General features: G+C 34.5%; 50 protein-coding genes, 1 riboswitch and 1 other annotated feature (2 of these 52 cut by a window edge). Of the genes, 39 read left to right on the top strand and 11 right to left on the bottom strand.

Annotation, left to right across the window (positions count from 1 at the left end):
- A protein-coding gene (locus PBV87_RS04125; protein WP_271011246.1) for a DUF5107 domain-containing protein crosses the window boundary here: on the top strand, nucleotides 1-1421 show its 3' portion. 523 nt of this gene lie to the left of the window's left edge; only the last 1421 of its 1944 coding nucleotides appear in the window; the start codon falls outside the window, past its left edge; the stop codon is at nucleotides 1419-1421.
- A 74-nt stretch (nucleotides 1422-1495) separates the two neighbouring features.
- Here the strand turns inward: PBV87_RS04125 and pdaA are convergent, their stop codons facing one another.
- Nucleotides 1496-2260 (bottom strand): delta-lactam-biosynthetic de-N-acetylase, encoded by a 765-nt coding sequence (gene pdaA, locus PBV87_RS04120; protein WP_271011245.1) that lies wholly within the window; start codon nucleotides 2258-2260, stop codon nucleotides 1496-1498.
- A gap of 446 nt (nucleotides 2261-2706) precedes the next feature.
- On the opposite strand from pdaA, the gene PBV87_RS04115 reads away from it, so the two are divergent.
- Nucleotides 2707-3033: a hypothetical protein gene (locus tag PBV87_RS04115; RefSeq protein ID WP_053984240.1), complete on the top strand. Its 327-nt coding sequence runs from the start codon at nucleotides 2707-2709 to the stop codon at nucleotides 3031-3033.
- Between the two features lie 42 nt (nucleotides 3034-3075).
- Entirely contained in the window at nucleotides 3076-3519 is a 444-nt protein-coding gene (locus PBV87_RS04110) for a metallophosphoesterase family protein (protein WP_053984239.1), read from the top strand.
- Between the two features lie 72 nt (nucleotides 3520-3591).
- On the opposite strand, the gene PBV87_RS04105 is transcribed toward PBV87_RS04110, so the two are convergent.
- Nucleotides 3592-5241, bottom strand: a complete 1650-nt coding sequence (locus PBV87_RS04105) for a hypothetical protein (protein ID WP_271011244.1) — start codon at nucleotides 5239-5241, stop codon at nucleotides 3592-3594.
- Nucleotides 5242-5383: 142 nt separating this feature from the next.
- Nucleotides 5384-7996 carry a cation-translocating P-type ATPase gene (locus tag PBV87_RS04100; protein WP_271011243.1) on the bottom strand — a complete coding sequence of 871 codons (2613 nt, stop codon included), beginning with the start codon at nucleotides 7994-7996 and terminating at the stop codon, nucleotides 5384-5386.
- A gap of 373 nt (nucleotides 7997-8369) precedes the next feature.
- Between PBV87_RS04100 and PBV87_RS04095 the strand changes: the two genes are divergently transcribed.
- Nucleotides 8370-9026, top strand: a complete 657-nt coding sequence (locus PBV87_RS04095) for a DUF2238 domain-containing protein (RefSeq protein WP_271011242.1) — start codon at nucleotides 8370-8372, stop codon at nucleotides 9024-9026.
- A 41-nt stretch (nucleotides 9027-9067) separates the two neighbouring features.
- Here the strand turns inward: PBV87_RS04095 and pepT are convergent, their stop codons facing one another.
- Complete coding sequence (gene pepT, locus PBV87_RS04090) at nucleotides 9068-10300, bottom strand: peptidase T (RefSeq protein WP_271011241.1); 1233 nt, start codon at nucleotides 10298-10300, stop codon at nucleotides 9068-9070.
- A gap of 138 nt (nucleotides 10301-10438) precedes the next feature.
- Between pepT and PBV87_RS04085 the strand changes: the two genes are divergently transcribed.
- Nucleotides 10439-12343, top strand: a complete 1905-nt coding sequence (locus PBV87_RS04085; RefSeq protein ID WP_271011240.1) for an ABC-F family ATP-binding cassette domain-containing protein — start codon at nucleotides 10439-10441, stop codon at nucleotides 12341-12343.
- 133 nt (nucleotides 12344-12476) lie between these two features.
- Here PBV87_RS04085 and PBV87_RS04080 read toward each other — a convergent pair whose 3' ends face one another.
- Nucleotides 12477-13829 carry a sodium-dependent transporter gene (locus tag PBV87_RS04080; protein WP_271011239.1) on the bottom strand — a complete coding sequence of 451 codons (1353 nt, stop codon included), beginning with the start codon at nucleotides 13827-13829 and terminating at the stop codon, nucleotides 12477-12479.
- A gap of 207 nt (nucleotides 13830-14036) precedes the next feature.
- Here PBV87_RS04080 and rpsA point away from each other — a divergent pair, with 207 nt between their 5' ends.
- From rpsA to PBV87_RS04055, 5 genes are all read left to right on the top strand, one after another.
- Nucleotides 14037-15203: a 30S ribosomal protein S1 gene (rpsA, locus tag PBV87_RS04075; RefSeq protein ID WP_053984232.1), complete on the top strand. Its 1167-nt coding sequence runs from the start codon at nucleotides 14037-14039 to the stop codon at nucleotides 15201-15203.
- A 136-nt stretch (nucleotides 15204-15339) separates the two neighbouring features.
- Nucleotides 15340-15981 (top strand): HAD family hydrolase, encoded by a 642-nt coding sequence (locus tag PBV87_RS04070; protein ID WP_271011238.1) that lies wholly within the window; start codon nucleotides 15340-15342, stop codon nucleotides 15979-15981.
- A gap of 9 nt (nucleotides 15982-15990) precedes the next feature.
- A complete protein-coding gene (locus tag PBV87_RS04065) occupies nucleotides 15991-17112 on the top strand; it encodes a hypothetical protein (RefSeq protein ID WP_271011237.1) in 1122 nt (373 codons plus the stop codon).
- Between the two features lie 23 nt (nucleotides 17113-17135).
- Nucleotides 17136-17347, top strand: a binding site (T-box leader).
- Nucleotides 17348-17400: 53 nt separating this feature from the next.
- Nucleotides 17401-17601 (top strand): hypothetical protein, encoded by a 201-nt coding sequence (locus PBV87_RS04060; RefSeq protein WP_271011236.1) that lies wholly within the window; start codon nucleotides 17401-17403, stop codon nucleotides 17599-17601.
- A gap of 127 nt (nucleotides 17602-17728) precedes the next feature.
- Nucleotides 17729-20371 carry a valine--tRNA ligase gene (locus tag PBV87_RS04055; RefSeq protein ID WP_271011235.1) on the top strand — a complete coding sequence of 881 codons (2643 nt, stop codon included), beginning with the start codon at nucleotides 17729-17731 and terminating at the stop codon, nucleotides 20369-20371.
- Nucleotides 20372-20434: 63 nt separating this feature from the next.
- Here the strand turns inward: PBV87_RS04055 and PBV87_RS04050 are convergent, their stop codons facing one another.
- The gene (locus PBV87_RS04050) at nucleotides 20435-21805 is read right to left on the bottom strand and encodes a citrate/2-methylcitrate synthase (RefSeq protein ID WP_271011234.1); all 1371 of its coding nucleotides are present in this window, start codon (nucleotides 21803-21805) and stop codon (nucleotides 20435-20437) included.
- 742 nt (nucleotides 21806-22547) lie between these two features.
- Between PBV87_RS04050 and PBV87_RS04045 the strand changes: the two genes are divergently transcribed.
- From PBV87_RS04045 to PBV87_RS03970, 16 genes are all read left to right on the top strand, one after another.
- Complete coding sequence (locus PBV87_RS04045) at nucleotides 22548-24302, top strand: ABC transporter substrate-binding protein (RefSeq protein WP_271011233.1); 1755 nt, start codon at nucleotides 22548-22550, stop codon at nucleotides 24300-24302.
- Between the two features lie 154 nt (nucleotides 24303-24456).
- A complete protein-coding gene (locus PBV87_RS04040; RefSeq protein ID WP_053984225.1) occupies nucleotides 24457-25425 on the top strand; it encodes an ABC transporter permease in 969 nt (322 codons plus the stop codon).
- A 12-nt stretch (nucleotides 25426-25437) separates the two neighbouring features.
- Nucleotides 25438-26433 (top strand): ABC transporter permease, encoded by a 996-nt coding sequence (locus PBV87_RS04035; protein ID WP_271011232.1) that lies wholly within the window; start codon nucleotides 25438-25440, stop codon nucleotides 26431-26433.
- Nucleotides 26434-26441: 8 nt separating this feature from the next.
- Nucleotides 26442-27608 carry an ABC transporter ATP-binding protein gene (locus PBV87_RS04030; RefSeq protein WP_330680342.1) on the top strand — a complete coding sequence of 389 codons (1167 nt, stop codon included), beginning with the start codon at nucleotides 26442-26444 and terminating at the stop codon, nucleotides 27606-27608.
- Entirely contained in the window at nucleotides 27609-28586 is a 978-nt protein-coding gene (locus PBV87_RS04025; protein WP_271011231.1) for an ABC transporter ATP-binding protein, read from the top strand. It begins immediately after the preceding gene.
- 1 nt (nucleotide 28587) lies between these two features.
- The gene (locus tag PBV87_RS04020) at nucleotides 28588-28857 is read left to right on the top strand and encodes a hypothetical protein (RefSeq protein WP_053984222.1); all 270 of its coding nucleotides are present in this window, start codon (nucleotides 28588-28590) and stop codon (nucleotides 28855-28857) included.
- 130 nt (nucleotides 28858-28987) lie between these two features.
- Nucleotides 28988-29875 carry a YitT family protein gene (locus PBV87_RS04015; protein WP_271011230.1) on the top strand — a complete coding sequence of 296 codons (888 nt, stop codon included), beginning with the start codon at nucleotides 28988-28990 and terminating at the stop codon, nucleotides 29873-29875.
- Nucleotides 29876-29932: 57 nt separating this feature from the next.
- Nucleotides 29933-30034: riboswitch (purine riboswitch) on the top strand.
- Between the two features lie 72 nt (nucleotides 30035-30106).
- Nucleotides 30107-30637: a nucleoside-triphosphatase gene (locus tag PBV87_RS04010; RefSeq protein ID WP_271011229.1), complete on the top strand. Its 531-nt coding sequence runs from the start codon at nucleotides 30107-30109 to the stop codon at nucleotides 30635-30637.
- 21 nt (nucleotides 30638-30658) lie between these two features.
- Complete coding sequence (locus tag PBV87_RS04005) at nucleotides 30659-31738, top strand: ABC transporter substrate-binding protein (protein ID WP_053984219.1); 1080 nt, start codon at nucleotides 30659-30661, stop codon at nucleotides 31736-31738.
- The gene (locus PBV87_RS04000) at nucleotides 31735-32736 is read left to right on the top strand and encodes a FecCD family ABC transporter permease (RefSeq protein ID WP_271011228.1); all 1002 of its coding nucleotides are present in this window, start codon (nucleotides 31735-31737) and stop codon (nucleotides 32734-32736) included. The genes PBV87_RS04005 and PBV87_RS04000 overlap by 4 nt, the downstream gene beginning before the upstream one ends.
- Before the next feature lie 8 nt (nucleotides 32737-32744).
- On the top strand, nucleotides 32745-33392 hold the full coding sequence (locus PBV87_RS03995) for a nucleotidyltransferase family protein (RefSeq protein ID WP_271011227.1): 648 nt from the start codon (nucleotides 32745-32747) through the stop codon (nucleotides 33390-33392).
- Nucleotides 33373-33945 (top strand): xanthine phosphoribosyltransferase, encoded by a 573-nt coding sequence (locus PBV87_RS03990; RefSeq protein ID WP_271011226.1) that lies wholly within the window; start codon nucleotides 33373-33375, stop codon nucleotides 33943-33945. The genes PBV87_RS03995 and PBV87_RS03990 overlap by 20 nt, the downstream gene beginning before the upstream one ends.
- A 220-nt stretch (nucleotides 33946-34165) precedes the next feature.
- Nucleotides 34166-34873: a hypothetical protein gene (locus PBV87_RS03985; protein WP_271011225.1), complete on the top strand. Its 708-nt coding sequence runs from the start codon at nucleotides 34166-34168 to the stop codon at nucleotides 34871-34873.
- Between the two features lie 19 nt (nucleotides 34874-34892).
- Nucleotides 34893-35600, top strand: a complete 708-nt coding sequence (locus PBV87_RS03980; protein WP_271011224.1) for a flavodoxin family protein — start codon at nucleotides 34893-34895, stop codon at nucleotides 35598-35600.
- A gap of 184 nt (nucleotides 35601-35784) precedes the next feature.
- Nucleotides 35785-36219: a MarR family winged helix-turn-helix transcriptional regulator gene (locus PBV87_RS03975; protein ID WP_271011223.1), complete on the top strand. Its 435-nt coding sequence runs from the start codon at nucleotides 35785-35787 to the stop codon at nucleotides 36217-36219.
- Between the two features lie 5 nt (nucleotides 36220-36224).
- On the top strand, nucleotides 36225-37589 hold the full coding sequence (locus PBV87_RS03970) for an MATE family efflux transporter (protein WP_271011222.1): 1365 nt from the start codon (nucleotides 36225-36227) through the stop codon (nucleotides 37587-37589).
- 53 nt (nucleotides 37590-37642) lie between these two features.
- Here the strand turns inward: PBV87_RS03970 and PBV87_RS03965 are convergent, their stop codons facing one another.
- A complete protein-coding gene (locus PBV87_RS03965; protein ID WP_271011221.1) occupies nucleotides 37643-39220 on the bottom strand; it encodes a hypothetical protein in 1578 nt (525 codons plus the stop codon).
- Between the two features lie 153 nt (nucleotides 39221-39373).
- Between PBV87_RS03965 and glgB the strand changes: the two genes are divergently transcribed.
- Nucleotides 39374-41575 (top strand): 1,4-alpha-glucan branching protein GlgB, encoded by a 2202-nt coding sequence (gene glgB / locus PBV87_RS03960; RefSeq protein WP_271011220.1) that lies wholly within the window; start codon nucleotides 39374-39376, stop codon nucleotides 41573-41575.
- Nucleotides 41576-41646: 71 nt separating this feature from the next.
- Nucleotides 41647-42177 (top strand): hypothetical protein, encoded by a 531-nt coding sequence (locus PBV87_RS03955; protein ID WP_053984209.1) that lies wholly within the window; start codon nucleotides 41647-41649, stop codon nucleotides 42175-42177.
- Nucleotides 42178-42330: 153 nt separating this feature from the next.
- Here PBV87_RS03955 and argH read toward each other — a convergent pair whose 3' ends face one another.
- Both argH and PBV87_RS03945 read right to left on the bottom strand, forming a co-directional pair.
- Nucleotides 42331-43707, bottom strand: coding sequence for an argininosuccinate lyase (argH, locus tag PBV87_RS03950; RefSeq protein ID WP_271011219.1), 1377 nt, complete (start codon nucleotides 43705-43707; stop codon nucleotides 42331-42333).
- A gap of 41 nt (nucleotides 43708-43748) precedes the next feature.
- Nucleotides 43749-44963 (bottom strand): argininosuccinate synthase, encoded by a 1215-nt coding sequence (locus tag PBV87_RS03945; RefSeq protein WP_271011218.1) that lies wholly within the window; start codon nucleotides 44961-44963, stop codon nucleotides 43749-43751.
- A 247-nt stretch (nucleotides 44964-45210) separates the two neighbouring features.
- On the opposite strand from PBV87_RS03945, the gene PBV87_RS03940 reads away from it, so the two are divergent.
- The 8 genes from PBV87_RS03940 (at nucleotide 45211) to PBV87_RS03905 (ending at nucleotide 53965) form a co-directional block, all read left to right on the top strand.
- A complete protein-coding gene (locus PBV87_RS03940) occupies nucleotides 45211-45960 on the top strand; it encodes a YesL family protein (RefSeq protein ID WP_271011217.1) in 750 nt (249 codons plus the stop codon).
- 37 nt (nucleotides 45961-45997) lie between these two features.
- Nucleotides 45998-47278, top strand: coding sequence for an O-acetylhomoserine aminocarboxypropyltransferase/cysteine synthase family protein (locus tag PBV87_RS03935; RefSeq protein WP_271011216.1), 1281 nt, complete (start codon nucleotides 45998-46000; stop codon nucleotides 47276-47278).
- Between the two features lie 56 nt (nucleotides 47279-47334).
- Nucleotides 47335-47673, top strand: a complete 339-nt coding sequence (locus PBV87_RS03930; RefSeq protein ID WP_271011215.1) for a YHS domain-containing protein — start codon at nucleotides 47335-47337, stop codon at nucleotides 47671-47673.
- A gap of 77 nt (nucleotides 47674-47750) precedes the next feature.
- Nucleotides 47751-48554, top strand: coding sequence for a divergent polysaccharide deacetylase family protein (locus PBV87_RS03925; RefSeq protein ID WP_271011214.1), 804 nt, complete (start codon nucleotides 47751-47753; stop codon nucleotides 48552-48554).
- Between the two features lie 53 nt (nucleotides 48555-48607).
- Nucleotides 48608-51511, top strand: a complete 2904-nt coding sequence (locus PBV87_RS03920) for an insulinase family protein (protein WP_271011213.1) — start codon at nucleotides 48608-48610, stop codon at nucleotides 51509-51511.
- Between the two features lie 128 nt (nucleotides 51512-51639).
- On the top strand, nucleotides 51640-52404 hold the full coding sequence (locus tag PBV87_RS03915) for a glucose 1-dehydrogenase (RefSeq protein WP_053984201.1): 765 nt from the start codon (nucleotides 51640-51642) through the stop codon (nucleotides 52402-52404).
- A 12-nt stretch (nucleotides 52405-52416) separates the two neighbouring features.
- Complete coding sequence (locus PBV87_RS03910; protein ID WP_271011212.1) at nucleotides 52417-52977, top strand: hypothetical protein; 561 nt, start codon at nucleotides 52417-52419, stop codon at nucleotides 52975-52977.
- A gap of 13 nt (nucleotides 52978-52990) precedes the next feature.
- A complete protein-coding gene (locus PBV87_RS03905) occupies nucleotides 52991-53965 on the top strand; it encodes an RluA family pseudouridine synthase (RefSeq protein ID WP_271011211.1) in 975 nt (324 codons plus the stop codon).
- 12 nt (nucleotides 53966-53977) lie between these two features.
- On the opposite strand, the gene PBV87_RS03900 is transcribed toward PBV87_RS03905, so the two are convergent.
- Nucleotides 53978-54826, bottom strand: a complete 849-nt coding sequence (locus PBV87_RS03900; protein WP_053984198.1) for a hypothetical protein — start codon at nucleotides 54824-54826, stop codon at nucleotides 53978-53980.
- A 70-nt stretch (nucleotides 54827-54896) separates the two neighbouring features.
- On the opposite strand from PBV87_RS03900, the gene PBV87_RS03895 reads away from it, so the two are divergent.
- The 3 genes from PBV87_RS03895 (at nucleotide 54897) to PBV87_RS03885 (ending at nucleotide 57382) form a co-directional block, all read left to right on the top strand.
- Nucleotides 54897-55433, top strand: a complete 537-nt coding sequence (locus PBV87_RS03895) for a Holliday junction resolvase RecU (protein WP_271011210.1) — start codon at nucleotides 54897-54899, stop codon at nucleotides 55431-55433.
- 41 nt (nucleotides 55434-55474) lie between these two features.
- Complete coding sequence (locus PBV87_RS03890; RefSeq protein WP_271011209.1) at nucleotides 55475-56692, top strand: glycosyl hydrolase; 1218 nt, start codon at nucleotides 55475-55477, stop codon at nucleotides 56690-56692.
- 108 nt (nucleotides 56693-56800) lie between these two features.
- Nucleotides 56801-57382, top strand: a complete 582-nt coding sequence (locus PBV87_RS03885; protein WP_053984195.1) for a TerD family protein — start codon at nucleotides 56801-56803, stop codon at nucleotides 57380-57382.
- 98 nt (nucleotides 57383-57480) lie between these two features.
- Here PBV87_RS03885 and PBV87_RS03880 read toward each other — a convergent pair whose 3' ends face one another.
- Nucleotides 57481-57671, bottom strand: partial view of a toxic anion resistance protein gene (locus PBV87_RS03880; protein ID WP_271011208.1) — the 3' end only. The gene runs 997 nt beyond the window's last position; 191 of the gene's 1188 nt are visible here — the last part of the coding sequence; the start codon falls outside the window, past its right edge — the gene reads right to left on this strand; it ends in the stop codon at nucleotides 57481-57483.

Raw genomic sequence — 57671 nt, 5'->3', positions numbered from 1 at the left:
AAATGGACTTCTTCCTACCTGAAGATTCTAGATATCTCATGTGCCGTATGCGTATTGTAAATCCTAATAAAGAAGTTGTACCAATGTATTGGTGGAGTAATATTGCTGTAAATGAACAAGAAAAAGGAAGACTTGTTGTAGAGGCAGAATCAGCCTATACTAATGCAGATAATGTAGTTTACAAAGTAGAAGTGCCCAAGGTAAATGGTATAGATATTACTAATCCAAAGGAAATTCCTATTTCTGTAGATTATTTCTTTGATATTGATGAAAACAAACGAAAATATATTACATACTTAAATGAAGAAGGATATGGATTAATCCAAACGTCGACAAGTAGATTAGAAGGACGTAAGCTATTTGTGTGGGGGCAAACAAGAGGAAGCCAGAGATGGCAACAGTATCTCAATGAGCAAGCAGGTCCGTATATAGAAATTCAAGCAGGCTTAGCAAAGACTCAATATGGTTGCTTACCTATGCCAGAAGAAAGTGAATGGGAATGGATAGAAGCGTATGGCCCTATGCAAGTGGATAAAGAGGCTGTACAAGGTGACTGGTATCAATTAAGAGAACTGGTAACAAGGGAGTTAGAAAGCAGATTGCCTGCTGAAATGCTAGAAAAGTGTCTATCAGAAACAAGAGAAAGTATAGCGCTAAAGCCAGCACAAGTCATCAAAGAAGGTGGAATCTTTGGTGCAGTGGAAAATAGACGAAGAGAATCTAAGGGACTAACACCATTAAGTAGTCATCTAGACTTTGGTCATATACCTGTGGACAATCAATGGATTAAACTCTTAAAAGAGGGGACTATAGGGGCTTGGCCTGAAGTACCAGGTAGCTACATGATTGATGATACCTACTATGAGTTATTGCAAGATGTAGTACAAAATAAAGATTTATTAAATGGATATGCTTGGTATCATTTAGGACTTAATCATTTAGTGAGACAAAAAATAGATGAAGCAATCGATTGTTTTAAAGAATCTTTAAGGTTAGAAGCAAATGCTTTTAATAGTCATGCATTAGCTGTAGCTTGGAACCTAAAAGGAGACCAAGCACAAACGGTAACATATAGTTTGAAAGCTATATTAAGACGTCAAGATGATATAGGCTTAGTAAAAAGTTGCATGTCACTGTTAGTGCAAAATGAAGCCTATACAGAACTTATAGAAGTGAGTGAATACTTACCAGAAGAAGTTAAGCACAATACACGTATTAGTCTATATAGAGCTTATGCTTATGCGCAGTGTAAAAACGTCAATAAGGCAAGAAGACTTATTTATAAAAACAGTTATATAGAGGTTGATGACATCAGAGAAGGGGAACTTTTTGCGGCTGTAGTATGGGATAGGATTCAAGCTTTAGAAGAGGTTCCACAGGAACTCCCATTTGAATTAGATTTTAATGCATTATTTGTTTAATAGAATATGAAAAAATAAAACATGTCTTAGATCACTTTAGTAGTGGTCTAAGACATGTTTTGTTTTAAAATAGGTTATTGGAATAATTCAAAAGTATAGCCCATGTTGTGAGCTTCATCAATCACATCACCTAAAATTTGAGTGTTGGTTTTAGAAATAGCATGTAATAGCATAATAGAACCATTATGAAGATTATTAAGAATGAGTTTCTTTGCAGTGTCAGGTGCTGGTTGCTTATTCACATCATAATCACTATAAGCAAAACTCCAGAAAATAGTTTTATAACCTAACTCTTTAGTCATGGCTAAACTTTTTTGTGAGTAATGTCCCATTGGTGGACGGAAAAGTTTAACCATAGGTTGACCGGTGATTGCTTCATATTTACTTGCCACATCACTTAGTTCAGCAGCAAATTTATCAGGGTTGCCTGCACATGATGGCATAGAAGGATGGTGATTGGAATGGTTTGCTACAATGTGTCCTTCGTCTACCATACGTTTGATAAGATCAGGATTTGTTGTTACATAAGGTGAAGTTACAAAAAAGATTGCTTTAACATTCTTTGCTTTTAGAGTATCTAAAATTTGAGGCGTATAACCTTTTTCATAACCTTCATCAAAAGTAAGATAAAGTACTTTTGATGAAGTATCTCCTACATAATAAGCATCATAATCTGTAAGTTGAAAATTGAGTTTATCATTAACACGAGGTGTAGAATGATCTTTGCTACGTACAAGCCACCAGTCAATTTTAGTATTATCTGCTTGGCTTGCAAAAACCGGGATCAGTGTTGAGATCATAAGGAGAAACGCAAGCCAAAAGATACCTCTTTTTTTCATAAGTCAAAACCTCCTAGATAACAATTTTGTCCATACGATATAGTTTGTCCAGAATCATTAAATCTATAGATTAATAAATAGGATTATAGAGATTATATAGCAATATAAATTGATTATAAAAGGAAGTAGAGACTTCTTGTAAAGTTGGCTAAAAGGAAAATAACTTTATAAAATGATAACAAAAAAGCATCAATAACTAGATAAAATGTATAGAGAATAAGTTGTAAAGGCAAAATGTATAAAAAGAAATATAGAATGTATTCATAATTACTAAAAGTGACTTTTGTGATTGGACTATATAACTGTATATATGCTCAATGTTTATTTCAGAAAATAATGCAATTTGCTAAAAAATAGCTTTACAAAATTTGGAAATAATAATACAATAATAAATGACAAAAGGGTAAATTATGAGAAGAGTTTTGAAGGGGAAAGGAGTGGTAAGTATGACAACACATATGGATGCTTACACAATTTTATATCAAGCAAAAGAACAACTTACAGACAATGACCATGTACGTCAAATGGTAGAGGAAAAGATAGGTGGAAATGCTGAAAGCTTTTTAGCACAAATGGATGAAAATAGTATGCGTGACTTGGCAGTAGCAGGGCTTGAGGCAGGGATTAAGCAAATACGTTACGAATATCCACCAAGTGTATCTAAACGCATGCAAAAGTATTATTATCAAAATAAAGAAACATTATTAGAAGCTTTTTCACATAATGTGAAAGCATGTGTGACAAAATGGGATGAAGAAGCTGTAGAAGTATGAGATAATGGTTTCAAATGACATAAAGGAGCAAAGACTCATAAGATGAAAATTGGTATTATATCAGATACTCATGGTATATTAAAAGAAGAAGTTATTCATACATTATCAACCTGTGATTATATTTTTCATGCAGGAGATGTAGGAGATCAAGAGATTCTTAGGCAACTAGAAAGTATAGCGACTACTTATGCAATTCAAGGGAATAATGATAGCGATAGTTTAGGGTTAAAAGAACGATTAGAGATTGAAATAGCAGGCTACCAATTTTATATGGTACATGACTTAAAGAGTGAAAAAATATTGCCTAAAGGATATGATTTTGTAATCAGTGGGCATTCCCATCAATTTGATTTACATTACTCGAGTAAAACTACTTGGATCAATCCAGGTGGATGTGGCAAGAGACGATTTGGATTACCACTCACAATGGTACGCTTACACCTTGAAGAACAAGTTCATATAGAACTTTTAACACTATCTAAGTAACACTTCCTAAGAAAATAACTTAACTTATATAGATTAAAGGGACTCACCAGTAATAGGTGAGTCCCTTTTGAATTATTTAATAGACAGTGCTAAGTTATCAAATTCTACAAGATCTACATTGCCTTGACCATAGTCATCGTAAAGTAGTGTAATAGAATCTCCTACTTGAGTAAGAGGAAGTTCTTTTGAAAGAGCAGAATTAGTAATGAACACATTATTTGGCATGGTATCAATAGTGAAGTAGTAGTAGGTATTACCGCTTTGAACATCTGCATTAAAGCGTGTAATAATCCCTTTTGCTTCAAGGTGTGTTGCTTGATTACCAATGTTAATTTGGTTGCCCTTTGATTTGAGAGCTTCTTGATAACTACGAAGGGCTTCTTCTTTGTTTTCTCCAAGGCCTACTAAGCTATAATCCTCAACAGAGACAAAGGAAACCATTTTAATAAGTCCTGCTTTATCTTTTAAAGACATAACATAAGTTGGCTGCCCTAAAATGTTATACATAACAGGGAAGGTAGCGGTATAACCTTTTTCTTGTACTTTACCTTCAGCTGAACGCATGGCTGCAACCTCTGTTGCACCTGGTTGTTTGTAGAGTTTAGATTCTTTTGTACGTGTATCTACAAGCATAAAGCCAATAGTAGATTCATCTGCTCCAGAAGAAGTAATTCCTGTGTACCAGTAACTTTTACCATCTTCACCATATACAAGTGACATGCCTGTTGTTGGAACGAGTACATTAGCTTCTGTAATCACAGCATTTAAGAAACCTTCTACATAGACACCCCAGTCGCGGATTTGTGAACCAATGAAACTTTCAGGTTGGATACGGTCAATCCAAGTTGGTGCATCTTCAATGCTATAAGATGCAATTTCTCCTGTTGTGGCATTAACTGTAGCAACACCTACCGCATCACTTCCACCGAAGCCAATTTTGTGGTCATAAAGTGTGACAACCCAATAAGGTATACCATTATCATCAATTTCGAAAGTGAAATCAGTAAGGCCTATATTGGTATGGCCGTTTAAGTAAACATGTCTTGCTAAATCTTGATGTAAATAAGCATCTGGTTGATAAACAATTTTAACAGGCTGTCCGTCTAATTCTTGAACAAAACGAACATCTTGTGGGTTAGTTGCAGAAACCATAATATAACCTGTTGTACCACCTAAGTTAGTAAGCCATTTAATGGTATCACGGTGCACAAGAGGTGCAACCCAGTAAAGTGAGCCGTTAACACTTTGAATATGGAACTCGCCAAGTTTTGAAATACTACCAAGAGCAGGTACTTCACCGATTTTTTTATCCCCAAGACGAATAGCTGTCTCACGGTCTACAAGGCGAATATCTGCTACGCTGACAGGGCTAATGTCAGAAGTAAACTGACTTTCTTGTACAGTACCTAAAAGTTCACGATATTTACTAGAGTGAAGAAAAGGTGCTGAAAGGATGAAAGGCGCCGCAACGGTTACAATGATGGCAAGTATACCAATACCAAAGAAGAGTTTGGCGAGCTTAGGTACATTGAAGAGAGAGTGATCACCTTCAACTGTAATTAAACTTGGTCCTTTTAAAGAGAAGAAGCCGAGCAATAATGCGATACCTGCTACAAACACATAAAGTGATGTAAAACGAGGATTAAAGACAGGTAATTCAACGTAAATGTACGCAAGTGCACCTACTAAAACAAGTAGGTATCCCCATAATTTTCTTTTCATCTAAGATCTCCTTTCAATTTGAGGTCTAAAGTTATTATATCAAAAATATATAAACTAATTATGTAATAATAAATAAAAGAGCCTCTAGACTTAGGCAGTGCCAAAGTTTAGAGGCTCCTATATAATGAAGGTTATTTTTTTGCTATTTATTTTTCATAACCATTTCACGGATAAATTTATAAACTTGAATGATTAAGGTTGGCATAAATGCTAAACCATAAATGGTGAAGACTTGATTCATTGTAAGTGGTGCAATAACAAATAAATCTTTAACACCTGGTATAAAGAGTACAGCATTTAAAAGTAAGAAACCAAGCACAAAAGCACCTACGCTATATCTATTAGAGAATAGTCCAAGATGAACAATTGACTTTTTACCACGACAGTTAAAACCGTGGAATAAACGACCAAGACATAAGGTTGCAAAAGCCATTGTACTTGCATGAGCTGGTGTTACTTCTAATCCTATATAATAAGCAATCATTGTAAAGATACCAATGATACTACCTTCTACAAGGATACGCATTAAGAAGTCTTTAGATAAAATAGAAGCTTTAGGATCACGAGGTTTTTGTCTTAATAAATCATCATTAGCAGGTTCCATACCAATTGCAATAGCAGGTAAGCTATCTGTTACTAAGTTGATGAAGAGTAAGTGAACAGGTGCAAATGGCATTGGAAGTGCCATTAAAGAGGTATATAAAACAGCTAATATACCAGAGGTGTTACCAGAAAGTAAGAACTTAATAGCGTTCTTGATATTTGTATACACATTACGTCCATTTGTAATGGCTTTAACAATGGTTGCAAAGTTATCATCAGTTAAAATCATAGCAGCAGCATCTTTTGAAACTTCAGTACCTGTAATACCCATGGCAATACCGATATCAGCCTTTTTAAGAGCTGGTGCATCATTTACACCATCACCGGTCATAGCAACAATCTTACCTTTTCTTTGCCATGCATCAACGATACGAATTTTATTTTCTGGTGAAACACGTGCATAGACTGCAATATGCTCAAGTTGCTCATCAAGTTCAGTGTCTGTCATCTTATCAAGCGTTTGACCTTCGATTGCTTTATCATCTGGTGCAAGGATACCGATTTCTTTAGCAATAGCAGAAGCTGTTACACGATGGTCGCCTGTAATCATAATAGGTTTGATACCAGCAAGGCGTGCATCTGCTACAGCAGCTTTAGATTCTTCACGAGGTGGGTCAATCATAGAAATGAGACCGAGGAAAATATAATTGCTTTCATCTTCTAATGCAAGTTCTTTCTGAGCATCTAAAACTTTGTAAGAAAATGCTAGGACACGTAGACCGTTTTCAGAAAGGAATTGATTTGCAGCAGTAATCTTATCCATATCTTCTTCTGTAATCAGACGAATGCCTGAAGCAGTAGCGATATGTGTTGTACGTCCAAGGAGAACATCTACTGCACCTTTTGTAAACATAAGATATTGTTCATCAATATGATGGAGTGTTGTCATTAATTTTCTATCGGAGTCAAAAGGTAATTCACTAAGACGAGGATATTCATTTCTAAGTGAAATTTCACTAAGTCCTAGACGACCACCTAAATTAACAAGGGCAACTTCTGTTGGATCACCAATTTCTTGCCCACCTTGATTGGTAGAGTCATTAGCCAAAATAGCATTTTGGAGAAGAATACGTCCAAGGCCTTTTGTATAATCTAGAGATTCACCATCTACAAGTGCGTGGTCAAGATATACTTTTTTAGTAGTCATTTTGTTTTGCGTTAATGTACCTGTTTTGTCAGAACAAATAATAGAAATACTTCCTAAGCTTTCAACTGCTTTAAGTTCTTTCATGATGGCATTTTGTTTAGCCATCTTTTGAGTGCCTAAAGCAAGTACAATAGTTACAATAGAACTTAAAGCTTCAGGAATAGCAGCAACAGCAAGTGCAACAGCAAACATTAAAGAATCAAGTACTGGCACTTTTCTATAAATACTGAGTGCAAATACACCTGCACAGATAATAAGAATGATAAAAGCAAGTTTTTTACTAAAGTCATCAAGGTTTGCTTGAAGAGGTGTTTTCTTTTGTTGTGTTTGGTTCATTAAAGTAGCAATTTTACCAATTTCAGTTTGCATACCCGTAGCAGTAACAAGGATGATTCCACGTCCATAAGTAACAAGAGAGCCAGAGAAAACCATATTCACTTGGTCACCAAGTGCAAGTTCATCTTTTTCTACAGCATCAGTGATTTTAGAAACACTTTCAGATTCACCTGTTAGTGAGCTTTCATTTACCTGTAGAGAATAACTTTCAAGTACACGACCATCAGCAACAATCAAATCTCCTGCTTCTAAAAATAGAATATCACCTGGAACAATTTCACTTGAAGCAAGTTCCATTTTAGAGCCATTACGGATGACCTTTGCAGTAGGCGCTGAAAGGGCTTTTAAGCTACTCAGAGATTTTTCAGCTTTAAAGTGTTGGACTGTACCTAAGATCGCATTTAAGATAATAACTGCAAAAATAACAATTGTACTTTCCACATTACCAGAGAGCATTGAGATAATAGCGGCAGCAATTAAAATGATAACAAGTAAATCTTTGAATTGTTCAAGAAATACGATAATACCACTTTTCTTTTTGCCCTCTGAAAGAGCATTGGGGCCGTAGGTTTCAAGTTGCTTTTGTGCCTGGTTTGTTGAAAGTCCTTCTAAAGAAACATTAAATTCATCGAGTACTTTAGAAGTTGGTTGGTTAAAATACTTATTCATAATTTCCCTCCTATGAGTGTTTAATCTATGAAAAAAGGTACAGTAATAAAAAAAGACCTTTAATATAATCTCCAGTTAGTATCACCTGAAAATCATATTAAAAGTCTTGTAACCATGAGATGGTATATATCACCAGATTGCAAGCAATCGCGATTGTTGATGATATATTTTAACTACTCCCTTTTAACATTTTATAAAATCCAAAAATGAATTTTATAAATAATATATAATATTTAGTTAAGATGATTATAGTTACAAATAAAGTTTTTGTCAATGATAATTTTAAAGTTTTATTTAAAATAGTGATGAATAAATAGAAAGATTTAATTCATAAGATAAGAATAAATAGAATAGAAAGCATAGGTAGAACAATATGTGGTTTATTTATAGTATACGTATTTTGCTTATCTTAAATTTAGTTGTCCTAGGACTTATAGGACAGTGGTTGAATATGGTTATTATTACTTCGGTCATTGCTATTACCTTTATACCAGAAGTATTAAATAAAGTATTTCATATACAACTGACGAAATTTATGAGGAACTTTCTTGTGATCTTCTCCATGTTAGCGCAGTGGGGAGGGACCTATTTAAGAGCGTATGATTATATAAGTTGGTGGGATATTTTCTTACATGGCCTCTCAGCAGTATTGGTAGTTATTGCTGGTGTAGTCCTTTTAAGACTTATAGATCCAGAATTTATATTGTTTGAGAAAAGACAGTATAAGGTCATTGGCTGGTTCCTATTTATGACTGTATCTGCAAGTGCAGTCTTTTGGGAAATCTGCGAATTTGTTGGAGATACCTTCTTTGGGACAAATGCTCAGCTGGGAAGTTTAGTAGATACCATGGAAGATATGATTATATGTGTTGTTATAGGGGCAATTTTTGTACCTATAGTAGCTTGGTCTATTAAATATGAAAAGGATAACTTGATTATGCGCCAGCTTAAAGCCTTTCAAGCACTTAATACAAGTCAAGAAGTTGGTGAAAGATGTAGTGTGCTAATAATAGATTCTAAAGAAGAATAAAAAAGAGTGCGCCATAAACTTTATGCGCACTCTTTTTAAAATTAATTTTCGGTACTAACTTTTACGATTTCTAAGATTACTTTATAAGCAGCAATGAGTTCACTTGCGACTACAAATTCATAGCGGCCGTGTCCGTTATAAGTACCTGTAAAGAAGTTAGGTGTAGGAAGTCCCATGAAGGAAAGTCTTGCACCATCTGTACCACCACGAATAGGATCTGTATTTGGTGTAATACCTAGGTTTTGGAAAGCTTTTGTAGCAAGTTCCATAACGTGTGGATGTTGGTCAATAATTTCACTCATATTGTAATAGCTATCTGTGAGTGTAAGGGTAAAGCTACCTTCACCATAACGTGCGTTCATTGTAGCAACAACTTCACTCATTTTTTGTTTACGTTGTTCAAAGATTTCTTTACTGTGGTCACGGATAATATAATCCATGGTTGTAAGATCTACAGAACCTGCTAAATCATGAAGGAGGTAGAAGCCTTCAAAGAGCTCTGTCTTTTCAGGTACTTCATCGGCAGGAAGTAAGCTATGAAGTTCATAGGCCATAAGTAAACTATTTTTCATCTTATCTTTAGCAGCTCCAGGATGAACACTTACACCTTGTACAACAATATGACAAGAAGCAGCATTGAAAGTTTGAGATTGTAGCTCAGGCGCACCACTACCATCTACAGTGTACGCAAAGTCACAACCAAATTTAGCTACGTCAAAGTGATCAGCACCATGACCAACTTCTTCATCAGGTGTAAAGCCGATACGGATTTTGCCATGAGGAAGCTCAGGATGATTTATAAGGTGCTCGCAAGCTGTTAAAATAGCGGCAATTCCTGCTTTATCATCTCCACCTAAAAGGGTTGTACCATCTGTTGTAATAAGTGTTTCACCTATTTTTTCATTTAAGACTGGAAACTGAGTAGGAGAAAGTTTAATATTTTCTTTTTCATTAAGAAGGATATCGCCACCTTGATAATTCTCTACTACTTGAGGTTTTACACCTTTTCCTGTAAAGTCTGGTGCTGTATCCATATGCGCAATAAAGCCAATAGTAGGAAGGACCTTGTTTGTATTAGCAGGTAATGTAGCCATAACATAGCCGTACTCATCTAAAGTGACTTCTGTTAAACCAATTTTTTCACATTCTGCTTTAAGCTGTTTAGCAAATTCGATTTGTGTAGTTGTGCTTGGAAAGGTTGTACTACGAGAATCAGAAGTTGTATCAACTTTTACGTAGTCTAAAAAACGTTTAATGACAGGTTCGTTTACCATATTTTAATCCCAGCTTTCTTTAGTAATATAATTAAATCCAATTAAGAAAAGTATATCACATATTACAAAAACAATGCAAAACAAGTGGAATATGCTATAATAGGGATATCATTTTAAGAAGTGAGAGCGAGGAAAAATATGATTTTATTAGCAGCAACGGATATACGTAAAGTCTATGGAGAAAAAGTTATTTTCAATCAATTATCCTTAAGTATCCATAGTGAAGATAAAATTGGTTTAATTGGGATTAATGGGACAGGTAAATCCAGTCTCCTTAAAATATTAGCAGGATTTGAAACAGCAGATGGAGGAGATCTTGTAACTTCTAATGAGTTGATGATAGAGTATCTTCCTCAAAATCCATACTTTGAAGAAGATGCCACAGTGATTGAACAAATCTTTAAAGGGACATCTAGATTTATGCAAGTCCTTAAAAATTATGAAGAAACATCTGTAGCTTTAGAAAAAGATCCGGATAACACAAAGCTTCAAGAAAAGCTCCTTAGTTTAACAACTGAGATGGATGCAGTAGATGCATGGCAGGCAGAAAGTGAAGCTAAAGCAATCTTAACTAAACTTGGTATTACAGATTTCAATCAAAAGGTTGGCAACTTATCAGGGGGGCAAAAGAAGCGTATAGCTCTAGCGGGTGCTCTTATTCGTCCTTGTAATTTACTTATTATGGACGAGCCGACGAACCATTTAGATAATGATACCATCGATTATTTAGAAGAAATTTTAAAAAATAAAAAATGTGCAGTGCTTATGGTAACACATGATCGTTACTTCTTAGATCGTGTAACCAATAAAATTGCAGAGTTAGAAGATGGTAAACTTTACACTTATGATGGGAACTATGGAAAGTACCTAGAAATCAGTGCAGAACGTGCCATCATGCAGCAACGTTTAGAAGAAAAGCAAAAAACCCTTTATAAGCAAGAACTAGAATGGATGCGTAAAGGGGTAGAAGCACGTCGTACAAAGCAAAAAGCGAGACAAGATCGTTTCCACGAACTTAAAGACAATATGCAGTTTAAGCAGGCAGATAAAATGGATATTGGCCTTGCGACTTCTAGACTTGGGAAAAAAGTCATTGAGATGGAAAATGTATCTAAAGCCTTTGGAGATCGTATACTGATTCGTGATTTCACTTATAACTTCATTAAAGGTGAGCGTATTGGAATTATTGGGAATAATGGTCTTGGTAAGTCTACGTTACTCAATCTGATTACAGGTGAGCTGACTCCTGATAGTGGTGTGATTGAAATCGGTGAAACGGTACGCATTGGTTACTATAGTCAAGAGAGTAAAGACATGGATGATAGCATGCGTGTTATAGATTATGTCAAAGAACGTGGAGAGTACGTACGTTCTGAAGATGGAAGCTTAGTATCTGCAAGTAAGATGCTTGAAAGATTCTTATTCCCTTCTCATATGCAATATACACCGATTGGTAAACTTTCAGGGGGAGAGAGAAGACGTCTTTATCTACTGGGTGTACTTATGAACGATGTGAATGTTCTCTTGCTGGATGAGCCAACTAATGACTTAGATATTCAAACCCTTCAGATCTTAGAAGATTATATTGAGCACTTTAATGGGCCTGTGATTGCAGTATCTCATGATAGATACTTCTTGGATCGTATTTCTGATAAACTTTTTGTATTTGAAGGAAATGGAGTGATTCGTGATAGTGTTGGTGGCTACTCAGATTATATTGCTTATCGTAAAGAAGAAGTAAAAGAAGCCAATTCGTCTATACAAGAATCTAAAGCAAAAGCAGATACATGGAAGAAAAATACTCAAACAAAACTTAAAATGAGTTACAATGAGAAAAAAGAATTTGAATCTATAGATAGTGATATTGAAAATCTAGAGTTAAAGCTTGAAGCATTAGAAGCAGAAATGGTGAAAGAAGCAAGTAACTATAGTAGATTAGGTGAGCTTATGGCCGAAAAGGAAAATGTAGAACTTGCATTAGAAGAAAAAATGGCACGCTGGGAATACCTAAATGAGCTGGATGAGAAAATTAAAAATCAATAAGCGCTACTAAAGATTATTTATATAGATTTAAAGGTGTTAACAATAAAAAGACTACTTACTAGTTATGAGAAACACTCATAACTTATGTAAGTAGTCTTTTTTTGCTATAGTCTACCTTATCTGGTAGAGGCTTTTATAAAGAAGTGATAATAAGTACGACGATCATAGGTGGGATAACCCATTTAAGAAGACCGAAGAAGAATGGACCTTCTGCGCTAGATTTGTAAACACCATCACTTGTAAGTTCGTTTTCCATTTTGATATATTTCCAGAACCATGTTGCAACAATTGCAGTAAGTGCGCCTGTAAGAGGAATAGTAATATTATTAGTAATGTAATCAAGAAGTCCGAAGATTGACATACCACCTACAGTGAAGCTTGACCATGGACCTTCACCTAAAATATTAATAATACATCCAAGAAGTACAGCAGCTACAACAACTAAAGTTGCTTTATGACGATTAAGATGTGCTTTTTCCATAAGGCATGTAATAATGATTTCGAAGATTGAAATCATAGAAGTAATAGATGCTACAATAACAAGTAGGAAGAAAAGTGCCCCGAACCATCTACCACCTGGCATTTGATAGAATACTTGTGGTAAAGCTTTGAAAATAAGAGATGGACCAGCTGCTGGAGAACCACCATATGTAAATACTGCTGGGAAGATTAATAACCCAGAGAAAAGTGCAATAATTGTATCTGCAATAACAACTTGACGAGATACGGCACGGATATTTTCTGACTTAGGAATATAGCTTCCGTAAGTTGCTAAGAGTCCCATACCTAAACTAAGTGAGAAGAATGCTTGACCAATAGCAGAAATAACTGTTTTTGGTGTAAGTTCACTAAAGTCAGGTTTGAATAAGAATGTTACAGCTTCTTTGAAACCATCTAAAGTCATTGAATAAAGGATAAGTCCAATAAAGATGACAAAAAGGACAGGCATAAGAATTTTTGAGTATTTTTCTACACCATCTTTGATTCCTGAGAAGTTAATGAATCCTGTAGCAAGAATAGCTACAACTGCACCTAAGATTGGCCAGATAATGTTTTGATTCATTGTGGCGAAGACCATATCAAAGTGGTCAGCTACGTTCATCCCTACTTGAACATCGTAAAGTCCACCTGTGAGTGAAAGGAAGAAGTAATAAATTACCCATCCTGCAATCATTGCATAGAAAGTTGCTACTAAGAATACTGTCCCCACAGCTAAGTAGCCTACAATATTAAATTTTTTGTTGTTTGTTACTTTAGAAAATGCATCTATCGCATTACTTCTTGCATTACGACCTATTGCAAATTCTGTATAGATAAGAGGATATCCCATCAGGATGGTTGCTAAAAGATAGACAACAATAAAGGCACCTCCGCCATTTTCACCGGCCATATATGGGAATTTCCATATGTTTCCTAACCCGATTGCCGACCCCGCGGCTGCTGCTATAATCCCTAATTTACTTGAGAAAGAATCTCTTTCATTCACAATCTCCACCTTCTTTCTTTTGTTCAGTTTGTTTACTTTTGTAAAGTTATTATGTGAATTAGGTATGATTATACAGAAAGATGTATTAGAGCACAATTTAAAATGCTATTTTTAGAATAGCAAGTTTATTTTGAATAAATTTCGGACTATATTTTTGTTTGTAAAATGTGTATAATAAGAAAAGATGGTAAAAAGGAGGATTTAAAGATGGATGAAAACAACTTAACAATGGCAGACTTTATGGATGAAATTGATAAATCAATGGTACGCATTCGTAAAGGCGATATTAAAGAAGCAACAGTTGTATCTGTTGAAGATGCTGGAATTATAACGAACATAGGTACACATGCAGATGCAATCGTATCTTGGAATGAATATAGTTATGAAGAAGTAAATAAAGAAGATGTACAAGTTGGTGACAAATTCGATGTACTTGTTTTAAATACAGATGATGGTGACGGCAATATTATTGTTTCTAAAAGACGTGCAGAGTCTGAAGTAGCTCTTGAAAACATTGAAGAGCTTTACAAAACTCATGCACATTTTACTGTAAAGGTAAAAGAAGTTGTTAAAGGCGGGGTAATTGCTATACTTCAAGGTATGCGTGCATTCATTCCAGGTTCTCAACTTACTGATACTTATGTAGAAGACTTGGCACAATTTGTAGGTCAACAAGTTGAAGTTGAAATTATCGAATTTAATGCTAAGAATAAAAAAATCGTTCTTTCAGGAAAAGAAATTGCAAAAGCAAAAACTGCAGAGCTTAAAAAAGAACGTTTTAATAGTATTGTTGAAGGTGAAAAATACACAGGTACAGTTACAAAACTTATGCCTTATGGTGCATTTGTAAATATTGGTGGTGTAGAAGGGCTTGTACATAATACAGACCTTTCTTGGACACGTATCAAACATCCTTCAGATGTAGTGAAAGAAGGAGACAAACTTCAAGTAACAGTGATTAGTATTGATCATGAAAAAGGAAAAATTGCACTTCGCGCAAAAGATGTTGCAATGGATCCATGGTACCTTGAAACAGCTAACCTTGAAAAAGGACAAATTGTAAAAGGTAAAGTTGTAAAAATGATGAGCTTTGGTGCTTTTGTTTCATTAAGTGATAATGTAGAAGGTCTTGTACACATTTCTCAGATTACAGAAAAACGTATTTCTAAACCAGAAGAAGCATTAGAAATCGGACAAGAAGTAAAAGTTAAAATTATTCAACTTGATAAAACAAACAAAAAAATTGGCTTAAGCATGACAGAAGTTGAAGAAGAAGTTGATCCATCTATGATGGCATACATGCAAGAAGATGAAGAGTCTATTTCAACAATGGGTGATGTTCTTGGAAATGCCTTCAAAGATTTATTTAAATAATAAAGAGTAAAAGTGGGGGTTGTTGATAAACAGCCCCTTTTTGAGTCTTATAGTAAAGAGAGTTACTTTTTTTATGGAGTCATGGTAAACTAGTTGTAGTTTTTATAGGAATGGATACATAAAAGGAGATGACAAAATGCTTGATAATATAAAATTAGTTATATTTGATATAGATGGTACACTACTTGATTCAGTATGTTTTAACACATTTAATATGAATCGTACTTTAGAAAAAATGGGGTATGATTACCGTGTAACAGAAGAGATTATAAGAAATAACTTAGGTGGTACGGCCGAAGACTTCTACAAGGCTGTTCTAGATGAAAGTTGTTATAGTGATTGGGAAATCATACGTGCTGAAAATAGAGCACATATTAGAGAAGCTATGGCAGAATATGGTCATGTTTTTCCTGGAGTGATAGAGACTTTTAAGACACTTTATGAAGAAGGTTTTATATTAGTGCTTTATAGTAATTGCTCAAGACTTTATTTAGAAGGTGCGCTAGAGGTGACAGGGGTTAAGCCTTATGTAGATTATACGGAATGTGTGAAAGACAATGGACTTGAAAAACCAGAACTTATCAAAAAAATATTAGGGTTGTATAAAGGTTTAAATGCACTTATTGTAGGGGATCGTATTCACGATATGGAGGCCGCGAAGATCAATGATATACCTTATGTAGCCGCACTCTATGGCTTTGGAAAACATGAAATAGAGCATGCTACATATAAAGTTGAAGCAATAAGTGAACTGATTCCATTATTAATAGAAAAGTAGGGTTGAAGAATGAAATGGTTCCAAAAACTTTTTAATTCATCAAAAATCAAAAAAGAACCTTTTCATGTAAAATATGAAAAGTCAGGAGCAGTTGGTCTAATGGAAGAACTGGATCAGACTGCTACAAAAAAGGAACGCCTGCAACAACATATGAATCGTCTGTTGGCAAAGGCGGAAGAACTTAAGGTATATGAACAGTTAGATGAACAAGACCGCAATCAATTGGTTCTTTATGTGGGGCAATATCGCAGTATAGAAGAACAAAAACAACATTTAAAAGGTAGACTCATTAAAAATAATCAAGGACTTAGACGACTTGAAGCCTATGAAGAAGAACTGCCTTATCTTGTAAAAGAAGTGAATGAGACAGAACGTAAGGTAAAAGAGAATGAAAGAGATATCTTTTATTTAGAAGAAGAGAAGGAAGAACTTAAAGAAGAAAGAGAAGCTTTGTTGCAAGGTTATAGCTTTTTAAAAGGTGCAAGCGTTTTCTTTATGTTACTTATGATTTTTATGTTATTTGCAGGTTTTGCCATGTTACAAATGCTAAGAGATAAAATATGGGTTTATCTTTCTGGTGTAAGTATTATTCTTGTATTTGTTCTTTTTGCTATTCTCTTTGCAAAAGAGAAATTAGAAACAGGTCTTAGAAATAATGCTAAATTACAGCAAAAAGCCGTTAAGTATTTAAATAAGGCAAAAATCCGTTATTTTAATAACTACTCCTATCTACAATACCAATTTGATAAATTAGGTGTAGATAGTGCAGCTAAACTTGAAATGTATTATAATCGCTATCTTAAAAATAAAAATAACGAAGTGGAATATAATAAATTTAATCGTGCATTGATGCAAATAGAGTTATCTATTAAGGAAATATTTGAAGGTAAAGCGCTTAATTATGAAGATGAGTTTGATCATTTAGAAGAGTGGATAATGGCACCGAAAAAGGCTGAAGCTTATGGACAGGTAGAAGAAGAAAAGAAAAAAGTATTACTTCAGATAGAAGCGTTAGAGGCTTATGAAGCAGAGCTGTGGAAAGAACTTTTTGTGTTGAAAGAAGATCCACAGTATGCGAAAAATATCGAAGAATATATCAGCCTACTTGACAAAGAAAAGCAAGATGCATAAAATGTTAGTAATATCATATCGAAATACATGCAATGAAGAAGAGGAGTATAATAGCCCCTGCGTTTAGAGAGAGAAACTTATAAGCTGAAAGGTTTCTTACGATAAGACTATTAGAAGGTAGCTTTGGAGCACTACTTTTGAAATTTAGTAGAAGGTAGCGGGTAGGCCCGTTATAGCATAAAGAGCCAGTGATAGCTGGAATTAAGGTGGTACCGCGAGCATTTTCGTCCTTAGGAGGAGAATGCTCTTTTTTATTGCCTTTTTGTATTTCGAAAGAGGGGTGGTTTTGTGCAAGCTGTTGGATTTGTATTATTTGTAATAGGCATCATGCTGGTCTTCGCGGCAAAGCGTATTGTGCTTGCCAAAGTCAAACTTGAAAAGCAGGATCAAGAAGAGATGGAAATGCTTGCCCAAGGTGGCGTCATTGCTGTCAAAGTGGCAGGTTTTATTGTTGCTTTAGTTGGTATTTTGTTTTTAATAATCCGTTAAGTAAAAGGTAAAATGACTCATTACTTAATGGTATTCAATGATATGAGCAAGACTTTAAAAATGAAATGATAGAAACAGTGTTAAGTTCAACTTATAAGTTGTGAAAAATAAAAGGAGGTTTATGAAAATGAGTAACTTAGAAAAAGTATATGATCCAAGTACCGTTGAAGAAAGACTTTATAAAAAGTGGATGGATAATGGTTATTTTCATGCAGAAGTAGATAAGGAGAAAGAGCCATTTACAATTGTTATTCCACCACCAAACATTACAGGGCAACTTCACATGGGGCATGCACTTGATAATACACTTCAAGATATTTTAATCCGTTACAAACGTATGCAAGGGTACAACACACTTTGGATGCCAGGAACAGACCATGCAAGTATTGCAACAGAAGTAAAAATCGTTGCTAAAATGGCTGAAGAAGGGATTACAAAAGATGACCTAGGTCGTGAAGGATTCTTAGAAAAAGCTTGGGAATGGAAAGAACAATACGGTGGTACAATCATCGGTCAGCTTAAAAAGCTTGGTTCTTCTTGTGACTGGGAAAGAGAACGTTTCACAATGGATGAAGGTTTATCAAAAGCTGTTCAAGAAGTATTTATTCGTCTTCATGAAAAAGGCTATATTTATAAAGGTTCTAGAATTGTTAACTGGTGTCCAGTATGTCAAACAACTATTTCAGAAGCAGAAGTTGAGCATATGGAAAGCCAAGGTAATTTCTACCACTTACGTTACCCAGTAGTAGGGAGCGATGAATTCGTAGAAATTGCTACAACACGTCCAGAAACATTACTTGGAGATACAGCTGTTGCTGTTAATCCAAAAGATGAACGTTATAGCCACTTAGTTGGTAAAATGCTTAAATTACCACTTACAGATAGAGAAATTCCAGTAATTGCTGACCACTATGTTGATATGGAATTTGGTACAGGTGTTGTTAAAATTACTCCAGCACATGACCCTAATGACTTTGAAGTAGGTCGTCGTCATGATTTAGAAGAAATCTGTGTCATGAATGATGATGGTACAATGAACAACTTAGCTGGTAAATACGCAGGTATGGATCGCTATGATGCACGTAAAGCAATGCTTAAAGACCTAGAAGAACAAGGTCTTCTTATTGCAATTAAACCACATATGCACAATGTAGGTACACATGACCGTTGTAAAACAGTTATTGAGCCAATGGTTAAAGCACAATGGTTTGTACGTATGGAAGAAATGGCTAAACCAGCTATTGAAGCACTTAAAAAAGGTGATTTACGTTTCGTACCAGAACGTTTCGGTAAAACATACCTTAACTGGTTAGAAAATATCCGTGACTGGTGTATTTCTCGTCAGCTTTGGTGGGGACACAGAATTCCAGCTTACTACTGTGAGGAATGTGGTGAAGTTGTGATTGCACGTAGTATGCCAGAAGCATGTACAAAATGTGGTCATACACACTTAGTTCAAGATGAAGATACATTAGATACATGGTTCAGTTCAGCATTATGGCCATTCTCAACACTTGGCTGGCCAGATAACACAGAAGAGCTTAAGCATTTCTATCCAACAAGTGTACTTGTAACAGGATATGATATCATCTTCTTTTGGGTAGTACGTATGGTATTCTCAGGTCTTGAACAAATGGGAGAAGTTCCGTTCAAAGACGTTCTTATCCACGGGCTTGTACGTGACTCAGAAGGACGTAAAATGAGCAAGTCATTAGGAAATGGTATTGATCCACTTGAAGTAATCAACCAATACGGTGCAGATGCATTAAGACTTACATTAATCACAGGTAATGCACCAGGTAATGATATGCGTTTCTACTACGAACGTGTAGAAGCTAACCGTAACTTTGGAAATAAACTTTGGAATGCAACACGTTTCATCCTTATGAATTATGAAGGTGAAGACAGTAATCTTCAAGTAAGCATTGATGACTTAACAGCTGCAGATAAATGGATTCTTTCAAAAGTAAATGACCTTGCAGTAGAAGTAACAGATAACATGGACAAATACGACCTTGGTATTGCTGTTCAAAAACTTTACGATTTTGCTTGGGAAGAATTCTGTGACTGGTACATTGAAATGGTGAAACCACGTCTCTATAATAAGGAAGATAAAACACGTCATGCTGCACTTTGGACACTTAAAACAGTTATGATTAATGTTCTTAAAATGCTTCATCCATATATTCCATTCATCACAGAAGAAATCTTTATGGGACTTCAAGATCAAGAAGAAAGTATCATGATTTCAAGTTGGCCAGTATATAAAGAAGAATGGCATTTTGCAACAGAAGAACAAGAAATCTCTCTTATTAAAGAAGCAGTTCGTTCAATTCGTAACGTAAGAAGTGAAATGAATGTACCACCTTCAAGAAAAGCTCAAGTATTTGTAGTATCAGAAGAGGCTGGTGTACGTGATCTCTTTGAACGTGGTAAAGTATTCTTTGCAACACTTGCTTCTGCTTCAGAAGTAATTATCCAAGGAGATAAAGAAGGTATTGAAGAAGATGCAGTATCAACAATCATTCCAAATGCATCCCTATTCATCCCACTTGCAGAACTTGTAGACTTTGAAAAAGAAATCGAACGTTTAAATAAAGAAAAAGCTAAACTTCAAGGTGAAGTTGACCGTGTAGTGAAAAAACTTTCAAATGAAGGTTTCGTAGCAAAAGCACCAGCTAAACTTATTGAAGAAGAAAAAGCAAAACAAGCTAAATATGAAGCAATGCTTGCTGAAATAGTAGCACGTCTTGAAAAATTTAATAAATAGTTAGAACAACAAAAAAGAGATATCCAATGTAATTTGGATATCTCTTTTTTTATTTGTACTATATTAGCGAGCAGTAAGTGCGGTATACTCACGTCTTTCAGCAACGCTCTTATAGGCTGGACGAATGATTTTACCAGCATTAACGATTTCCTCGATGCGGTGAGCACTCCAACCTGAAATTCTGGCAATAGCAAAGATAGGTGTGTAGAGTTCAAGTGGCAAGTTTAACATGCTATAAACAAAACCAGAATAGAAGTCTACATTGGCACTAACGCCTTTGTACATTTTACGTGAATGGCTAATCACTTGAGGTGCAAGCTTTTCGATACGTGTATAGAAATCGAATTCGTCTTCCATACCTTTAGCTTTTGCAAGTTTAGCAGCATATTCTTTTAAAATGGTAGCACGAGGGTCAGACACGGAATAAACAGCGTGACCAATACCATAAATAAGACCAGCTTTATCAAAAGCTTCTTTATTAAGAAGTCTGGTTAAATAGTCACAAATAGCTTCTTCATCTTTCCAGTCTTTGATGTTCTCACGCATATCTTCGAACATTTTAACAACTTTTAAGTTGGCGCCACCATGTTTTGGCCCTTTTAAAGAACCGAGAGCAGCAGCGATAGAGGAGTAGGTATCCGTGCCAGATGAAGTGACAAGGTGAGTTGTGAAAGTAGAGTTATTACCACCACCATGTTCCGCATGAAGAATAAGTGCTAAATCAAGAAGGGTTGCTTCTAATTGGGTATATTTACTATCAGGTCTTAACATATAAAGGATATTTTCAGCAGTAGAAAGCTCAGGCTGAGGTGTATGAATGTAAAGACTTTGGTTACTGTGATAATGAGCATAAGCTTGATAGCCATAGACTGCTAAAGAAGGGAAGGTAGCAATTAATTTAATGCATTGTCTAAGTGTATTAGTAAGGGAAGTATCATCAGGATTCCCTTCATCATAGCTATAAAGAGCAAGAACACTTCTTGCCATACTATTCATAATATCTTTACTAGGTGCTTTTAAAACCATATCTCTTACAAAGTCATCAGGAAGTTTTCGTTTTTCTCCTAATAATTTTTGGAAGTTAGTAAGCTGTTCTTGTGTTGGTAATTTACCAAATAGTAATAAGTAAGTGGTTTCTTCAAAACCAAAGCGCCCATCTGAGAGATAACCTTGTGTAATATCTTCAATGTCAATCCCGCGATAGATTAGGTGACCAGGAGCTGGAACAAGCTTTCCATCTTGCTCTATGTAAGAGTTAACTTCACCGATTTCTGTTAAGCCTACAAGTACACCGCGACCATCTAAGTCACGTAAGCCACGTTTAACTGCATATTTGCCAAAAAGGCTAGGGTCAATATAATTGTTCTCTCGGGCTAAAGTAGTAAGTTCATCTAATAAGCCACAAGAATTAGAAATAGTTTTTGGATCTGCCATAAAATACCCCCTTGAATATTATCTTAATTTACTATAATTAATGTTAACATTTTGAATACTTAAGTGTCAATATGAATAAAAAATGATCATGGAAAAAATAGTAAAGATATGACCCAAATAAGGTCTTAGAGGAGTTTAACAAAGCTATATATCAGTAAGATATAAATATTTGATGAATAATAGATGAATAAATATGGAAAATTTGAATGAAATAAAAATATAAAAAAGAAATGAATAGATATAGATTGCTTTTATAAAATTACAGGTATTAGAAAAGAGTACTTGCATATATGAAAGAAAAGAATAAAGATCCTTCTCTCATAGAAAAGTAAGAAATAGAGTTAGTTAGTCTCCTTTTCTTTTTGTTGTTGTCATAAATTCTAAATGCAGTTGTATATAATAGATAGAAAATATACTAAAAAAGGCTGACAAATTTTAAAATTTAGAAATGGCATATAGACAAATGTACCTGTTAGAAAAGCAATGAGAGGTTTAAATTCAAAAATATGATAGATTAAAATGGTAAAAAATCATGGCTATAAGCCATTTTTTATAAATATACATAAAAATTACTACATAATTAAATAAATGCATTGAATAACTTGCAGATTTATGGTAATATGAAGTAGAAATTGTTAATAAAGTCTTGCATAATGATTGTATACAATCATTAAGTTGCAAAAACGTTCAGGCTTTGAAGGGAATTATAATAACAATAAGAAAGATAATGGAGGGATTAATAATGAAGAAATTTGCTAAAAAGTTCGTAGTATTATCATTAGCAACTGGTCTTGCAGCAACTAGCCTTGTAGCTTGTAGCAATGGCAATGACAGTCAAACAACACCAGAGGGGCAAAATCAATCAACAGAAAATAAAACAGACGACAAAAAAGAAGAAACTTCTAAATCTAAATATACAACAGCTGTTGTTGCATCACTTGAAATGAATGGTGTATTCAGCCCATTCTTTGCAACTACAGGTTATGATATGGGTGTTGCAGAAATGGTAGTTGCACCACTTATTAAAGCAGATCGTAATGCACAACCACAATCTGAACTTGCAGAATTTGCAATTGAAGAAGTTAAAGGTGATGATGGCGTAGTAACAGAAACAGTTTACACTTTCACACTTAAAGATGGTGTTACATTCAGCGATGGTAAACCTGTAACAGCAGATGATATTATCTTTACATATAAAGTATTAGCAGATCCATCATATGATGGTCCATCTACATTTGTAACATTACCAGTTGTAGGTCTTGAAGAATATGCAAAAGGTGATGCTACAGAAATCAGTGGTATTGAAAAAGTAGATGATAAAACAGTAAAAGTTACACTTAAAGGTATTGACCCAGCTGCTATCTGGAAATTAGGTGGTGTGGCAGTTGCTCCACAACACTACTACGGTGTAGATGATAGTGGTAAAGAATATGCAAAAGGTGACTTAACAGTTGTTAAAGCAAGAAATGCTAAACCAATGGGAGCAGGTGCTTACACATTTGGAAGCTTTGAAAACAACGTAGTAACACTTAATGCAAATGAAAGTTACTTCAAAGGTGCGCCAGCTACTCCAACAATCAAATACCAAGTTACAGCTGAGTCTAACAAACTTGAAGGTTTAAAACTTGGTGAGTTTGATATCTCTGACCCATCAGCATCAGTAGAAATGGTTAAAAACGTAGAAGATGCAGGTCTTGAGTACAGATTAGTAGATAACTTAGGTTACGGATACATCGGTATGAATGCAGAACGTATTACAGATGTTAACGTTCGTAAAGGTTTAATGCACCTTATGAACCGTCGTCCAGCAGTTGAATCATACTATGGTGAACTTGCAACAGTTATCGAAAGACCAATGTCACAAGTATCTTGGGCATATCCAGAAGGTGCAACAGAATACTATGGTTTCGATCCAGCTAAAGCTTTAGAATACTTCACAGCTGCAGGTTATACACAAGTAGATAAAAATGGTAAACCAAGTCTTGAAAAAGATGGTAAACAACTTCGTATTGAAGTAGGTATTCCAGGTGGCGGTACTATGGACCATCCAACAGCTCCAGTACTTACTCAAATGAAAACTGAAATGGAAAAAATCGGTGCTGTACTTGAAATCGCAGATACAGATGGAACAGTATTCTTCGATAGACTTAACCAAAGCGACTGGGATATGTGGGTAGCAGCTTGGGGTGCAACAGTTGACCCAGATATGTACCAAGTTTACCACTCAGAAGGTCCATCAAATCATTACAAAGTTAAAAATGCAGATTTAGATCAACTTATTGTAGATGCACGTTTAACAAATGATATTGAAGAAAGAAAAGAATGCTATAGTAAAGCGCTTGACATCATTATGGATGAAGCGGTTGAAATGCCAGTATACCAAAGAAAGAATATGTATGTATTCAACCAAGAAATCGTAGATATGGATTCACTTCCAAAAGATATGACTCCTTACTACACATACTTTGCAGAAGTTGAATCATTCAGACTTAAATAATAATAAGGCATGAAACTAATCACCAACTCCTTAGGGGTTGGTGATTAATATCAGCCTATAATAAGAATTATGTAAAATAGATGAAATAAAACTATTTATTGTAAGTTGATATTAATCACAAAATGCTATAGATTCTAGAAAAGGAGTGAAATAGATGAGACAATATATTATCCGAAGATTGTTTATATCAATTTTCGTACTATTAGGTGTGTCTATGATTGTTTATGGTTTACTACGTTTAGCACCAGGAGATTATGTAAGTACAATTACACAAGGTAGGCCAGATGTTACACAAGAGATGAAAGACCAATTAGCTGAACTCTATGGACTTAATAAAGGGGTAGTAGAAGGATATATTGACTGGGTAAGTGATGCAGTCAAAGGTGATTTTGGTGATTCTTTAGTATACAGTAAACCAGCTACAGCAGTTATTAAAGATAAAATGTGGATTTCTTTCTGGATGGCACTTCCATCCTTTATATTACAGCTTTTAATTGCTATACCACTGGGAATAATCTCGGCTACAAAACAATATACAATGACAGACTATACTGTTACAACCATTGCATTAGTAGGGATTTCTCTACCAAGTTTCTTCTTTGCAGCGATTTTACAAAGAATATTTGCTATGGGACTTAAATGGTTCCCACTTCAAGGGATGGTAACAGCACGTATGGACTATGAAGGCTTTGCACTCATTATGGATATGGCATGGCACTTTATTCTTCCAATTACAGTTTTAACTGTACTTAGTATTGGAGGACTTATGCGTTATAGTCGTACAAATATGTTAGAAGTATTAAATGCAGATTACATACGTACAGCAAGAGCTAAAGGGCTTAGCGAACATAAAGTTATTTATAAGCATGCATTCCGTAATACACTTATCCCAATCGTTACTATGGTTGGTGGTATGATTCCTGGACTTTTCTCAGGAGCTATGATTACTGAAGGTATTTTCTCTATTGAGGGGCTTGGCTATGTAGGGCTTAAAGCACTTCGTTCTGGAGATATTCCATTTATGATGGCCTTTACAATGTTCATTGCAGTTTTAACATTATTAGGTACTTTATTATCAGATATTCTCTATGCAGTGGTTGACCCACGCGTAAGACTTAAATAAGGAGTGATGAAAATGGCTGAAAATACAAAGTTAGAAACAAACAAACAAAAAGATATCAACCTTGAGAAAATCGTTACTCCTGGTCAGCTTGTTATGAAGCGTTTTTTACGTAATAAACTTGCTATAGGTGGGGTAGTTATTCTTGTAGCGATGTTCTTATTTTCATTCTTAGGGCCACTTTTTACAAGCTATGGTGAGTATACAATCTTCTTTGTAAAAGATGGTGTAGAATTTAGTTCAGAGGACCACAAAGGTATGGATCCAACTGCAGAGGGTGTAAAGGTATATAATAAAGCAAAACCTTCAAAAACACACTGGCTTGGAACAGATAAAGATGGACGTGATGTACTTGTTCGTCTTATGTATGGTGGTAGAGTATCTCTTATCATCGGGTTTGTAGTAGTAGGTATTCAACTTGTATTTGGTATTTTATTAGGTGGTATAGCTGGATATTATGGAGGGAAGATAGATAACTTTATTATGCGTATAGTCGATGTCTTCTATTGTATACCGACTTTACCAATTATGTTAATTATCAGTTCTATTATGTTAGCTTATGCAATTCCACAAGAACTTAAAATCTATGTCCTTATGCTTGCAATGGGTCTTTTAGGATGGACTGGTGTTGCACGTATTGTACGTGGTCAAATTTTAAGCTTACGTGAACAAGAATTCATGGTAGCAACAGAAGCAATTGGGCTTCACCCAGCAAAACGTATTATGAAACATCTTATTCCAAACGTAATGCCACAGCTTATTGTGATTGCAACAATGGGTATGGGTAGTATTATATTAGCGGAAGCAGCTTATAGTTATTTAGGTATTGGGGTACCATTCCCACTTGCGTCATGGGGAAATATGGTTAACACTGTTAATGACCCTGTTATTATGAGAGAGTACATGAACATCTGGTTCCCACCAGGATTTTGTATTTTATTAACAGTTTTAGGCTTCAACTTCGTAGGTGATGGCTTACGTGATGCCTTTGACCCTAAAATGAAAAGGTAGGTGATAACATGACTGGTATAACAGCTGAAATGAAAAAACAAAAGAAACTTGAGCAAAAAGAAGCTAAAAAACGTATGCGTCAAATTTCTAAAGAAAATAGTAAAGTCATTAAGAAATTTGAAAAAGAAAAGAAACGTAAAAAAGTAGATCCTTCAGAGTATCAAACAACAATGAAGAATCCAGAAAATATTATTGAAATAGATAACCTTCAAACTTTCTTCTTTACAGATATGGGTACAGTAAAATCTGTAAATGGTGTAACACTTGAAATTCCAAAAGGAAAAACAGTTGCACTAGTAGGAGAATCTGGTTGTGGTAAATCAGTAACAAGTCTTTCTATGATGAAGCTTGTACAAGGACCTACAGGACAAATTGTAGGTGGAGAAATTCGTTATAACCGTAAAGGTGGCCCAGTTGATATTGTTAAAACACCTATTAGTGAAATGCAACATATTCGTGGAAATGAAATTGCAATGATCTTCCAAGAGCCAATGACAAGCTTAAACCCAATTTTTAAAATTGGTTACCAAATTGATGAGACCATTGCACTACATAGACCAGATATGAGCAAAGAAGATATCAAAAAGCAAACCATTGAAATGCTTAAATTAGTTGGTATTGCACGTGCAGAAGGTATTTATGACAGCTACCCACATGAACTTTCAGGTGGTATGCGCCAACGTGTTATGATTGCCATGTCACTTTGTTGTGATCCACAATTTATTATTGCTGATGAGCCAACTACAGCGCTCGACGTTACAATTCAAGCTCAGATTTTAGACTTACTTCGTGATATCAAAGATAAAATTGATGCAAGTATCCTACTTATTACTCATGACCTTGGAGTAGTAGCTGAGATGGCAGATTATGTTGTTGTTATGTATGCAGGTAAAATCGTGGAACAAGGAACGGCTCATGAAGTATTCCTTAATCCAAAACATCCATATACAATGGGCCTTATTAAGAGTAAACCAGCAGTAGGAAAAACAGTAGATCGTCTTTACTCTATTCCAGGTGCTGTACCAAATCCAGTTCAAATGCCAACACATTGTTTCTTTAAAGATCGTTGTGATAAATGCATTGAAAAATGTAAAGGTGATATTCCTGGACTTAGAATTATTGATGAAAATCATAAGGTTGCCTGTCATCTTTATGATGTAAAGGAGGGGAAATAGATGTCAGAAAACATTTTAGAAGTTAAAGAACTAAAAAAATATTTCCCTATTAAAGCTGGGGTTATCCAACGTGTAGTAGGGCATGTTAAAGCGGTAGATGGTATAAGCTTTAATATTAAAAAAGGTTCTACATTTGGTTTAGTAGGAGAATCTGGCTGTGGTAAAACAACAGTAGGGCGTACGCTTCTTCGCTTACAAGAAAACTCAGGGGGAAAAGTTGTATTTGATGGCAAAGATGTATTTGGTCTTTCAAATAAAGAGCTTCGTAAAATTCGTCCAGAAATGCAACTAATTTTCCAAGATCCATACAGTTCATTAAGCCCAAGAATGCCTGTTGGAGAAATTATTGGTGAAGGTGTACGTGAACATAATATTGTTCCAAAAGAAGAATATAGAGAATATGTTATGAGTGTTATGGAGAAATGTGGTCTTCAACCTCATCATATTGACCGTTATCCACATGAGTTCTCAGGTGGACAAAGACAACGTATTTGTATTGCACGTGCTATCGCACTTAAACCAAAAGTAATTGTATGTGATGAACCAGTATCTGCACTTGACGTATCTATTCAAGCACAAATCATCAACTTACTAAAAGACCTTCAAGAAGAGTTTGGCTACAGCTACTTATTCATTTCTCATGACTTAAGTGTTGTAGAACATATTTCTGATGAAGTAGGGGTTATGTACTTAGGTAACTTAGTAGAAAAGGCTCCAAAAGAAGAATTATTTGCTAATCCAAAACATCCATATACAAAAGCACTTTTCAGTGCGATTCCAGTTCCAGATCCAACAGTGAAAATGAACCGTATCGTTCTTGAAGGTGATATTCCATCTCCAGCTAATCCACCAGCAGGTTGTAAATTCCATACAAGATGTAAAGAATGTATGGAAATCTGTAAAACACAAGCACCAGTTTATAAAGATTATGGCAATGATCACTATGTAGCATGCCATCTTTACGACCAAGGTAAATAAGATGAATAATAACAATAAAGATGATGGAAGAACAGTAGCTGAGATGAATATACCGGGTATGCCTTGGTATGCTGGTCCAAGTGACCGCCATACCGGAGCCCCACAAGGGGAAAAGAAAAATAGCTTAGAGCAAGAAAGAATTGTTCTTTCAAAAGGTGAAAAACGAGCTATTTATAAAGGTGTTATGGCTGCTATTTTACCATTAGTTATGGCTTTTGCAGTTGGATACTTTTTGATTTTTCTTTTCTTAGATTTAGTGTGGCTTGGTTAATACTCTATTCAAAAGATAAATTTTAGGTTATAATACAAAAGACTAACAAGAGTCTGTTACTGCTAAGCAGTAACAGCTCTTTCTTTTTGGCTAGAAAATGATTACAGTAAAGAAAAGAAGAGGAGTACATATGAAAGTATTTGGTGTTACAAAAAAAGAACTATTTTTGATATTAGCAGGTTCAACCCTTTTAGCACTTGCTATTAATTGGTTCTTATCTCCTAATGCACTTATAACAGGAGGCATTTCAGGGACTTCTATCATTGTTGAAGAAGTGACAAAAGGTATGTTTGGAGTAGGCGTACCACTATGGATTACAAACTTAGGGTTAAATATTCCCTTATTTCTAATTAGTATTAGACAAAGAGGCTTTCAGTTTGCTCAGAAGTCACTTTATAGTGTGCTTTGGGTGTCATTTGCTTTATGGTTTACCAAGTTTTTACCAAATCCATTTACTTCTACAGAAGACCTTTTGTTGCCAGCATTATTTGGAGGTATTTTTCTTGGATGTGGAATAGGTCTTGTTATTCGTGCAGGTGGAACAACAGGTGGTACCGATATGTTAGCTTCTATTATCAAATTTAAACATAATAATTTCCCCATTACAAAGTTAATGCTTATGATAGATGGATGTATTATTTTAAGTGGATTTTTCATCTTTGGACAGGAAAAAGCTATGTATGGTATTATTTCACTAGTTGTGATAAATAAAATTATTTCTAATATTATAGAAGGTATAGATTATGCAAAAGCTGTATTCATTATTTCAGATGAGAATGAACGTATTTCCAAGGAAATAATGGAGAAAATCCCACGTGGTGTAACAGGACTTAAAGCAACAGGCAAATATTCTAGAGAAGATAAAGAAATGCTTTATGTTGTTGTTTCTCAAAATGAAATTGCAAGACTTCGTGACTTAGTACAAGAGATCGACCCCAAAGCCTTTATGACTATTGCTGATGTGAGAGAAGTATTAGGTGAAGGTTTTGTAAAAGATCCAACAGCACTAACAAATTAGATGGTTTACCTACTTGTAAATATTAGGTAAACTAGATATAATAATAGATAATAGTTAAGTAAGTATCAAACAGTAATTCGTATATAATCGGTAATAAGGTCCGAAAGTTTCTACCTGCCAACCTTAAATTGGCGGACTACGAGGTGTTTAAAGTTTTGCTTAATGTAAAACCTAAGACTCCTCTTTTTTTTGAGGAGTCTTTTTTTATAATTTTTTGGGGGAAATAGAGTAATGCAAAAAAAGAACTTTTTTATTACAGGTCCTAGAGGAATAGGAAAATCCACTTTACTTCAAAATGTATTAAGGGATTTAGAATGGCAAGATAAAGTTGTAGGATTTAGAACTTTACCGTACTATCATGAACTTACAAGAAGAGGGTTTTATTTACATAGTCTAATAGATATTGCAAACAATGACCAGCCTATATCATGGCAATTTACACCTGAGACATGTGAACCGATTACATGTACCTTTGAGACTTTAGGCGTAAATCTATTAGAGGCAAGTATGCAATGTGAGAAACCGTATATAGTGATGGATGAGATAGGTGTATTAGAACGAGAAGCTTATATTTTCCAAGATACAATTTTTAAAGTGCTAGATAGTGATAAGCTTGTAATAGGAGTATTAAAGGAAAAATCACATCCTTTTTTAAATCATATTAAAGGAAGAGGAGATACTGCTGTATATACTTTAAAAAGAGAAAACTTTGATCAAATTCTAGAAGAGATAAAAAGAGATTTGATGAAGTGTTTATCTTAATATAACAAATGAGGTGGGAGTATGAAGAAATTTATGTTTTTAGTATTGGGAATGAGTTTACTTGTAGGATGTAGTAGTCAGCCACAAAATACTGCACAGCAGCCAAAAGATGAAGCACCAGTACAAACTAAAGAGCAAGATACTCAAGATGAAGCACAGAGTGTTGACACAAAGAATAGTGTAACGGTTGTAGACCAGTTAGGGAGAGAAGTAACAATAGAAGGTGAAGTTGACCGTATTGTTTCTTCTTATTACATATCTTCATCCATGCTTATTGCTTTAGATGCAAAAGATAAAGTAGTTGGCCTTGAGATGAAAGCAGATACAAGAGAAATCTACAAACAAGCTGCACCAGAATTCTTAGAATTACCAGCAGTAGGTTCAGGAAAAACATTTAACGTAGAAGAAGCATTAGCACTTGATCCAGATCTTATTATTTTACCTTATCGCTTAGAATCATTTATTCCACAGATTGAAGCACTAGATATTCCTGTTATTGCAATTGAACCTGAAAGTATGGATCAATTCTTAGAATGTATTGATTTAATAGGGACAGCAATTGGCCATAAAGAAGAAGCAAATAAACTTTTAAATTATTTTGATGAGGTAACAAAAAAAGTTGAAGATGCAACAAAAGATTTAGAAGCACGTCCAAGTGTTTATTTTGCAGGTAGTGGTAATCCACTTGTAACATGTACAGGCAAAATGTATCAAAATGCATTAATTGAACTTGCAGGTGGTGAAAATGTATCTAAGGATTTAACAGATGGATACTGGCAAACCATTTCAAATGAAGAGCTTTTAAAATGGAATCCAGAATACATCTACGCAGTGGGGTATGCGGATTATGATTTGACAGCCATTACAGATGAGGCAAATTATAAAGAGATTCAAGCTGTACAAGCTGGAAATGTTAAATTCTTCCCATCCTCAATTGAGCCATGGGATTATCCAACGCCTTCAGCAGCACTTGGTATGCTTTGGCTTTTAAATGATCTTCATCCAGATCTTTATAGCCAAGATGCCTACATAGCGGATGCAAAGAATTTCTACAAGGAATTTTATAACATTGAAGTTACTGAAGAAGCACTTGGCCTATGAGCCTACAAAAAGTAAAGGTTAAAACAGCTGTATTAGTAGTGATGCTTCTAGGCTTAAGTATCGTATGTCTAGGTCTAGGACGTTATAATTTATCTCCTATAGAGGTTTTAAAAACTTTGATAGGTTTAGAGCCAGAGAAAATGGCTCATACAGTTGTATTTGGAATGCGTATTCCACGTATATTACTTGTTATACTTTCAGGGTGTGGACTTGCACTTAGTGGTCATGTGTATCAAGTTGTTTTTAGAAATCCACTTGTGTCACCTGATATATTAGGCGTAGGTTCGGGGTGCTCTTTTGGAGCAGCTTTTGCAATGGTATTTTTAGGTGGAAGCTTCTATATAGTAGGAACTACTGCTTTTATATGTGGAATTTTAGTTGTTACGTTAACATTAACTTTAGCAAGAAGGTCAACGCATAAGACTTTGAGCCTTGTATTATGGGGGATTGTAATGAGTTCTATTGCATCCTCAGGTCTTATGCTTATGAAATATAGTGCAGATCCTACAAAGCACCTGCCTAGTATTGAATTTTGGCTAATGGGCGGTTTTTATAATGCCAATTATAATACAGTAGTGCTAGTAGGCCTTTGTGTAGCAGTTGGTATGATTATATTATTTAGCTTAAGATGGAAGCTTAAAGTGCTGATGCTAGGAGATGAACAAGCACAAGCACTAGGTGTATCTGTAAAAAAGGTACGCTTATTAGCACTAGGTATGGCTACTTTAATCGTAGCAACTATTATTTCAGTAGTAGGTTTAGTAAGTTGGATTGGCCTTATTGCCCCACATCTTGCTAAGCTTTATACAAAAAGGGAAGATTTAAGTTGTGCATGCGCATCGATGTGTTTTGGAGGAATACTACTTCTAGGAGCAGATACATGTGCTAGGACACTCTTTCCGGCAGAGTTACCGATTAGCATTTTGACTTCTTTTATGGGAGCAATGATGTTAGCGGTGATACTTATACAATCAACAAAAGCAAGTCTACATAACTAAAAAATGAGATGGAGAGAGAAATGGAAAGCAAAGTGCCTTATATCTTTAAATTGATCATTTTAGCCGCTGGGAAAAGCACAAGATTTGGAGAAAACAAATTGCTTCAGTCCTATGGTAGAAGTACAGTCATTGGATGCCTCATACAAAAAATTGAAGAACTTGCACAAAGAGAATCTAGAATTGAACAGGTTATACTCGTAACCAATGAAACAACCCTAAAAGGTGTCAAGCCATGTGGCAAGAAGATACAAGTTGTACTTAATCCTGTACCAGAAGAAGGCATTAGCCATTCTATTTTTCTAGGTCTTGAAGCAGCAGGAGAAGCAGATGTATATGGCTTCTTAGTGGCAGACCAATTAGCATTAAGTATAGATACTATACAGGCTATGATTGAGAGGTATAAGGTTACAGAAAAAGGCATATTATGTGCTAAAAAAGGTGAAAACTTAGGCAATCCAGTATTTTTCCACCATCAATATGTGGAGGAGCTTAAGAAGTTACAAGGTGATAAAGGTGGCAAAGTTATTCTTAAGAAACATTTAGAAGATGTCACTTACTTTGAAATAGAAGATGCCAGAGAACTTCAAGACTTAGACACTAAAGAGGATTGGACATATTTTGAAAAGGAGAATGAAAATGCAAGTATTAAAAGATAGAATTTTAACTGAAGGTGTAGTAAAAGGTGGGAATGTATTAAAGGTAGATAGTTTTCTTAATCATCAAATGGATATTACTTTATTTGATGCCATGGGTGAGGAGTTAAAAAGAAGATTTAAAGACGAAAAAATTACTAAGATCTTAACTATCGAAGCATCAGGAATAGGTATTGCTTGTATTGTAGCAAGACATTTTGGTGTGCCAGTAGTATTTGCAAAAAAATCTGAGTCAAAAAACTTAGATGGCGATCTTTATACAAGCCCAGTCTATTCATTTACACACCAAAAAGAATATATGATTCGTGTAAGCAAAAAGTTTATTACTGAAGAGGATCGTGTACTTGTTATTGATGATTTCCTTGCAAATGGAAAAGCTCTTATAGGACTATTTGATATTTTAGGCCAATCTGGTGCAACAGTAGTAGGTGCTGGTATTGCTATTGAAAAAGGTTTCCAAGGTGGCGGTGATGCATTAAGGGAGCAAGGGTTAAGAATTGAATCTCTTGCAATTGTAGAAGAGATGGGTGAAGGATTTATTAAATTTAGAGATTAAAAAATGACTACCCTAGAAAGTTAGGGTAGTTTTTTTGTACTTTCAAAACAGTAGAGAAAAGGGATTAGAAAGAGAGGTGGCCTTTTATGTGTTATAAGTAAAAGGCTATAGCTTATAAATGAATTAAAAGATTTGAATAAACAAGTAGAAAGAATTTAAAAATATGGCAAAATATGGTATAATTCTTTTGAGGAAAAATAAGCGATGCAGGAGGAGTACCATGAGAAGAAAAACGGAAGTACTTTTAGGGGGTATTTTAGTTTTAGGTTTAGCCTTTGGAGGGTGTCAGGCAACTTATAGCAAAGCGAGTGATTCAGTCAATTTAAAACCTAATTTTACACAAGAAGATACAGTGACGTTGAATGCAAAACAACTGGAAAATTTGTCGGATGACATGGCTTCTAAAGTATTTAATAAACTTGAAGAAATGATGCAAAATCAAGTGAATGAGAGTAATGAGCAAGTTGCTATTCCCGTTGTAAAAGTGAGTAATCCTGTAGAGAATAGGGTAGAGGAAATTGTAGCGACCCATTCAGCAAATGACATGGATGGGATGAACTTATTTAGAAAACAAGCATGTACGATTGGAGAGAGACATTTTAGTATAGAAGGATATACAGATGCAGGGATAGATGAAGAGGGAGCATTTGTATTAGATGATGGACAAAGATGGGGGATTATTGTGCGTGAAGGTGACAAAGTTTATCCAATCTTTGGGCCCGTGTATAATCAATTAGGTAAGATAGATTATTCAACCTATCTAGATGAAAATAATAACTTGAATTTAGTGGTATATGATATACAAGGAGCAGGCATACGTATTATAAGTTATCAATTTGATCCCACTAAAGATGTATTTAAATACCAGACAATCTATGAAGCTTCTAATATTAATTACTTTACCTATGATATTGAATTAGCACCTTAATAATAATAGGGGGAAAGGCATGAAAATAACCGTTATTTATGGTACAGAACGTAAGGAACGTTCAACAACTTATCATTTAGCTCAGACTGTAATAGATGCATTAAAAGGTGAGGATGAAGTGAAAACATTCTTTCTGCCGAAAGATATGAACCAATTTTGCACAGGATGTTTTAAATGTTTTGAAGGGCATCAAGAGAAATGTCTAGCTTATAATCAGATAAAACCTATTCAAGAGGCATTTGAGGAAGCAGAGCTCATTATTTTTACTGTACCTGTCTATGTTTTTCATGTACCAGGGCAGGTTAAAGTGCTCCTTGATCACTTTGGTTTTTGGTGGATGGTACATCAATTAAATGGTAAGATGTTTCACAAACAAGCTATTGTAATTAGTACAGCAGCAGGGGCGGGCATGAAATCTACAGTTAAGGATGTAAAGGATAGTTTGGATTTTTGGGGAGTAGGAAGGGTTTATAGTTATAAAAAACCTATATGGGCAGCCCATTGGACAGAAATAAAAAAAGACCAACAAGATAAAATGAAAGAAGATATTCTAAAGGTTGCCACCAAAATCAAAAGGCGACAACATACTATGATACCTAGAGTGAAAGTAAAGCTTATGTTCTATGGGTGTAGACTTATGCAAAAGAAAATAGGTCTCAATGATGTAGATGTAGCACATTGGGAGAAGATGGGATGGCTCGGAAAAGTAAGACCATGGAAAAGCTAATTCAATAGAATGAAAAAGGTACATATATAATAGAAGGCTATTAGCCTCCTATTATATATGTACCTTTTTATATGGATAGAAAATAAAATGAGACTTGATGAAAAGTATGAAAGGGAGTATACTAAAAAAGGTTAGAAATCTAACAGTATTTTTTCGAACTAATTATAGGCATGGAGGATCTATGATGGATAAAGGATTTTTTGAAGATATAAGTGTATTACATCAGTTTATAAGAAATTTTCATAAAAGCTGCAATCCAGTTGAGATGAAGGTAGATCTAAATCGTACTCAGGCTCACGTATTGATGGCCGTTGCAAAAAATAATGTAAATACAATGACAAAGATAAGTGAGGAAGTTGGTCTTGAGAAAGGATCATTTACAACAGTTGTAGATAGCTTGATTCAAAAAGGTTATTTAGAACGTATACGTAGCGAAGAAGATAGAAGGAAAATTTCTCTTGTTTTAACAACTGAAGGAAGAGAAGTTGCCACGATGATGCAACAACACATGGGGAATCAAGCAGGAAAAATGTTTCATACAACCAATAAAGAAGATTTAGAAGCAATAAAGCAGGCAGTGCATGTGCTTGCAGAGTTTGCAAGAAAAGTTGAGGGGTGATAAAAATGGATAATAAAAAAATTAGATTAATGAGTGAGGCACCAGTAGCAGAAGCAATTTTTAAGATGTCTATACCTATGGTAATGGGCATGATGGTACAAGTATTTTATAATTTAGTGGATACATATTTTATAGGAAGACTAGGAGATGCAAATCAGCTTGCAGCATCTAATATGGCACTGCCAATCTTTATGATGCTTATGGCTATAGCAGGTATTATAGGAACAGGGGCTTCTTCCTATATTTCAAGATGCTTAGGAAATAAAAATTATGAGGAAGCTAATCGCGTTACGACTATTGCTACAGGTTTACTTGTTATCTTAAGTATTATTGTAACAATAGGTGGTCTCTTGGGTACAAATGGAATAGTTAAGATGCTAGGTGCAACAGAGCTTACTTTCACCTATACTAAACAATATGTAAGTATTATGTTTATGGGTAGTATAGCTGTTATGTGTAACTATGCATTTGGCCAACTTTTACGTGCCGAAGGCGATGCAATGAAGGCAATGATCGGTATGATGATTGGAACAGTTGCCAATATCATTTTAGACCCTATCTTAATCTTTGTGTTTGATTTAGGTATAGTAGGGGCAGCGTTAGCAACTGTACTAGGTAACTTCCTTGGTCTTACCTATTATATATGGAGCTTCGCAAAAGGGAAGACTTTATTACGCATACATCCAAAGCAATTTGGTTTTGATAAAGAAATTTATGGAGAAATTTTTAAGATTGGTGTACCTGCTTCACTTAATCAAATGCTCATGAGTTTTGCAACGATTATTGCCAATAATATTGCTATTGGTTATGGTGAGTTAACTGTTGCAGGAATGGGCGTAGCGATGAAGATTATGACAATTGGTACATTTGTGTTCATGGGATTTGCAGCAGGATGTCAGCCTTTAGTAGGCTTTAACTATGGTGCTAAAAATCATAGTAGGGTGAAAGAAATCATTCAAAAAGGAATTATTATTACTTCTATTATAGGTGTATGCTTAGCTACTTTATTTGGTATTTTTGCAAGTGGATTGATTAGTGTCTTTACACCAGACCAAGAAGTGGTAGAGATTGGTACAACTATTTTAAGAGCATTAATTTTCTCACTTCCTTTTATTGGTGGACAAATGGTTACAACAACAAGTGTACAAGCTATGGGTAAAGGTATAGCTGCCTTAATTCTTTCTATTGCACGTCAAGGCATTTTATATGTACCTCTTCTTATCATTTTAAATAAGTTAGCAGGGTTTGAAGGGTTTATTTATGCACAACCTATTACAGATGCTATTATGCTAGTATTTGCATTTATAATTGTATTTAGAGTTTTAGCACAAGAAGATGCTAAGCAGGTCATAGAAGTGAATCAATGTTAGAAATGAAGAAAGAAACAAAGGAGGTATTGCATCTGGCAATACCTCCTTTATTTTTATTTATTATCTTCAGGATGATGGTGTCCGCCACAACATTCATGGTCGTGATTGTGGTGTCCGTGTCCGCCACAACATTCATGGTCGTGATCATGGTGTCCGTGTCCACCACAGCATTCATGGTCGTGATCGTGGTGCCCATGTCCACCGCAACATTCATGATCATGTGAATGTTCTTCAGTGCCATAAAGTGGGCTGTCATCATGGTAATCATATTCAGAGTCGTAAGGTACATAACCTTCATCATTACCACCAGGTAATGCTTGGAAGTAACCACTCTCTTCAAGTACATTACTTAAATACATCATTGTGAAGAGATTGCGTTTTGGATCACTTACATTTTGGAAACCTTGCATGATATATTTGTAGAAAGTTTCTTCATTCATAATGAATGGAACAACTGACATAAAGTATTGCATACGTAATTTACGAGGTACAGGTTCCATTGAAGATAATCTATTACGTAAATCACTTATAAAGTCACTAAAAATGGTTAGAACAGCTTCACTGTATGGACGATGCTTACTTGCATCAAATCCAAATACATGACTAACAGACATGCTATTGTAAGTTAGGATCAGAGTGAAGATTGGACCAGGATTACGTGTTTCACAAGCTTTTTTATAGTTTGGATAGATTTCTTCTTTAAGTGTAGATACACGTTCAGGAAGTGATTCAAGGAAGATATCTTTGTCTTCACTCTCATTTAAGATGTTTTGAATGGTACAGAATAAGTCATAGAAACTTACGTGTAAGTCTGTAAGTGTTTCAAAAGTGAGTTCATCAAAAATGAGTAAGGTACTAAAAGTACAAATCATATGATAAAGATTTTGAATAAGATCTAATGCGAAATCTATTGTTTCATTTGTAAGGTCGGCTTCTTCGAAGAATTCTTCAGCATCATTAATTGCTGCTAAGTCTTCTAAACCATGATAAATATCTTGGAAGCTTTCACCATAGTTTGTGTAAAGGCGTCCATCAAATAATTGACGAAGTACGCTTGTTAAAAACTCAGCACTTTCTACTGAATCTTCAATATTTACTTTAGCAAGACTTTTTTCTACGTAAGCTAAGAAACTTTCTTTTGTCATACGCATTGGAACGTATGGAAGTAAACTTGCTGCACGTTCTTGACGTTTTTTTGAAGTTTTCTCTGCAAATACAAAAGTGCTACAATCTTTAGCAAGTAACCCAAAGTTCATATCTTTTGCATCATCTTCTGTCAGATGATAGTCTTCATAAGTACTTTCAGTAATTGAACTTTTTAAGTTATAAAGAGATGTCAGATGCATAAGCTCTCTTTTATAAGCATTTAGACTACGGTATTTTTCTTCTAAAGCTATGCGGTAGTTAACAAGATTTGTTGCATAAGTCTCTTTGAATTCACTTTCACCGTTAAGAAGGTTTGGAAGGGTTAAGAAAAGTGTTCCCATTTCTTTTAAAATGCCAGCTACATCTTGATCAAAATACTCAAAAGTAGAAGCACAAGGATTTTTTAATACATTTAAATAATCTTCTATCATAGAGATATAAGAATAAGATATAGCAGCAAAAATAGATTTTTGATTTTTATCCATAGTATATTGTTCCTTTCACGTTTAATGCTCTATTAAGAATATACAATTTATAAAGAAGTTGCAAGTCTAATTCTATCCAGGTTGTAAAAATATGGATTAATTTATTGAATTATTTGCTAAAAGTAGTTAGAATAGTGTTAAGGAGTGATAAAAATGGAAAAATTTAATTTATTAAATCAAGATTTAGTAAGTAGCCTATTAAAAGGTGAATGCAAAGCGCCACATTCCTTACTTGGATTACATACATATCAGATAAAAGGGAGAGAACAACTTACAGCGTGCATTTATATGCCGGGGGCGGTGGAAGTTGCAATAGCACCAATTGACGACAGACAAAGACGTTATAAATTAGAGTCAATGGGTGAAGGCCTTTTCTTTGGAGCTTTGCCAAGAAGAAAGCATCTTTTCAAATATAGGGTATTTTGTACAGATGCACAGGGGAATACATGGGAGTATATAGACCCATATAGTTTTACAACACTTCTTCCAGAAGAAGATATTACACTTTTAGAGGAAGGTACACATTATGAATTATATAAAAAATTCGGCGCACATTTTACAACAAGAGATGGCGTAGATGGCGTACTTTTTGCTGTATGGGCACCAGAGGCAAAACGTGTAAGTGTAGTAGGGAACTTTAACTTATGGGATGGAAGAAGACATGCTATGCGCTTTATTCCATCAGTAGGGGTATGGGAGATTTTTATTCCAGAGTTAAAGGATTTAGATTGTTATAAATATGAAATAAAGACAGCATATGATGTGGTGATTTATAAAGCAGACCCTTATGCTATGATGGGTGAATTAAGACCCAATACAGCTTCTTGTATTTTCCCGGAAGAAAGTTATAAATGGCATGATACAAAATGGATGGAGCGTAGAGAGAAAAAAGCATGGTACAAAGAAGCTATATCCATTTATGAAATACATATGGGGTCATGGAAAAAACATGAAGATGGTACGTTCTACACTTACCGTGAATTAGCGGATGCATTAGCCAAATATGTGAAAGATATGGGATATACCCATGTTGAACTTATTGGTACAATGGAGCATCCTTTTGATGGGTCTTGGGGATATCAAGTAACAGGTTACTTTGCACCTACAAGCAGATATGGGACACCAGATGACTTTAAATACTTCATTGATGTGATGCACCGTAATCAAATAGGGGTTTTACTGGATTGGGTACCTGCCCATTTCCCTAAAGATTCCTTTGGACTTGAAAAGTTTGATGGGAGCGCTTTATATGAGCATTTTCTTGAAGAACAGGCATGTCACCCGCAGTGGGGAACTCTAATATTTAATTATGGACGTAAAGAAGTGAGTTTATTCCTTATTAATAGTGCTTTGTCTTGGTTTGACCGTTACCATATTGATGGACTTAGGGTAGATGCAGTAGCATCTATGCTTTATTTAGATTTTGGAAGAGAAGGAAGTTATATTCCAAATAAATATGGTGGAAGAGAAAACTTAGAGGCAGTAGAGTTTATACAACGTCTTAATACGGTGGTATATGAAAAATATCCAGGTGTCATGATGATTGCAGAAGAGTCTACAGATTGGATAGGAGTTACACATCCTGTTGATCAAGGTGGACTTGGGTTTGGATTTAAATGGAATATGGGTTGGATGAATGACTACTTAAAGTATATGGAAACAGATCCTTTCTTTAGAAAGTATGAACATAACAAGATTACTTTTAGTTTGATGTATGCTTTTAATGAAAACTTTATTTTACCGCTTTCTCATGATGAGGTTGTACATGGTAAGAGTCCTATGATTTATAAGATGCCAGGTGATGAATGGCGTAAGTTTGCCAATTTAAGAGCTTGCTATGGATACATGTTTATGCATCCAGGCAAAAAGTTACTTTTTATGGGCAATGAATTTGCTCAGACAAATGAATGGACAGAAGCCCGTGAGTTAACATGGGACCTTTTAGAATATGAACCACATAGACAAATGCAACACTATGTAAAAGACCTTAATCATCTATATAGAAAAGAGAAATGCTTATGGCAGTTAGATGATACTTATGAAGGATTTGAATGGATTGATTGTGATAATAAAGATTTAAGTATTATTGCGTTTATGCGCAAAGGTAAGAAAAAAGGTGATGACCTTATTATAGTTGTTAACTTTACACCAGAAGTTTATAAGGAACATTATATTGGTGTTGATAAACTTGGAACTTATGAAGAAATTTTTGCAAGTGATGCAACGGAGTATGGTGGAAGTGGTATTGTTAATGGAAAACTAGAAGCTAAGGAAGGTCACTGCCAAGGAAGAGAACAATATGTAAGTATGAATATACCACCATTAGGTATAAGTGTTTTGAAGTGGATAAAATAATCTGAAAAGTTTGCTGTTCCTTGTTTAAAAAATACTGTGTAGGTAATACTTAAACAAAGGATGGTGAATTGATGACGGGATTAAAAATTAAAGAAGATGTAATGCAAGGTATCGTACAAGTTATACAGCCAGATACTAATCATGAGATGACCTATTTTCCAGTGAAAGACTTAAGCTTATTTTTTAAATGGCTTAAGCATTATCCAGAAGGACTTAATTATATAAGTGTACCCATGCGAGAATGTTATAGTGAAATGATCTATATTTTAAGACCTCAGACACTCATTATCATTGAGCCTGATACTATTTCTAACAATTTGAAAGAAGTATTTGGAGAAGATGTCTTAAGATATATGGAAGAGACAGCAGCCACCAATATAGATGAAGAAATGCCCCTTATGAGTTGGGACATGCCTCATTTCTTAAAGCGTTTTTATAATGCGCCAACAAGGAAAGAAGCTTTAGAAATTTATAACCATTGGCAAGAGGTCATTCCACTTAATAATATTTATTTTTGCAAGGTACTAGAAATCTTTGAAGAACATTTAGATGAAATTCTCAACTATTTTAGTCTTCAAGAAAAAGTAGCAAGAGATGCATAGGTATAAATAAAGGACGTCGTATTTGAAGAATACGACGTCCTTTTATTCTATAAAGAATATGGAGTCTAGTATTCTAATAAAGAAAAAATTTAAAATACTAGAGAAGTTGCTATAAAAAAGCCCCTTACGTGGTGTAAGAGGCTTTTTAAAAGGTTAGAGATTATTTAAGAAAGTATCAGCAGCATGAAGGTGTGCAGTAACAGCTTCTTTACTTGGTCCACCTTTCACCTTACGTTCATTAACACATGTAATAAGTGAAATGGCCTCATAAATATCTTCTTCAAAAATAGGATGAATCGCTTGATATTCATCTAATGATAAGTTTTCTAAGTCTTTACTATGTGTGACACAGTAGAGCACAAGTTTACCGATTACCTCATGGGCATCACGGAAGGCCATACCTTTTTTTACAAGATAGTCAGCAGCATCCGTTGCATTAGTGAAGCCACCAGAAGCTGCTTTATACATGGTATCTTTGCGTACTGTCATTGTATTTAGCATAGCTGTAAAAATAGGTAAGCACATTTTGATGGTATCAATAGCGTCAAAAGTACGTTCTTTATCTTCTTGCATATCTTTGTTATAGGCAAGAGGAAGAGATTTCATCGTAGCAAGCAGCCCCATAAGGTCCCCATAGACACGGCCGCATTTACCACGAACCAGTTCAGCAATATCAGGATTTTTCTTTTGTGGCATAATAGAGCTTCCTGTACTGTATGCATCATCTAGTTCAATAAAATGGAATTCATGGCTACTCCATAAAATGATTTCTTCACTAAAACGACTAAGATGCATCATCATAAGACTTAGATTATAAATAAGGTCTAAGCAAAAATCACGATCAGATACACCATCAATACTGTTACCACATACTTCATTAAAGCCAAGTGCATGTGCTACATGGTCACGATCTAATGGATAAGTAGTTGTAGCTAAAGCGCCGCTACCAAGAGGTAGGCTGCTTGTCATATCATATGTAAACCCTAGTTTTTGATAGTCACGTTTGAACATTTCAAAATAGGCCATAAGATGATGACTAAAAGTAATAGGTTGTGCACGTTGCAGATGGGTATAACCAGGCATAATGGTTTCAGTATGTTCTTTAGCTACCTTAACAATAACTTCCATTAAATCATGTAAGAGCTCTTTAATCGTACAGATTTCTTCCATAACATAAAGGCGCATATCAAGAGCAACTTGATCGTTACGGCTACGCCCGGTATGCATTTTCTTTGCAACTTCTCCAATACGAGAAATAAGTAGGGTTTCAATATTCATATGAATATCTTCGGCTTTTTCATTAAAAGTCACTTCATTATTTTCAATAGCTTCTAGAAGTGAGAGAAGCCCAGCTTTTATCTCTTCGGCTTCTTCCTCTTTAATAATGGATTGTTTGCCAAGCATTATAACATGGGCAACACTTCCAATAATATCTTGTTTATATAGCCTTGCATCAAAAGAAATAGAAGAATTAAAGTGATCAGTCAAAGCATCTGTTTCTTTTGCAAAGCGTCCGCCCCAAAGTTTCATAGTCAGGCCTCCTCATAGTGTATAGTTGTATAAGTATGATTTTAGTTATTGTTTTTATGGCTAGCTTCCATAAGTGCACGTACTTTTAATGGAAGACCATAAAGATTGATAAAGCCTGTAGCATCATGATGATCATAAAGATCACCTGTTGTAAAGCTTGCAAGGTTTTCACTATAAAGAGAGTATGGTGATTGGCTACCTTGTGGAATAACGTTACCTTTGTAAAGTTTAAGTTTTACTTCACCTGTAACAACTTTTTGAGTACTTGTTACAAAAGCACCAAGTGCCTCACGAAGGGGTGTGAACCATTTTCCATTGTAAATAAGGTCAGCATACTCAAGGGCAACTTCTTGTTTGAAACGGTATGTTTCACGATCAAGTGTAAGGTGCTCAAGTTCTTCGTGGGCTTTATAAAGAATCGTTCCACCTGGTGTTTCATAAACACCACGAGATTTCATACCAACGACACGGTTTTCTACAATATCTTCAATACCAATACCGTTTGCACCACCAAGTTCGTTTAACTTTTCAAGAAGATGGGAAGGATCCATTTCTTCGCCATTAAGGTGAGTAGGCATACCTTCAGTAAAGGTTAAAGTAATGTAAGTTGGCTCATCGGGTGCTTGCTCAGGAGATACACCAAGTTTAAGGATTTTGTCATAAAGAGGTGCATTCCATGGATCTTCAAGATCAAGACCTTCGTGGGAGATATGCCACATATTACGGTCACGGCTGTAACTATCATCTTTTTTGACAGGTATTTCAAGTCCACGTTCTTCTAAATATGCAATTTCTTCTTCACGAGAAGAAATATCCCAAATTCTCCATGGTGCAATGACTTTAAGATGTGGTGCAAGTGCTGCAATACCAAGTTCAAAGCGAATTTGATCGTTGCCTTTACCTGTACAACCATGGCAGATTGCAACGGCACCTTCTTTTTCAGCTATTTTAACAAGTGTTTTTGCAATAACAGCACGTGCAATGGAAGTACCTAAATAGTATTTAGATTCATAAATAGCACCTGATTGAATCATAGGAAATACATAGTCTTTCATAAATTCATCTTTAACATTTTCAACGTATACTTTGCTTACCCCCATCTTAAGTGCACGTTCTTCTAAGCCTATAAGTTCTGCATCTTGACCTACATTAATACATACTGCAATAACGTCATAATCATAGTTTTCTTTAAGCCAAGGAATAAGTACAGATGTATCTAAACCACCGGAATATGCTAAAACAACTTTTTCTTTCATAATTAAATCCCTCCATTAGATAAAAAAATTATATATATAACTATTTATGTATAATTATACACCTTAAAAATTAAATTTCAAGTATTATTTATAGTAAAGTTAAAAATACTATACTTATTATAATTTCTACACATAAATCCCTTAAAATACTATATAAGAGTTGTAAAACATGATAGAAAACTAAGTGAAAATGTAGTATAATACACACATCACTCACAACAACAAGAACGACTAGGAGGTTTTAAAAGTGAAAATATTTGATTTAGATGGTCCAGTGTATCGCGTGGGGACTGAAATTGCCGATTTATTAATTTTAACTTTTTACTGGATTATTTGTAGCTTACCAATTATCACAATAGGTGCATCTACAACAGCTGTATTTTATGTATACGGTAAAAAAATTAGAGGTGAAGATGCCTATGTAACAAAAGATTTCTTTAAAAGCTTTAAAGAAAACTTCCTTACATCTATACCACTTACAATAGGAGTAGGTATTCTTTGGCTTTCTTGCTTCCTATACCGTTTAATCTTAATGAATATGGGTAAAACACCATCTTTCTTATTAACAGGGCTTGCTCTTTTCTTAGTGCTAGAAACTGCTATTATGACAATTTATGTTTTTGCCTTATTATCTAGATTCCATATGAAAGGAAAAGGCATTTTCTTAACAGCATTTGTACTTTCACATAAGCATTTAGCATCTAGCATTATTATGGTAGGGATTGCAATTTTAGTACAATATAGTTCTTTAATCTTCCCACTTATGCTTGTAATTTCACCTGTTTTAACGATTGCATTATGCTCATTCTTTATTCAAAAGAACTTTACCCTTCATATTAAAGCAGCTGAAGAGGCAGCTAAACGTAGCGAAGACTCTGAAAGTGAAACAGAAGATGAAGAAGACGAAGAGGACGACTACGAAGAAGATGAAGAGGAAACAGAAGGTGAAGATTCTTCAAATGAAGAAGAGGATCGTTCTTTCTTAAAATACATCTAGTCATATAAGATTTTTACAAAAGAAAAGGGGAATTTAAATGAAAGAGAGCTGGAGAATAGAAACCAAGATGATTCAAGCTGGATATGAACCGGCCAGCGGCGAGCCACGTGTCCTTCCAATTTATCAAAGTACAACTTATAAATACGACTCTACAGAACATGTTGCAAAGCTTTTTGATCTTGAAGTGCCAGGACATATGTACACACGTATTAGTAATCCAACAGTTGAGGCACTTGAAAATAAAATTAATGCATTAGAAGGTGGGGTAGGGGCACTTTGTACATCTTCAGGGCAAGCAGCAACCATGGTAGCTGTACTTAACTTATGTGAAGCAGGAGACCATCTTATTTCTTTAAATACCATTTATGGTGGTACATACAACTTATTTGCGATTACTTTTAAAAAGTTAGGGGTTGAAGTAAGTTTTGTATCACCAGATACAACAGCTGAAGAAGTAGCAAAATTAGTACGTCCAAATACAAAATTAATCTTTGGTGAGACTATTGCTAACCCAGCTTTAAATGTATTAGACATTACATACTGGGCAGAAATTGCACATAGTCATGGCTTACCATTAATTGTAGATAATACATTTGCAACACCATATCTTTGTAGACCATTTGAATACGGTGCAGATGTTATTGTTCATTCTACATCTAAATATATGGATGGACATGCTACATGTATTGGTGGGGTTATTGTTGATAGTGGAAAGTTTGATTATACAAATGGTAAATTCCCAGGATTTACTACAAAAGATGACTCTTATCATGGATTAGTTTATACAGAAGCTTTTGGGAAGGCTGCATATATTACAAAAGCTAGGGTACAATTTATAAGAGATATGGGGAATTGTATAAGTCCTCAAAATGCTTTTTTAACTCATTTAGGAATTGAAACACTACATCTTCGTATGGATAGACATAGTGAGAATGCTTTAAAGATTGCTGAGTTTTTAAATAAGCATCCACAAGTGGCTAGTGTAAACTATCCTTTATTAGAAGGTAATAGCCAATATGAGAAAGCGAAAAAGTATCTGCCAAAAGGTGCAAGTGGGGTAATCTCATTTGAAATTAAAGGAACTAAAGAAGATGCTGTGAAGTTTATGGATCATTTAGAACTTGCAGCAATTGTTGTGCACGTAGCAGATGCAAGAACAGCTGTTTTACATCCAGCAAGTTCTACACATAGACAGATGAATGATGATGAACTTGTAGCAGCAGGCATTAGTCCAACTCTTATTCGTCTAAGTGTAGGTATTGAAAATGTAGAGGATATTATTGAAGATTTATCTCGTGCGTTCTCATATTCAAAATAAATTCATATGATTGAGGTAGAATGGCATTAGTTCTAATAAAGAAAGGACCCTATAAAATGGAATTATTTTTAGATATTTTAATTAATGTTTTTCTTATTATGATGCTACTTAGCCTATTTAATTTAATACGCTATACAATAAAAATAAGAAAAGTCATGAAAACTTATAAAGACAATCCTAACGTTAAAGGTATTTCCATTGTCAATGGTGAAGTCAAAGTTATAGAAAATATGCCAACTACTATACAACCTGTAGAGGAAGTACCAAAAGATTTAGTGATTGACCCAATTTGTGGGAAAGAACTTTTAAAACAAGATGCTTATCGTATTTTAAAAGATGGAAAAGAATATTTCTTCTGTAGCTGGGAATGTAGAGAAAAATTTCTAGCTCATTAAAACACTTGTTTAAAACAAGTGTTTTTTTTTGATAAAAACACATACTAAGCATAATGGATTTGAAAGGGGCGATGATTATGAAAAAATCATTAAAAGGTATAATACTCACTTTTTGTGCATTAATTGTATTAATGGGACTTTCCTATTCAACTTATGCGGAGGAGACATCAACCAAAGAGCAAGTCAATAAAAAATTATATATTGCTGTCATTATAGATGATTTTGGAAATCAAATGGCAGGTACAGATGCTATTGCTAACCTCCCAATACCTTTAACAGGAGCCGTTATTCCAGGTATGCCATATGCCAAAGAAGATGCCGAGAAGCTTCATGCAGCAGGCAAAGAAATTATTTTACATGTTCCTCTTGAACCTATTAATGGCAAACCTAATTGGCTAGGTCCTAAGGGCATTACAACAGGAATGGGAGTAGATAAAGTAAAAACAACTTTAGAATCTGCAATGGAAGAAATTCCATATGCATTAGGAATGAATAATCATATGGGGTCACGTGCTATGCAAAATAAAACCATTGTGGGTGCGTTGATGAATTTTGCAAAAGAAAAAGGATTTTACTTTGTAGATAGCAAAACTTGTAAAAATGATGTGGCATTAGCACTTGCTAATGAAAAACAGATTACCTATTTAGAAAGAGATGTATTTCTTGATAATACACCAACAACAGAATATGTAATAGGTCAATTACAAGAAGCTTTAAAAGTGGCACAGAAAAAGGGATATGCCATAGTTATCGGACATGTAGGACCACAAAAGGGACCTCATACATCAGCTGCACTTAAAGCAATGATTCCTAAGTTACAAGCTCAAAATGTTGAATTTGTAACGGTTAGCACACTTATTAATAACTTGCGTGCACAATAGAAAAATGATAAACTTGAGTTTATAAAATAAGAATTAATAATAAGGAGAATGCCATGGCGCACAATGTAAAAGGATATACTTTGCAACAATCAGAGTATATTAAAGAAATAGATTGTACAGTTAATTTATATGAGCATGACAAAACAAAAGCTCGCATTTTATATATGGAAAATAATGATCCGCACAAAACTTTTGGAATCGCTTTCCGTACACCACCTCATGATAGTACGGGAGTACCTCATATTATTGAGCACTCTGTATTATGTGGATCACGTAAGTTCCCATTAAAAGATCCATTTATTGAACTTTCTAAAGGATCACTTAATACGTATCTTAATGCAATGACTTATCCAGATAAAACAATTTATCCTATTTCAAGTCAAAATGATGCAGACTTCCATAACTTAATGGATGTGTATTTAGATGCAGTATTTTTCCCTAATATTTATAAGAATGATACGATTCTTATGCAAGAAGGATGGCGTTATCATATTGAAGATAAAGAAGCACCTCTTGAATATAAAGGGGTTGTTTATAATGAAATGAAAGGAGCCTTTTCTTCTCCAGAAGAAGTAGGTTTTAGGAAAATTAAAGAAGCTCTTTTCCCAGATATAACCTATCATAATGAATCAGGTGGCGCACCAGAAGCAATCGTAGATTTAAGCTATGAAGACTTTTTAGCTTTCCACAAAAAGTACTATCATCCATCTAATAGTTATATTGGATTATATGGTAATTTAGATATAGAAGAAGTGCTTCACTTTATTGACAAAGATTACTTATCTCATTTTGAGTACCAACCAGTAGATTCACAAATAGCTAAGCAAGCACCATTTGAAAAAGCAAAAGAAGTTACAACTTATTATTCTGTTACAGAAGATAAGCCAAATCAACTTTATGTTTCTTATAACTGTGTGACAGGAGAAACAGTAGACCGTGAGTTAATGGTAGGACTTGGAATACTTGAATATGTATTGCTTGAAACACCAGCATCTCCACTTAAGAAAGCACTTCTTAGTGAAGGCATAGGAGAAGATGCATTTGGTGCATTCCAAACCCATTTAAAACAGCCAATCTTTAGTATTATGGCAAAGAATGTAAATCAGGACAAAAAAGCACGTTTCTACGAAGTCATTCAAGAAACACTTCAGAGTTTAGTAGAAAAAGGTATTCCAAGGTCTTTATTAAATGGTGCTCTTCAAGTTAAAGAATTTGAACTTCGTGAAGGAGATTTTAAAGGCTATTCAAAAGGTTTACTTTGGTATATTGGAACAATGAAAAGTTGGATTTATGATGAAGACCCAACTATTTATTTAAGATATGAAACGTTACTTGAAAACTTAAAAGCTAAAAAAGATACAGGATACTTTGAAGGACTAATTGAGAAATATCTCTTAAATAATACACATAGCATTAAGATGACTATTGAACCTAAAGTTGGCTTAGATGCTATTATTGAAGAAAAGGTAAAGAATAAACTTGCTAAAATTAAAGAAAGCTGGGACGAAGAAACATTACAGGCTTACATTAATAAGACATTGGCTTTTAATGAATCTCAACAAACACCAGATGCTTTAGAAGCGATTCAATCTATACCACTTCTAAAAAGAGAAGAGCTAGATCGTAAGACTAACTTCCCTCGTTTTAGAAAGGACAAAAAGAATGATACAGAATATATCATTAGCCCGATCTTCACAAACCAAGTAGTTTATCTCAATCATTTTATTGATTTAGAAGGTGTAGAAGAGGAAAGCTTACCTTACCTTGGTATGTTAGTAGGTATGCTGAGTAAATTAGATACAAAGTCTTACGCTTATGAAGATTTATCTATGGCAATCGATGAGCATTTAGGTGGTATAGAGTTCCATATTCAAGCATTGCATAAAGTAAATCAAGAGAATACGTTTAAAAAAGTTTTTGTTGTTAAAACAAAAGCACTATTTAATCAATTAGAGGAGCAAGTGAAATTAGTCCATACCATTATAAATGAAACTTCTTTTGATGATAAACGTCGTGTACGTGAAATTATTAAAGAGATGAAATCAATGATGGAGATGTCCTTAAGTGGTGATGGACATAAGATAGCTTATAGTGTACTTCTTGCTGGATTTAGCCAAGCAGAGTATTTTGATGAACTTACAAAAGGTCTTGTGTTCTATAAGAAAGTCTGTCAGATTGATGAAGAATGGGATACAAACCAAGATGAAGTGATTGCTAACTTAAAGAAAGCATATAGTGTCTTTATGAACCGTAGTCGCTATACAATTGGTCTTACAGTAGATGAGGAGCTTGTAAATCCATGTATGGAAGCTGTAGAGCAAGGGTTAAATCAATTAGAAAGCACATCTATACCAACTACAGCGTTTGAATTTAAGCCTCGTATAATAAGAGAAGGACTCATTTATCCAGGGAATGTTAACTATGTAGCAATGGGATATAACTTTAAGAAATTAGGCTTTAAATATCATGGTGGGTATTTAATGCTTAAAACGATTCTTTCTATGGATTATCTATGGAACGAAGTACGTGTGAAAAATGGAGCCTATGGTTGTTTTGCAGATTTTAGAAAGAGCGGTAATATGTTCTTTGTTTCTTATCGTGACCCAAATGTTGCAAAGACTTTAGAAATTTATAGAAAGTTACCTGATTATGTAGAAAATCTTAACTTAAGTGAGCGTGAGATGGTACAGTATTTAATTGGAACCATTAGTGGTATGGATTTCCCATATACGGCATCTACAGAAGGCTATACAGCACAGGTTTATGCTCTTGTTGACACAACAGAAGCAGATATTCAAAAAACACGAGATGAAATCTTTAATACAACTAATGAGACTCTTAGAAGTTTTGCGGAAGCGATTCGAAAAGTACTTGAACAAAATGAATACTGTGTATTCGGAAATGCGACGAGTATCGCAAATAACGATAGTTTGTTCGATACAACGGTTAATATTTAGAAATAATACACTTAAAACACATAAGTTTAGTAAAACTTATGTGTTTTTTTCATAACAACTTCTTTTCAGTCTAGTATTTTTTTGATAAAATATAGAGTAAAGCACTAAATCTGCCTTGGAGGTGTGAAATGGATTTTTCAAATAAAGTAGTGGTGATTACAGGATCCGGACAAGGGATAGGCGCATGTACAGCAGTAGAGTTTGCAAAGCGTAAAGCAAGTGTCATTATTGCAGAAATTGATGAAGAAGCAGGACGTGAAGTCGAAGCACTTTTACAGGAGCAAGGTTTAGATGCACTGTTCATCCACACAGATGTAAGTAATGAACATTCTGTAAAAGAGATGGCTTTTGCTGTGGCAGAGCGATATGGCAAAATTGATATTTTAATTAATAATGCAGCAGCTCAGACACAGGGGAATTTATTTACAACAACAATCGAAGATTTTGAATATGTTTTACGTGTGAATGTGACAGGAGCGTATATGTGTACAAAATACTGTGTACCGTATATGATAGGAGAAGGAGCAAACATTGTAAATATTGCATCTACAAGGGCACTTATGAGTGAACCTAATACAGAGCCGTATTCAGCATCAAAAGGTGCATTACTTGCACTTACACATTCATTAGCAGCAAGTTTAGGACCGAAGATTCGTGTAAATGCCATATGTCCAGGGTGGATTGAAACAAATGGATGGAAGAAAAAGAAAGATAGAAAGTTTGTAGCCCTAAGAGAAAAAGATCATATGCAACATTTAACTGGTCGTGTAGGCGTACCAGAGGATGTAGCAAAAGCTATTACGTATTTAACCAGTGAAGATGCAGGGTTTATAACAGGAGCGAATTTTGTAATAGATGGTGGCATGACCGTTAAAATGATCTATGAAGAGTAGAGGGGGAGACATATGATAAAACAACCAAAAGACTATATAAAAGAAAAGAAAAAGAGCCATTTGATAAAAAGTATTGGATGGGGACTTGTAATTGTAGCGATTGTAACGATAGGGTTCTTTTTTACCAATGAAAATGCAAGTTACTTTACAATAGTAGCAGCATTGTTGGCATTACCTGTAGCTTTAAATGTATCTAGATATTTTGCATATGCCAAGTATAAAGATCCAAAAGTAAAACATTCAGAAATCCTTGATCATATGAAAGGAAGTTTTGATAGTTATCATAGTTGTATTATTCCAGATACAATGGTGACACTTTATTTTGAACACATTATAGTAACATCAAGAAACTTTTACTTTATTAGTAAGAATCAAGAGATGATTGCAAAAGCAAAACTACTATTAAATTTAAGAATGAATAACAAAGGTATAGATGGGTCAAAGTTACATTATATTTGTGCTGAAAATGGAAAAGCTATTAAGAATGCAACAGTTAAAATAGAAAAAGATGCTTGCTTTGCAAGTGAAGCTTTACAAGGAAATACGAAAATTATTGATGGCATGTTAATGTAAATAGGAGTATACCATGAAAGAAGTGGCAATTAATCCATATGAAGCAGGACAAAGAATAGATAAATTTTTATTAAAATATATGAATAAATGTCCTAAAGGTCTTCTTTATAAATGGATGAGAACAAATAAAATTAAATATAATGGGAAGAAACCAAAGGGTAATGAACTTCTTGTAGAAGGAGATATCATAAAGATTTTTTTACATGATGAACAGATACAAGAAATGCAAGAAAATAGATCTATAGGCATAAGTCCAATTAATTTTAAGACTGTGTATGAAGATCAAAATATCCTTATTGTAGACAAGCCTTTAGGTCTTTTAACACAAAAAGATAAAGCAGATGGACATAGCCTAGCAGAAGAGGTACAGTACTATTTATCAACGAATGGTTCTTATAATCCTAAACAGGCCAATGGATTTATTCCAGCACCATGTAATCGTCTAGATCGTAATACAGCTGGAATTGTACTTGTAGGGAAGCACTTAAAGGCAACTCAACAAATTAGTCAAATGCTAAAAACAAAACAAATTTCTAAGTACTACATGAGTATCGTACTTGGGCGTATTACAGAGCCGATGGTTCTTAAAGGTTACCATATTAAAGAAAAAGGTAAAAATGAAGTTAAAATTGTAGAAGAATATGTTGAGGGTGTAAAACCTGTAGAGACACGTATTCTACCTTTACAAAGTAATGGGCGTTATACGCTAATAGAAGTACAACTTGTAACAGGTAAAACCCATCAAATTCGTGCACACCTAAGTCAAATAGGACATCCGATTATAGGAGATCCTAAATATGGTGATGCATCAGAAAACGAATATTTTAAGAATTGTTATGGATTAGCATATCAAGTTTTATGTGCTTATAAGATTAAATTTGAATTGTGTGAGAGTGTATTTGACTACATGGAAAATAGAGTATTTACTGTAGCAGCACCTAAAATATATAGTGAAATTTGTGTAGGTGAAGGTCTCATAGGAAGTTAAAGTGGCGAAGCTCTAAGCATAGAGTTTCGCCACTTGTTTTGCAAGGGGTAAGTCATTATTATGAAAACATATTTTAAGGGCATTAAAGTAGGCCCCTTTAAATAAAGAAAGCTTGAGTGCATCGTTATCTCTATAAGAAAGATAGGTGTAGAGTAAAGCTGTATCATGATTGCTAGATGCTATGTAGTGGGCAGCAAGAGCGTAATTATTATCTTCTGCTTCAAATGAAGCGATAAGTTTAGAGGTTTCATCAATAAGAACAGGATCATCCAGTCTTTTAGCACACTCTAATACAGAATAATAGTCTCCAAGAGCAGTGAAAAGGTGCATACTTTCATAATAGAATTTCTTTAAGTACATCACAATCGCTACTTCTTCTACTTGACGAAGACCGGCAAGCTTATCTAGAGGATCTGTACATTTATAAAAAGTTTCGATAGCGCTTAAATATTGATGATTTTCTAACATACATAAACCAGCCTCATAGTAACAGCTACATTTCTTATAAAGTTTTGCAGCTAGATAAGGATTATAATATTTATAGAAGTAAGCTGCTTTTTTATCATTATTATGTTTTTTGCATAGCATAGCACCTTCTTTATAGAGGTGATGCTTGTCCGCAACTTCTAAAGCGACGGAAGTATTACCGAGTTTTTCATAGCAGTACATAAGTGAGCGATAAGCATGACATTTTTCAAAACAGTAGATTGCTTTTTTATAAGCTTTTTCTTTAAGATAAAGTCGGCCAGCTAAGTAGTAAAGATGATTACGTTTAAGTTCAAGTGCTTGATCTAGAGGAGATAAATGAAAAAAATTAAATCTTGTAATAAAGCATTTTAGAACAAATAGAATAAGATGCATAAAATCCCCCTTTCAACTTATATTTCTATTTTACCAAAAAATTACAGAAAATCAAGAAAAGAGGAAAAAAATGGCATATTGGAATACGAGAGGATTAAGAGGAAGTGTATTAGAAGAAACTATTAATACAACCAATGAGAAATATAGAGAGTTAAAATTAGCGATGGTTCAAAAGATTCCTACGCCTATAAAACCCATTACAATAGATAAGACAAAAGGAGTTATTACCTTAGCTTATTTTGATCAAAAAAGTACAGTAGACTATATTGGTGTAGCTCAAGGTACACCCATATGTTTTGATGCGAAAGAGACAACCAAGGAAGCCCTTCCATTAGCCAATATTCATCTTCATCAGATTGAGTTTATGGAGGACTTCCAAAATCAAGGTGGAGAGGCCTTTCTTATTGTCTATTTTAAAAAGTATGACCGATATTTTTTATTTACATTAGAAGAAATTAAAAAGTATTATAACATTGCAGTAAATGGAGGGCGTAAATCAATACCTTATGTTGCATTTAATACAGATTATGAAATTTTTATAGAAGGTGGGCTTTATTTAAATTATTTAAAGCCACTTGCAAAATATATACAGGATAAAGATGTATAGAAGGTTAAAAAAAAGTCTATAATCCCTATGAGGTGAGAAGAATGAAGAAAACACTCATAGGGGTTTTATTATGTACCGCCCTACTTGTAGGGTGTAGCTCAGAGATTGTAGACCAACCTGTTATAGCGAGTGAGACAATCCTTACATCTGAGTGTGAGGAGAAGCTTGTTGATTTATATATTCCAAATCATGTAGAAAAAGGATTACTAGAACCTGTACAAGGCATTTATACAGGCGCTTATGTAGAGAGTAATTCAGCTTTAGATAATGACATTAAAAAGTTTGAGGAATTAGTAGGAAGTAAACAAGCTTTTAGAGTCATGCAATATCAAGGTTCAGGTGATGTAACAAGTAGGCAAATGCTAGAATGTCTAGCAAACAAACAAACGCCTTATATCAAAATTATGATGAATCAAGATTATGATACAACACCTATTTATCACTTAGTGAGTGATGTAAAAACAAAATATAAAGAGCCGGTATTTATAGAACTGTATCCTGTTAATAGAGAAACAGGTGACCCAGAGGCTTATAAAGCCTACTACAAAACAAGTTATGAACTCATTAAAAAGCATTTAGATAATGCAGTTGTTGTGTGGAGTGTAGATATTGAAGATGTAAGTAGTTATGTTAATTATTACCCGGGAAACAATATGGTAGACTGGGTTGGGTTGAATGCTTATTTACCACAGTATGAGTCTAGAACAGAATATACAGCTAATTATAAAGAAGGTCTAGACCTATGGTATAAGACGTTCCAATCAGAAAAACCACTTATTTTATCAGGTGTAGCCATTTCTCATTATTCTAGAGTAGACCATACGTATCAAATTGCTGAAGCAGTCAATTTACTCAATTATTTTTATGATACAGTTCCTAAATCTTATCCACGCATAAAAGGTATACTCTATATAGATGTTGATATGGCTGAAGTCAGTTCAGAAGGTAAAGAAGACTATACACTCTCGAGTCAAAAGGAATTAGTCTCTACGTATCATAACCTTATGGAAAAAGGTAACTTCCTTGGTGAAATCGAGGAATTTTCAGGTGCAACACTTACTGTACCTATGAAGTACACGGTACCTGTATTAGTTGTAGATGGAGAGTATTATGTAGCAAAGGACTATGCACATGTATTATTTAATACATTAGATATTCGCAAGATACAATATATTGATTATGTAGATGGAAACCGTTATTACCAAGTACAAAGTTTAGTAGAAGCCTATAATACAAAGCATCTATCTCCTGTGCATTAGAGGAGATAGATGCTTTTTGTATAATCAATATTGACATATGATTTTGAAGATAATAGAATAGTATATAAAATTAAATTATAAGAGTATGAGTTCTAGGGAGGAAGTCATATGTTAATGGGATTAAAATTAGGTCAAAGCTTAGATTTAACAGAATTATCTAGAGAGCAAGACCAATTTATGATCGAAATTCAGTGGAAATCTAATGATATAAAAAGAAAGGGATTGTTAAGTTTTCTACATCTAAATACACAGGAATGTCGATATGCTACAACTGTGCTTTTATTAGAAGAAGGAGAGAAGCTTAGGGATAAGAGAAATAAGATCGCATTAGATAATTTAAGGCATCCTACACAGTGTATAAGACATATGGGAGATCAAATAACACAGTCTGGTTATCAAGATGAACAGATCTTTATTAAGCTTAGTAATATACCAGATAATATTCAGTATTTTAATTTTGTACTCCACCCGTATCACTTAAAAAAAGGTAAACTTCCTACAGCAGTCCCAGAAGACGTTTGGCTTAGAGTAGTGCATACAAAAACACAAGAAGAGATTTTGAAGATTCCCCTATTACAGCACTATGCGCAAACAAATCCAATCACACTTTTTCAACTGATACATGATCATACACACTGGAAGTTAAATATATTGCTTCAATCTATGCAATCAGAGCAATACGGATTGTAGAAAAAAGATAGAGTAAAAAATAAAACTTATTGAAAAGATTTTAGCCCTAAATACACTTTATTTAAACAGCGTATTTAGGGCTAAAATCTTTTTACTATTTATTCTACATTTAATTTCTGAGCCATTTCTAACTTCATAGACTCAAGAGTCTTTGTATTATTTTCACGTGCTAAGCGATTTTCGGCTTCGATGGCACGAGTTTGCTCAATACCGTCCATAATCGTTTCCCAAGTTTTTTGTAAGGTTTCAATATGTACAGAGCTTCCAGTAGCCATTTTTGCAATGTTAG

The sequence above is a fragment of the Holtiella tumoricola genome (assembly GCF_027857615.1).
GTDB classification, from domain to species: Bacteria; Bacillota; Clostridia; order Lachnospirales; family Cellulosilyticaceae; genus Holtiella; species Holtiella tumoricola.
The sequence above is the reverse complement of the archived record's forward strand: the minus strand, read 5'-3'. Positions and strand labels throughout refer to the sequence as shown.

Bases quoted from the DNA above. Each gene is read 5' to 3' on its own strand.
- pdaA (WP_271011245.1), bottom strand. From the start codon at position 2,260: ATGAAAAAAAGAGGTATCTTTTGGCTTGCGTTTCTCCTTATGATCTCA.
- PBV87_RS04115 (WP_053984240.1), top strand. From the start codon at position 2,707: ATGACAACACATATGGATGCTTACACAATTTTATATCAAGCAAAAGAA.
- PBV87_RS04110 (WP_053984239.1), top strand. From the start codon at position 3,076: ATGAAAATTGGTATTATATCAGATACTCATGGTATATTAAAAGAAGAA.
- PBV87_RS04105 (WP_271011244.1), bottom strand. From the start codon at position 5,241: ATGAAAAGAAAATTATGGGGATACCTACTTGTTTTAGTAGGTGCACTT.
- PBV87_RS04100 (WP_271011243.1), bottom strand. From the start codon at position 7,996: ATGAATAAGTATTTTAACCAACCAACTTCTAAAGTACTCGATGAATTT.
- PBV87_RS04095 (WP_271011242.1), top strand. From the start codon at position 8,370: ATGTGGTTTATTTATAGTATACGTATTTTGCTTATCTTAAATTTAGTT.
- pepT (WP_271011241.1), bottom strand. From the start codon at position 10,300: ATGGTAAACGAACCTGTCATTAAACGTTTTTTAGACTACGTAAAAGTT.
- PBV87_RS04085 (WP_271011240.1), top strand. From the start codon at position 10,439: ATGATTTTATTAGCAGCAACGGATATACGTAAAGTCTATGGAGAAAAA.
- rpsA (WP_053984232.1), top strand. From the start codon at position 14,037: ATGGATGAAAACAACTTAACAATGGCAGACTTTATGGATGAAATTGAT.
- PBV87_RS04070 (WP_271011238.1), top strand. From the start codon at position 15,340: ATGCTTGATAATATAAAATTAGTTATATTTGATATAGATGGTACACTA.
- PBV87_RS04065 (WP_271011237.1), top strand. From the start codon at position 15,991: ATGAAATGGTTCCAAAAACTTTTTAATTCATCAAAAATCAAAAAAGAA.
- PBV87_RS04055 (WP_271011235.1), top strand. From the start codon at position 17,729: ATGAGTAACTTAGAAAAAGTATATGATCCAAGTACCGTTGAAGAAAGA.
- PBV87_RS04050 (WP_271011234.1), bottom strand. From the start codon at position 21,805: ATGGCAGATCCAAAAACTATTTCTAATTCTTGTGGCTTATTAGATGAA.
- PBV87_RS04045 (WP_271011233.1), top strand. From the start codon at position 22,548: ATGAAGAAATTTGCTAAAAAGTTCGTAGTATTATCATTAGCAACTGGT.
- PBV87_RS04040 (WP_053984225.1), top strand. From the start codon at position 24,457: ATGAGACAATATATTATCCGAAGATTGTTTATATCAATTTTCGTACTA.
- PBV87_RS04035 (WP_271011232.1), top strand. From the start codon at position 25,438: ATGGCTGAAAATACAAAGTTAGAAACAAACAAACAAAAAGATATCAAC.
- PBV87_RS04030 (WP_330680342.1), top strand. From the start codon at position 26,442: ATGACTGGTATAACAGCTGAAATGAAAAAACAAAAGAAACTTGAGCAA.
- PBV87_RS04025 (WP_271011231.1), top strand. From the start codon at position 27,609: ATGTCAGAAAACATTTTAGAAGTTAAAGAACTAAAAAAATATTTCCCT.
- PBV87_RS04020 (WP_053984222.1), top strand. From the start codon at position 28,588: ATGAATAATAACAATAAAGATGATGGAAGAACAGTAGCTGAGATGAAT.
- PBV87_RS04015 (WP_271011230.1), top strand. From the start codon at position 28,988: ATGAAAGTATTTGGTGTTACAAAAAAAGAACTATTTTTGATATTAGCA.
- PBV87_RS04010 (WP_271011229.1), top strand. From the start codon at position 30,107: ATGCAAAAAAAGAACTTTTTTATTACAGGTCCTAGAGGAATAGGAAAA.
- PBV87_RS04005 (WP_053984219.1), top strand. From the start codon at position 30,659: ATGAAGAAATTTATGTTTTTAGTATTGGGAATGAGTTTACTTGTAGGA.
- PBV87_RS04000 (WP_271011228.1), top strand. From the start codon at position 31,735: ATGAGCCTACAAAAAGTAAAGGTTAAAACAGCTGTATTAGTAGTGATG.
- PBV87_RS03995 (WP_271011227.1), top strand. From the start codon at position 32,745: ATGGAGAGAGAAATGGAAAGCAAAGTGCCTTATATCTTTAAATTGATC.
- PBV87_RS03990 (WP_271011226.1), top strand. From the start codon at position 33,373: ATGCAAGTATTAAAAGATAGAATTTTAACTGAAGGTGTAGTAAAAGGT.
- PBV87_RS03985 (WP_271011225.1), top strand. From the start codon at position 34,166: ATGAGAAGAAAAACGGAAGTACTTTTAGGGGGTATTTTAGTTTTAGGT.
- PBV87_RS03980 (WP_271011224.1), top strand. From the start codon at position 34,893: ATGAAAATAACCGTTATTTATGGTACAGAACGTAAGGAACGTTCAACA.
- PBV87_RS03975 (WP_271011223.1), top strand. From the start codon at position 35,785: ATGGATAAAGGATTTTTTGAAGATATAAGTGTATTACATCAGTTTATA.
- PBV87_RS03970 (WP_271011222.1), top strand. From the start codon at position 36,225: ATGGATAATAAAAAAATTAGATTAATGAGTGAGGCACCAGTAGCAGAA.
- PBV87_RS03965 (WP_271011221.1), bottom strand. From the start codon at position 39,220: ATGGATAAAAATCAAAAATCTATTTTTGCTGCTATATCTTATTCTTAT.
- glgB (WP_271011220.1), top strand. From the start codon at position 39,374: ATGGAAAAATTTAATTTATTAAATCAAGATTTAGTAAGTAGCCTATTA.
- PBV87_RS03955 (WP_053984209.1), top strand. From the start codon at position 41,647: ATGACGGGATTAAAAATTAAAGAAGATGTAATGCAAGGTATCGTACAA.
- argH (WP_271011219.1), bottom strand. From the start codon at position 43,707: ATGAAACTTTGGGGCGGACGCTTTGCAAAAGAAACAGATGCTTTGACT.
- PBV87_RS03945 (WP_271011218.1), bottom strand. From the start codon at position 44,963: ATGAAAGAAAAAGTTGTTTTAGCATATTCCGGTGGTTTAGATACATCT.
- PBV87_RS03935 (WP_271011216.1), top strand. From the start codon at position 45,998: ATGAAAGAGAGCTGGAGAATAGAAACCAAGATGATTCAAGCTGGATAT.
- PBV87_RS03930 (WP_271011215.1), top strand. From the start codon at position 47,335: ATGGAATTATTTTTAGATATTTTAATTAATGTTTTTCTTATTATGATG.
- PBV87_RS03925 (WP_271011214.1), top strand. From the start codon at position 47,751: ATGAAAAAATCATTAAAAGGTATAATACTCACTTTTTGTGCATTAATT.
- PBV87_RS03920 (WP_271011213.1), top strand. From the start codon at position 48,608: ATGGCGCACAATGTAAAAGGATATACTTTGCAACAATCAGAGTATATT.
- PBV87_RS03915 (WP_053984201.1), top strand. From the start codon at position 51,640: ATGGATTTTTCAAATAAAGTAGTGGTGATTACAGGATCCGGACAAGGG.
- PBV87_RS03910 (WP_271011212.1), top strand. From the start codon at position 52,417: ATGATAAAACAACCAAAAGACTATATAAAAGAAAAGAAAAAGAGCCAT.
- PBV87_RS03905 (WP_271011211.1), top strand. From the start codon at position 52,991: ATGAAAGAAGTGGCAATTAATCCATATGAAGCAGGACAAAGAATAGAT.
- PBV87_RS03900 (WP_053984198.1), bottom strand. From the start codon at position 54,826: ATGCATCTTATTCTATTTGTTCTAAAATGCTTTATTACAAGATTTAAT.
- PBV87_RS03895 (WP_271011210.1), top strand. From the start codon at position 54,897: ATGGCATATTGGAATACGAGAGGATTAAGAGGAAGTGTATTAGAAGAA.
- PBV87_RS03890 (WP_271011209.1), top strand. From the start codon at position 55,475: ATGAAGAAAACACTCATAGGGGTTTTATTATGTACCGCCCTACTTGTA.
- PBV87_RS03885 (WP_053984195.1), top strand. From the start codon at position 56,801: ATGTTAATGGGATTAAAATTAGGTCAAAGCTTAGATTTAACAGAATTA.